Here is a 56,842-nt window from a genome sequence, read left to right as displayed (position 1 = left end):
GGTCAGGCAATCCTCACCGGTCAGCGCAGAGAATGTGTCGAGATTGGCGCGGAAGCCTTCAAATTCAGGGTCGATGACCGGATCAGGACGATAGGCGGTGATGACTCGGCCCTGCCAGCCCCCCTCGCGCGCATTCTCGGCGGCAATGGCAGCGTGATGCTCCAGCGTGTCGAGCGGGCTTTCCGTCGTTGCGATGACTTCGATGTTGAAGCGTTCAAACAAGGCGCGCGGGCGGAAGGCATCGGTGGTGAGCGCCTGCGTGATCGTATCGAAATAGAGGTCGGACGTCTCGGCCGAGAGTTGAACGTCGATGCCGAAGGCTTCGGCAAAGACCCAGTCCAGCCACATCCGCGAAGGCGTGCCGCGGAACAGGCCGTAGCGTTCGGCAAAGAGCCGCCAAGCCGCGCGCGGATCGACCGCCTTGTTGCGCACGCCCAGATCTTCGAGCGCCACCCCTTGCGAATAGAGCATGCGGAACACGTAGTGATCGGGCACCAGCAGCAGATCGGTGGCATTGCCGAACGTCTCGTTGCCCGCAAACCAGCGCGGATCGGTGTGGCCATGCGGGCTGATGATCGGCAGGTCCTTAACCTGCCCATAAAGCTCCCGCGCCAACGCGCGCACCGAAGGTTCGACCGGCAGCAAGCGGTCGGGGTGGAGATCCATTTTGCGGGGCATCATCAGTCTTTCAAGAGTCGTTTGGTATCAGGGCATGTCTGATCAGGCTGTGGCGCGCGCATAGCGTTCACGCTTGGCCTGCGTGGCCTTGCGCGCTTCGGCCAGCGCCCGTTCTTCGGTAGCGAAGAGCAGGCCATCAAGCACGGCTGACAGGTGCGCGCGCATGGCTGCACGGGCGGCATTAGGATCGCGCGCGCGCAAGGCATCGAGCACGGCGGAGTGCTCTTCAACCACTGGCTTGATGTTTGCGTGGCGGGCCTTTTCGTGCAGGAGCACCGCCTCGGGCGAGGTGGCGCGCAGATCCCACAGGTGTTCGATGGCGTTGTAGATCGCCACGTTGCGCGTTGCGCGGGCAATGGCGAGGTGGAATTCGCGATCGGCCTGCTCGGTGCCGTTGGGGTCCTGATTTTCTTCGGCAATGCGATCAACCAGCACGGCGATTTCGGCAAGGTCGGCCTCGGTCATCTGCGTGGCGGCCAGCGCCGCAGCCTCGCCTTCGAACAGGAGCCGTGCCTCGGTCAATTCGAAGGCGGTCACGTTAAATCCGGGGCTGTCTTCATCGCCAGGCAGGCGTTTGACATAGGCGCCTGAACCAATGCGCACTTCGACAAGGCCCTGCACTTCCAGCGCGATCACCGCTTCGCGCACGGTCGGGCGGCTTACATCATAACGCAAGGCAAGGTCCCGTTCTGCTGGAAGGCGCGAGCCAACGGGATAGCGCCCTTGGGCCAGTTCCTCCAGCAGGGCACGGGCGAGATCTTGATAGAGCCGGTCGTTTGATTTGCTGCCAGCAGTTTTGCCGATTGCCATAAGGTGCCTTTTGGTAATACCAATTCAGGAAACTTGACAGGCCGAAATTGGTCCGTCAATCGGTATTACCACATCCGAACAATCCAAAGCGAGTGCCCATCCCATGAAAATTACCGCCGCCCGCGTAATCGTCACCTGCCCGGGCCGCAATTTCGTGACGCTCAAGATTGAAACCGATCAGGGCGTCTATGGCATTGGCGATGGCACGCTGAACGGTCGTGAACTTTCAGTCGTCGCCTATTTGCAAGAGCATGTCGTGCCGTGCCTGATTGGTATGGACCCGCGGCGGATCGAGGACATCTGGCAGTACCTTTATCGCGGAGCCTATTGGCGGCGCGGCCCGGTCACGATGCGGGCAATTGCCGCGGTCGATATGGCGCTGTGGGATATCAAGGCAAAGATGGCCGGAATGCCGCTGTATCAGTTGCTGGGCGGGCGTAGCCGTGACGGGATCATGGTCTATGGCCATGCCAATGGCGCGGATATTGCCCAGACAGTCGATGCCGTGGGCCGCTATATCGACATGGGTTACAAGGCAATCCGCGCGCAGAGCGGCGTTCCCGGCATCAAGGATGCCTATGGCGTAGGCCGTGGCACGCTTCATTATGAACCGGCCGATGCCGCGCTGCCGTCTGTCACCGGATGGGATACGCGCAAAGCGCTGAACTATGTGCCGAAACTGTTCGAGGAACTGCGCAAGACATACGGTTTCGATCACCATCTGCTGCACGATGGCCACCACCGTTATACCCCACAGGAAGCGGCGAATCTGGGCAAGATGCTCGAACCTTATCAGTTGTTCTGGCTGGAGGATTGCACGCCTGCCGAAAATCAGGAAGCGTTCAAGCTGGTGCGCCAGCACACAGTCACCCCGCTGGCGGTGGGTGAGATCTTCAACACGATCTGGGATGCCAAGGACCTGATCCAGAACCAGCTGATCGACTATATCCGCGCGACTGTGGTCGGTGCAGGTGGCCTGACCCATTTGCGCCGCATTGCCGATCTTGCCGCGATGTATCAGATCCGCACCGGTTGCCACGGGGCAACCGATCTTTCGCCGGTGACGATGGGCTGCGCGCTGCATTTCGATACCTGGGTGCCCAACTTCGGCATTCAGGAATACATGCGCCATACCGAGGAAACCGACGCCGTGTTCCCGCACGATTACTGGTTCGACAAGGGCGAGCTGTTCGTGGGCGAAACCCCCGGCCATGGAGTCGACATCGACGAGACTTTGGCGGCGAAGTATCCCTACAAACCCGCTTATCTGCCGGTTGCAAGGCTGGAAGACGGCACGATGTGGAACTGGTAGGTCCGATGCGCGCCGTGTTTGTGGGCGAGGCTATGCTGGAGCTGTCGCAGGACGGCTCCGACTGGCGTCTTGGCTATGGCGGTGACACGCTGAACACGGCGATCCATCTGGCGCGGGCGGGGGTGGACACGGCCTACCTTACCGCGCTCGGCACCGATCCATTCAGCGCCGATCTCAAAGCGCGCTGGGCGGCCGAAGGCCTTGATACACGCCTTGTGCTGGCCGATCCTGCCCGCAATCCGGGGCTATACGCGATTACCTGTGACGCTGTGGGCGAGCGTACCTTCACTTATTGGCGGGGCGAGAGCGCAGCGCGGCGCGTGTTCGAATGTGCGGGCATTGAGGCGGCGCTGCAAAGTGCGGCGGCAGCCGACATTCTGGGCTTTTCGCTGATCACGCTGGCGATCCTGCCCGAAGCCGGACGCTTGGCTTTGCTTGACCTTGCCCGGCTCGTGGCACGGCGCGGGGGCATGGTGGTTTTCGATGGGAACTATCGCCCGCGCCTGTGGGCTGATCAGACAGAGGCGGGTCGATGGCGCGATGCTGCGATTGCGGCAGCCACGGTGGGCCTCCCCACGCTGGAGGACGAAAGCGCGCTTTCTGGTGAGCAAACCGCCGACGATGTGGCCCGCCATTGGGCGCGGCTTGGATGCGCAGAGGTGATTGTCAAACTGGGTGCTGCGGGCGCGCGCTTGCCCGATGGCATGGTGCTTCCGCCACCTGAGGTGCTCAGGCCAGTCGACACATCGGGCGCTGGTGATGCCTTTAATGGGGGCTTTCTGGCTGCCCGTGCCGGTGGCGCATCGATTGCAGATGCTGTGTTGGCGGGGCATCGCCTTGCCGGTTGGTGTGTGATGCGTCGCGGCGCGATTCCAGCTCGATCCTGATACGCGCAATCACTTTCTGAATTACGCGGGCGCTTTGCGTTCGCGCAATAGCATCCACAGCACCACCGCGCCCAGAATATCGAGCGCAGCCAGCGCCACAAACAGCGGGTTGTAGCCAAATGAATCTGCGCTCTGTCCGATGAGCAGGGTGAACAGCATGCCGCCGATCCACGCGGTGGTTCCTGCCATGCCGCTGGCGGTGCCGACGGTGCGCTTGTCAAAAACATCGGCGCATAGCGTGATCAGCGCACCATTCAGCATCTGATGCGCAAAGCCGCCGATGCAGAACAGCGCAATGGCCATGCCAGGCGATGTGGCCAGCCCGATGCAGGCAGGCCCCACCATGCACAGCGCGCCCAATGTCATCGTGATCTTGCGTGATGCCAACATCGTGCTGCCGCGTGCCATCAGCCATGGCGGCAGCAGTCCTGCGGCAAGGCTGCCGAAGTCCGCCGCCAGAAACGGCAGCCACGCCCACAGCGCGATGGATTTGAGATCAAGCTGCCACACCGCAACCAGATAGAGCGGGATGAAGAAGTTGAAGGTTTGCCAAGCCGGCTCGGCCAGAAAGCGTGGCACGGCGATGGCCCAGAATGACCGGCTCCGCAGCACGTCGCGCTTGGTCGCTGGCTTGCCGGTTGGCTCGTCACCAACACCTGCCTGAATCACAGCGCGTTCGCTTTCCGACAGGCGCGGATGATCGGCTGGATCGCGATAGCCGAACCACCACAGGCCCGCCCAAGCCACGCTGAGTGCGCCGGTGACGATGAAGGCTGCCTGCCAGTTGATCGCTAGAATGCAGAACGCCACGAGTGGCGGTGCAATCATGTTGCCAACGCTCGTGCCCATCTGGAACAGGCTGGTGGCCAATGGCCGCTCGCGCGCCGGGAACCACGTTGCTACCGTCTTTGTGCCAGCGGGAATCGCGGCGGCCTCAGTTGCACCAAGCATGGCCCGAAACGCCGCAAGGCTCATCCAGCCGGTGGCAAAGGCGTGCGCCATGTTGCTCAACGCCCAGCCCAGCGCGAACAGGAAGAACCCGAGCCGCGTTCCAAGCGTATCGAGCACCGATCCGGCCACTGTCTGCATCACGGTATAGGTCGCCTGAAAGGCGAGTACGACCCAGCTGTATTGCTCGGTCGTCATCGCAAATTCGGCCTTCAGCGTCGGCGCGGCCACCGACAGCGTTGAACGCGCGAGGTAGTTCAGGATCGTCCCCAAAGTGACGAGCCCGATGATCCACCAGCGCAGTGGCAGCTTTTTCAGCATGAGGGGTTTCCGTGGCCTGCCGGTATCAGCGCAAACGTTCGATTTCGATCATCGACACGCGGGCGTCACCGGTGCCTTTCACGAAATCGAGCGGTATCGTGCCTTTGGCGTTGATCGTGAAAGTCCGGGCTTCGGCCACTGCGCCGGAGGTTGGGATGGCGGGCTGGAATTTGCGCAACAACGCCTTCTCGCCGCTCCGCACCTCAAAAGTGCCTGCTTTCTGGGTGGCAGGTGTCGCGAACCACAGCGTGATCTTGTACCGTCCGTCCGCCACCGGCACGCGATAGGAGAATGTGCCGGTGCGGTAACTGGCCAGCGCCTCGCGCTCTTGCGTGCCGGAAATCTCGGCTGGAACCGACGGCTTGCCATAGTTGGCAGGCGAATCGAGTGATGCGGCGGTGCCGCCTTCGAACCAGTTGTCAGACCCTAATACACGGTCTTTGCCCTTGCCTGCCACCAGCGCGCCGGCATCGATCACCATGGTGCGGCGCGTTGCGGGCGCTAGCGTCCAGTTCGCGGTATCCTCGATCTGCCTACCTGCTTGGCTGCCGCGCGCGACAAGCGTGTTCGTGCCTTCATCAAGCGCCACAGCGCTCCACACGCAGATCTTCTGCGGGCAGTCGTTTTTAACGCCCAGCGAACGCCCATTAAGCAGCAGTTCGGTGCTGGCGGTGTTGCTGTAAACCTTCACGTCAGTATTCGGATAGGCGCGCTCCACGTATCGTTTGCCGGTGATGTAGACCATCGGTGCTGGGTTCCAATTGGCCTTGTAGAAATAGTAGGCGTCCTTACGTGTCTTGTGGTCATAGGCGACCAGACCCTTGGTATTGATGTCCTGCGCATCGCCTTCGGTGCGGACGGTGGTTGCAAAATCGAACGAATTCCACAGCCATGTGGCATAGAGCCAGGGCCGCGCATCAAGCTGCGCCAGCGCTGTTTCGTGGATATAGCTTTCGTATTCTTCAGGCTGCGCAAAGCCGCGAGAATCAGCAGGTGCGCCCAACACGTTGTCGGTGTGAATGGTAAGGCCACCCCCAGCACCATATTCAGTCACCGCCAGCGGCTGTTGCGGACGCTTTGCGCGCACACCATCAAGATGTGGCCCAAGGTCGCTGGCTTCACCGAAGTACCAGCCGAAATAGCGGTTGGCACCGCCTAGATCGGTCGCAGGCGCGGTGATTGGAATTTCGATATCGGACCCGAACAGGCGCCCCTCGCAGCAAGTGGCAAGGGCTGTGGGGCGTGAAGGGTCCTCCTTCTTTGCTGTCGCCTGCAATTGCGCCAGCAGCGGCAGGGGATCGAGTTCCTTCCCATCTGTGCCACCGGTAAGGAAAGCAGGCAGCGAATTGCCGAAGTCCACCTCGTTGGCGATGCCCCAGATGGCCGATGCGGCGTGATTCTGGTTCTGGCGGATCAGTTCGGTCAACTGCGCCTTGGCATTGGCGACCAGCGCCGGGTCGGCTTCGCGCTTGCCGCCAAGGGTCCACGAAGAAACTAGGGGAATTTCGTCCCAAACAACAATCCCGGCGCGGTCTGCCAGATCGTGGACATCCTGCCCGTGCTGATAATGCGTCAGGCGGATGGTGTTTGCCCCCATCTCGCGGATGGTGGCGATATCTTCTGCCACATCGGCACGCGAAATGGCCCAGCCTTTGCCATCGCGGTCCTGATGATAGCCCACGCCGCGCAGCTTGTAGGGTTGGCCGTTCAACAGGAACCCGCGGGTGGCATCGAAGGCCATCGTGCGGATGCCGAATGGTTGGTGAATGACATCGGCGGGGCTGGAGGCTTTGGCATCAGCAACCTGTGCAACCAGTTGATAAAGGTAGGGGTCAATCGTGCCGTGCCACAAATGCGGATTGGCGAGCGTCAGATTGGCGAGGACTTCACCGGTCTTGCCCGGGGCGAGCGTTGCCGGGAGCATCGCGCTTGCCGCTTCGTGCCCATCACGATCGAGCAGGGCCACTTTGACCATGGCTTTGGCGGAACGCGGGCTGTCGTTCGCCACCCGAACCGTCACGGCAACCTGAGCGCTTTGCGGCGTGGCCCAAACCGTTGTGGCACGAATGCCCGGCCCGCCTGCATCAGCAAGGTCGATGTGCAGCGGTGATGTGGTGACCAGACGCACCGGACGGTACAGGCCGCCGTGAACGAAAAAGTCGCCGGTCAGCGGCAACACATCGGCTGTTGGTCCATTAGCCTTGGGCTGGGAGCTGTCCACGCGAACCACCAGTACGTTTTCGCCGTCCGCACGCATCGCTGCCGTTGCATCGATTCGGAACCGCGAAAAGCCGCCGCGATGCTCGCCAAGATAGATGCCGTTGAGCCAGACCTTGGCGATCCGGCTTGCCGCATCGAATTCCAACCAGTGCCGCAGGTCCTTCCCGGCAGCCGGGCTGGCTGCTGGCGATACAAAGCGCGTACGATACCAGCCTACGCCTTGCCGTTTGTTCACGGTCGCCGATGTGTTGGTGCCGCCAAGGGTGTGATGATAAAAGCCGACGCGGTTCCACGTGTGCGGGACAGTTACGGTAGCCCACGCGGCATCGGCAAAGTCTGCGGCTATGGCATTCGGCTCATCCCCATCGAAGAAACGCCAGCCCTTGTCGAGCACCGTCACCGTGCGCGTTGGCGCTGTTGCCTGCACTTCGACTTGTGCAGCAGAAGGTGTGACCACGGCCAACAGTGCCAGAGTAGATGCCGCCAGCAGGATCGTACGGCTGATATGCCTGCGCTGAACTGATGATGAGATGGGCATCGTGCACTCTCCATTGCCGGTCATTGTTGCCATAGGGAATGCCATGGCCAACGAGATGTTTTTGGTAAGTCCAGTTTATGGACCATACCCGCGGGCCATGCAAGAAATGCCAAAAGTTTCGCGAAAATTTTGGTAAGGCAAATCTCTGTCAGGCATTTGGTGCCTATTCTCTTCCAGCTGGGGCGGATGCTGAATCGGAGGCAGAATAGAACGCCTTGAAGAAGGCTAGACGCTCTGCCTCGGGCCATGCGCTGGCTGCAGCCTTCTCGGACAGTTCCAGCAATCGGCGCCGGGCGGGTTTGAATACCGGCCATTGCTGTGCTGGCGTGTCAGGCTTTCCGGTTCTTGCAAAAGCTACCATTGATCTGACCATGAAGTTGCTCATTGAGCGATCATTTTCGGTCCAGTTGCGCGTTGGTCGGAACCGATTGAATGTTTCCAGAGTGCCGAGCCAGAATGGAACTTCCGACGTGTGATATGCCCCAGCCGTCGCCGGATCGAGATCTGCGAAAGTTACTCCTTCCACATAAGAATGTGGCCGCGAGAATTCGTAAGTATAGACAGGTGCGCGACCGTTCTGGTGTTGCAGTGTGGCCCACGTCAACATGCTGATGGCAACAGTGCCATCACGATCGGCGGTACGGCCTTGCAAGCGCGCCTCGGCATCTGTCGTCGCGGAGTAGAGCTTCAGGAAAAGATCTGCTTTGTCACCGAAATAGGCTTTCGCCTTCGCTTCGAAGTCTGCCAGCCCATTTACGGGACCCAAGCCGCCCAGAGATTCATCGTGGGTAAAACCCAGCATTAGTGGTACGTCGCTTTGCTCCTTGCGTTCAAAGAGCTGGGGGATTCTCGCAGGCAGTACATATCCATCCACGATGGGGCCGGTAGTCGGGCCACCGGGTATTCGTGGTACGGTCAGCCTATCAGCCGGAAGGGCACGCAGTTCAACCAGACTCTGCGCCTTCCAGACGCCCATCAGTTTCTTGCCGTCCTGCTCGGAGGAGGCTCTTGAAGGCATTTGGATCGGCCCACCAATCATTGCCCCACTCATGCCGATTGCGCGATGAAACAGACCTTTGGCCAGTGGGCTGGCTTGTAGCGCCAAAACAGACATAGACCCGGCAGACTGTCCGACGATTGTCACGTTTTCAGGATCACCGCCAAAATTTGCGATGTTGCGCTTGACCCAGCCTAACGCTGCGATTTGATCGAGCAGGCCGTAATTGCCAGAAGTGCCGTGCGATGATTCCGCAGCAAGCTCTGGCAGGGCAAGAAAGCCGAGCGGGCCAAGCCGGTAATTGAGATTGACATAGACCGCGCCTTCCCGGCTCACGGCTTCGCCGTCGTAGATGCCATTGCTGCCCGCGCCGATGAAGAAGGCACCGCCATGAATGTACACAATGACCGGCGCCTTTCGGGGAAGTCGCGCCCGGTCAGGATCGGTCCAGATATTCAGATAAAGACAGTCTTCCGAAGTCGTCTCCGCCCCGGAATAATGGTTGGAAGTGGTATTTCGCAAAGGCTGAATGCACTGAGGGGCAAACCGGTCAGCATGCCGGACGCCTTGCCAGACGACAGGAGGAGCGGGAGCTTTCCAACGCAGTTCACGCAGCGGCGGCGCAGCATAAGGTATACCAAGATACGCCTCCATGCCCGACGCCAATCTTGTGCCGACGACCTGCCCGCTTTCGGTCATCACATACCGGGTTTCAGATGAGGAAGCTGTGACCTCCTTCGCCATGTCGGCCGTGCTGGTCAACAATGACGCAACCGCTGCGAAAGCGGTCAGGAAAGTTCGCATGCAGGTCTCTCCGCAAAATCAGCCATGCGCATGGACGGCCAGAAGCATCATCTTGATCGAAAATGCGTGTTTCTGGTGAAGCAGTAGGCGAATTTTGGCCTTACCACAATATGTCCAGTCTCAGCCTCAACGCATTAAAATTGCCCCGAACAGACTATCAATCCAATGGATGACTTTCCATAACTCAAAGTTATTATCAGCTTTACCAGCGGCGTTTTTCGTTCGCATAGAGCAAAAAGGCTCTGTATTTTGGCTGCTTTGCTGACAAGTCCGTGAAGATTGCGCGCATTTTCAATTTTTAGATTGAATGAAAACCACTCCTATGCGATTGGCCTGTCCAAAGTGGTCAATAAGGGAGGATCCAGATGCTTAGGAAGTCGAGCTTGGTTGTCAGCATGGCGTCGCTTGCCATTGCTCAGGCGGCGCTGGCGCAAGAAGTGTCTGACGGAGCGCTGGAAGAAATCGTCGTGACCGCGCAGAAGCGCGAGCAGAACCTGCAGCAGGTCCCTGTGTCGGTAACAGCGCTCTCGGCAGACGCCATCATCAACAAGGGGATCACGCAGTTTGAGAACTTGGCGCAAGTAGCGCCGGGCCTCACCATCACGCAGGGCACGCAGCGCACCGGAAACAGCATCAACGTGCGCGGTATCGGCACCTCGGTGTTCAGCATCGGTGTGGAGCCTGCTGTCTCGGTTGTCGTGGATGACGTGCCAATCCTGAATCAGGGTCAAGCTTTCGCCACCTTGACCGATATTGAACGGATCGAAGTGCTGCGCGGGCCTCAGGGCACGCTGTTTGGCAAGAACGCCTCTGCGGGCGTGGTCAATATCGTCACACGCGCCCCAACTGACACGTTCTCGGGCCGGATAGCTGCATCTGCCACGACGGACGACGAATATCGCGTCGAAGCGGGCATTTCAGGGCCGTTGGGCGAAAACGTCGGCTTTCGCATCAACGGCTTTTACAGCGACTTCCGCGGTTACGTGAAGAACCTCGCCGCCGGAAACTACCTTGGCGCGGACGAAAGCTGGGGTATCCGCGGAAAGCTCGAGGCCGATCTTTCGGACGCGGTGAAGGTTACGATCTCGGCCGAGCATTCCGAACTGGAAGGCAACTCGACACCGCGCACCGTTCGGACTTTCCCGGCGGGCGGCACCGTCTTCGGCGCATCGATCGCTACCAACTTTGCCGGTGTCCGTGTGGGGCCGGACAACTACGTACTCAACCAGAATTATGATGGCATCGCCAAGGGCCAATCGACCAATGTTAGCGGTCGCATCAGCATTGATCTTGGCGGAGTTGATCTGATTTCCGTCAGCAGCTTCCAGAAATGGGGCCTTGATACGCAGGATGACACTGATCAGATCAATCTGCCGGTGTTCGGTGTGCCGACAGGCCTTGTGCAAACCAGCCCTTATGACACCAAGTATTTCACGCAGGAACTGCGTCTCGTTTCCACAGCGCCGGGTCCGTTCCAGTATATTCTGGGTGCCTTCTATGCCGATGGCCAGACGGACCGCTCGTTTGACCGTGGTCCCGCCGGACCTCTCGTTGCACGCTGGGTGGCAGGCGCTGGTACGAAAACCCTCGCCGCTTTTGCGCAAGGTACCTACGATCTGGCCGAAACGACCCATCTTGACGCCGGTATCCGCTACAACCACGAGAAAATCGATGTCTCGTTCCTGCGGCTCAACCCCGCTTCATCTCCGCCTGCCAACAACGGTGCATGTTTGAGCATCTGCACGGGCGACGCTTCTGATGATGCTGTCACCGGCAAGATCTCGCTGCGCCAGGATCTGACGGACCGGGTGATGATCTACGCCTCGTTCGCGACCGGCTACAAGGGGCAGGGTTACGACGTATCTTCCGGGTTCACACCGTTCCGTGCGGCCAATCCGGTCAAGGCGGAAACATCGCGCGCATATGAAATCGGCTTGAAGAGCCGCTTCCTCGACAACAAGGTGCAATTCAACATCACCGGCTTCTGGACGGATTACAACAACTTCCAGTCGCAATCGGCAGTTGTTCAACCAGACGGGTCGATTCAGTTCCAGATCGATAACGTTGGCAAGCTGCGGTCACGCGGCGTCGAATTCGAACTGCAGACCAAGCCCACTCGTGCTCTGTCCTTCGATGTCTCCGGGACTTTCCTTGATGCTGTGGTGACCGAATTCCCGCTTGCCAATTGTTATACCGGGCAGGCGGCTGATCAGGGATGCTTTGACATAGATGGCACGGGGCCCGGCATTGCAAGGGCGCAAAACCTTGCCGGCAAGCGCTTGTCGAACGCTCCACGCTTCATGTTCAATGCATCGACCATGTACGATATCTTCATGGACACGATGCCATTCGATGCCTTCGTAACGCTGGACTATCGCTATCAGACGAAGGTCAATTTCGATCTCTTCCAGAACCCGCTCTATATAGAGAAGGGCTTCGGCGTTCTCAACGGCAGCATCGGAATCCGCCAGCGGGATGACGCATACCGCATCACCCTGTTCGCCAACAATCTGTTCGACAAGAACTTTGCGTCGAATCTTGGCGGTTTGATTGGCGGCCCTGCAACTGCGGTAAACCAGGTCCTGTCACGCAATTCGCGCCGCTACTTCGGCATCCGCGGCAGCTATAACTTCTGATCAAGTTGCCCGGCCGGGCAAGGCTCAACGAGCCCGGCCGATCACTTCTATACCAATGGCCCGAGAAGCTGGCGCATGTCTCCACCTTTTCGGGCCATTGCGCCAAGTGCGCGCCTCCCGTAACGCAAATCCTATGGATTTTGACGATCAGCTTCGCCGCTATTTCGGCACCGACGATCTTGGCGCGGCCCCGGCGTCGGCAATTGATGCGGGGGTGGAGCGGATGCTGGTAGATTTCGGGCTTGAAAAGGACCGCTCGCGCCGCTTTGGATTGTGGACTTTGCTCCACATGTTAGGCCGCGCGCCCGATCTGGACGTGGCGTTCAAGGAGGCAGCGGACCGTGATGCCGCGCGCGATTTCATGGATCTGATTGATCGCGCTGGACCGGAAAACTGATTGCGCGCACTCCATCTGGCCGCTCTTGCACAGCGCTGGCGGGCCGTGCATAAGAACAAAGCATGATCGCAAAACTCACTGGCATTCTTGATGACACTGGTCCGGATTGGGCCGTGATCGACGTGGGCGGCGTTGGTTACCTTGTCCAATGCTCGGCCAAGACGCTCAGCCACCTCGGCATTCGGGGCGACAAGGTCGTCGTCCACACCGAAATGCAGGTCAGCGAAACCGACCAGCGACTGATCGGCTTCACCAGCGCCGGGGAGCGGGCGTGGTTCCGGTTGTTGACGGCGGTGCAGGGGGTGGGATCCAAGGTTGCGCTGGCAATCCTTTCGGCCCTGTCGGTCGAAGAATTGCAACGCGCCTGCGCGCAAGGCGATGCGGCGATGGTGGCGCGGGCAAACGGCGTGGGGCCGAAGCTGGCCAGCCGCATCGTCAACGAATTGAAGGACAAGGCCGGCGGCCTTGCGGGCTATACCTCGCCGGTGGGCATGGGTGGAGATGTCTTTGCCCCGCCGCCGGGCAATGCGGCTGCCGACGCCGTCTCGGCGCTGCAGAACCTCGGCTTCAAGCCGATGGTGGCCAGCAGCGCAGTAGCCGCAGCGGTGAAGGAACTGGGCGAGGACGCCGGACTGAACGATCTGGTGCGCGTGGCGTTGAAGAGGGCGGCGGGGTGATGCGGCGGGCAGCTTTTGTCGGCAGTTTGTGCGCGCTTACGATCGCCGCGTGGCTTTGGGGAAGCAGGCAGTTCGCCATTGATGCCTGTCTCGACGCAGGCGGTGCATGGGGTTACGCCGCAGGATTCTGCCATCATGGCTGAAATAGCCGTCGTCACTTTGCCAAGCCCCACTTTGCTAAGTCAGCGCACTACCGGTATGATCAAGCCATGACCGACCTGAGCTTTTCCATCCCCGAATCGATGCTGCAATGGCTCGAACGGCGAGCGTCAGCCGGTGATTACGTAGACGTGGGCGATTTCCTGCGTGATCTCGTGCGTAAGGAACAGGAACGCTCCCAGCGGCTGGAGTGGTTGCGTGAGCAGATCGCGGAAGGTCTTGCTTCCGGCATTGTCGAGGGCGAACCTGAAGACCTGATCGAAGAGATTATTGCAGCCCGCCGGGCACGGCATGGCTGACGTCCGGCTGACCGCCGCGGCACTGGCAGATCTTGATGAGATCGACGAATACGGCGTAGTGAACTTTGGAAGCGAACTCGCTGATGCCTATTCTCGCGGCTTCCGCAGCGTGTTCGACCGCTTGCGCCGCTATCCCCGTTCAGGCCCTTTGGTTCCGGAACTCGGTGATGAAGTGCGGACGATACGCTACCGCGAGCACCGTCTCTCTTACGTGGTAGAAAATGAGGACGTGCATGTTTTGCGTGTGTTCCATGTCGCTCGCGACGTTCAGGATTTCGATTTTTCATGACCGACAACCCCCTCCTCACCCCCGAACGCATGGTCGAAGATCAAGACGCGGCCCTGCGGCCCAAGACGCTGGCTGAATTCGTCGGGCAGGCAGCGGCCAAGGACAATCTGCAAGTGTTCATCGAAAGTGCCAAGATGCGGCGCGAGGCGATGGATCATGTGCTGTTCTTCGGCCCGCCGGGGCTGGGCAAGACCACGCTGGCGCAGATCATCGCGCGGGAACTGGGCGTTAACTTCCGCTCCACGTCCGGCCCGGTCATCGCCAAGGCGGGGGATCTGGCGGCACTGCTAACCAATCTTGAACATGGCGATGTGCTGTTCATTGATGAAATCCACCGGCTTAATCCCGTGGTGGAAGAAGTGCTCTACCCGGCGATGGAAGACCGCGCGCTGGATCTGATGATCGGCGAAGGCCCCTCGGCGCGTTCGGTGCGGATCGATCTGCCGCCCTTCACGCTGATCGGCGCGACGACGCGGCAGGGCTTGCTGCAAACGCCGCTGCGCGACCGTTTCGGCATTCCGGTGCGGCTGCAATTCTATTCGGTGGATGAGTTGGAACGCGTGGTGGCGCGTGGCGCGTCATTGCTGGGCATCGGCATCGACAAGGGCGGGGCGACCGAGATTGCGCGCCGGTCTCGCGGCACCCCGCGCGTGGCCGGGCGACTGCTGCGCCGTGTGCGCGATTTTGCGCAAGTGGCCGGTGCCGACAAGATCACGAAAGACAATGCCGACAATGCTTTGACCCGGCTGGAGATCGATCAGATCGGGCTGGATCTGCAGGACCGGCGCTATCTGATGATGATCGCCGATATCTACAAAGGCGGGCCGGTGGGCGTGGAAACGCTAGCGGCGGGGCTTTCGGAACCGCGCGACACGATCGAGGAAGTGATTGAACCGTACCTGATCCAGCTGGGCCTGATTGCCCGCACCGCGCGGGGCCGCTGTCTGAATGACCGTGGCTGGCAGCATTTGGGACTCGCGCCCCCTGCGGGCCAATTGCCGGGCCTGTTTGATTCGGGCGATTGATCGGCGCGCTCGGCGGGGCGTCAAAGCGGGGGCGGGAAAGACGGCCTGCGAAAGAGTTTGGCAACATTCGGTCCCAAACTGGCACAGAGTTAACTGGCGGCCTGCACCGGTCCCGATTTCGGGCAGATTCCATGGCCAGAACACGGTTAACGTCATTGCCCTGAACCTTCCCATCTGCGTTGATTGACCGGTCAGGAAAGCAAAGCATCGCGTTAACCCGCTTTTGCTAAGCGCTTTCCCAGGGAAAACGAGAGCAACGATCATGTCGGTTCGGATGGCATTGGCAAAACTGGCAGCAGCTGCAGCGGGCGGGGCCATGCTTGGCGGCGGCGCGGTTCATGTTTCTGAAGCACCCGCTCAGGGTGAGATTCATCATGTGAAGCCGGTCAAGGTCAAGACGGCCAAGCCCGCGAAGCGCATGGCCGCACGCCGCGCCGCGCCGCGCGAAGTCCATCGCGCCCGCCGCGTGGTGACAACGACGACGACTCGCACCTGTGAGCCAGCGCAACAAATGGCGATGGTACCTGTGCCCTACATGCCGCCAATGCCGCCCCAGCCAATGGGCGGTGGCGGCGGTGGTGTTCCCGTGGTCATCGGAGGCGGCGGGCTTGGCGGCTTTGGTGGCGGCTTCTTTGGAGGCTTTTTCGGCGGTGGCGGCGGAAGCGGTGGCGGCGGCGGTAGTGTGGTCATCTCCTCCACCAGCACGGGCTCTACATCCACCTCTGGCGGCTCCACTTCAACCTCGGGTGGATCAAGCTCAACTTCGGGCGGATCAACCTCATCGACCACGGGCGGCGTTTCGACGTCTACCGGCGGCGTTTCAACGTCCACGTCGACAGGCGGGGTTTCAACTTCGACCGGGGGTGTTTCCACTTCCACTGGCGGTGTCTCGACATCGTCTTCCACATCTTCGGGCAACGTCTCGACTTCGAGCGGCGCTGTTAGCAGCTCCTCGGGCAACGTCTCGACCTCTTCGGGCAATGTCTCGACGTCCAGTGGGAACGTCAGCACGTCTTCCGGCGCAGTCAGCAGCAGCTCATCGACATCGACATCGTCGGGTAATGTCAGCACGTCTTCGGGTAATGTCAGCACCAGTTCGTCTACGTCGACGTCCTCGGGTAATGTCAGCACCAGCTCGTCGACATCATCATCAACGTCCAGCAGCACCAGTAGCTCGACGTCTTCTTCTACCTCGACCTCCACCTCGGGTGGTACGACAAATGGTGGCACAACGAACGGTGGCACAACCAATGGTGGGACCACCAACGGCGGCACCACCAATGGCGGCACCGATGTGCCCGAACCTTCGATGATCATCCTGTTCGGCGCGGCAGCAGCCGGGCTGGTGGCGCGGCGGCGATTTGCGAAAGTGAAGCCGCAAGCCTGATTGCACTTTATCGCCCGCTGCGGTGGGTGAGCGGGAAGGGCGGCATCCGGGGGGACGCCGCCCTTTTTGCTGCCCGAACCGGAAACTTAGCGATGGCTGCCCAGCATATTGGCGTGGGTGATGGCCACGGCCAGCGCATCCGAAGCGTCCTCGCCCGCCAGCACGACGCCGGGCAGCAGGATCTTGAGCATGTGCTGAATCTGCTGCTTTTCCGCGCCGCCGGTTCCGACCAGCGCCTTCTTGATGACCTTTGTGGGATATTCCGCCACCGGAATGCCCGAGCGCGCTACTGCGACCATTGCCACGCCGCGTGCCTGGCCCAACTTGAGCGTGGATTGCGGGTTGACGTTGACAAACACCTCTTCCACCGCGCCGCTATCGGGCTTGTAGATTTTGATCACCTCAGCCAGCGCCGTATCCAGTTCGACCAGACGTTCGGCCATCGTCGCCTTGGCGTTGGTGCGGATCTGGCCGTTGGCCACATGGCTGAGCCTGCTGCCGGACTTGGAAACGACGCCCCATCCGGTGCAGGTAAGGCCAGGGTCAATGCCGAGGATGATCATGGAATGCTCTCCCCCAATGGGGGAGGATCGCAAGGATCAACCCAGTTTCTCCATCACTTCGTCGGGGATTTCATAGTTGCCCCATACGGTCTGAACGTCATCGTCATCGTCCAGCACGTCGATCAGCCTGAGCAGGGTTGCAGCGTCATCGGCCGATACCTCGGTCTTCATGTTCGGGCGCCAGGCGAGCTTCACGCCTTCGGCTTCGCCCAACACCTTTTCCAGTTCGCGCGCGACTTCATGGAGGTTTTCAACGGCCACCCAGATTTGGTGGCTGCCGGGGTTTTCGTCGCCATCACCCATATCGGATTCAACATCGTCGGCCCCTGCCTCGATCGCGGCTTCGAGAACTTTTTCCTCGTCCCCAGCCTTGCCCGGATATTCGATCAGGCCCAGCCGTTCGAAGCCGTGGCTCACCGCGCCGCTTGCGCCAAGATTGCCGCCGTTCTTCGAGAACGCGGTGCGGATGTTGGTGGCGGTGCGGTTGCGGTTGTCGGTCAGCGCTTCGACGATGACGGCGACGCCGCCGGGGCCGTAGCCTTCGTAGCGCACTTCTTCATAGTTATCGCCTTCGCCCTTGCTCGCCTTGTCGATGGCGCGGGCGATGTTGTCCTTGGGCATGGACTGCGCCTTGGCGGCGTTGACCGCAGCGCGCAGGCGCGGGTTCATGTCAGGATCGGGGATGCCCATCTTGGCCGCGACGGTGATTTCGCGCGAAAGCTTGGAAAACTGTGCCGAACGCTTTTTGTCCTGCGCACCTTTGCGGTGCATGATATTCTTGAATTTGGAATGGCCTGCCATGGTCCGTCTTCTTGCGTGTTTCAGGAATCTTGAAATCTGCCCCTAGCCGAGACAGTGGCTTGCGGCAATCTGTGTGGCGCAACGCCGGTTTTGGCGGCATGAAGCGGGCATGATCCGCGCAGCATTGACCGAATTCGCCACATTTCTCCGCAATCCGCAGCCGATGCAGGCCAGTGGGCTGGCCAGTGGGCTGAACGCCGATGGCGCGGTTGCGCGTTGGTTGGTGTTGAGCATGCTGCAGATCGTGGTGCTGGGTCTGGTGGTGATGCCGCTGATCCTGGCATGGCAAAAGGCGTTCGGCCTTCCTTCACCCAATGCTTTCGATGGCCTGAGCCCGCTTGCCCTGTGGGGTGGGGCAGTGCTGCTGGCCCCGGTGCTGGAAGAGCTGTTCTTTCGCGGCTGGATGAGCGGGCGGCCTGCTGCGCTGTGGCTGACTTCGGCGGTCATCGCGGGGCTGGGGCTGTTTGCCGCATTCGCGCGCGGTAATCCGTTGGCGGCAGGGACGATCCTGCTAGGCACGGCCATTGTGGCGGGTGTTGCGTGGTGGCGCGTGCGGCGCGACACACAGGTGTCACCCACCTTCGCCCACGCCTTTCCGGTGCTGTTCTATCTTGTAACCGTGCTGTTCGCGCTGATGCACGTGTTCAACTATCCGCAAGTCAGCGCGGTGGTCTTGCCGATGGTCCTGCCGCAGTTCTGGTCTGGCCTGATGCTGGGCTATATCCGGGTGCGGCTGGGTTTGCTGGCAGCCATTCTGGCGCATGTGGCATCGAACGCTGTCATGCTGACGGCAGCTTTGGCGACGGGTTAGAGCACTACCGCCGTCCCGCTTACGCTGACCATCAGCATCGAACCGCGTGCGCCGATGGTCTCGTAATCGAAATCGACGCCGATCACGGCATTGGCACCCACCATCCGCGCCTTGTCTTCCAGCTCGCGCAGCGCCTGCTCGCGTCCGCGTGTCAGCACTTCCTCATACTTGCCAGAGCGGCCACCGAAAATATCGGTCAGCGAGGCGAAAAGATCGCGCACGATGTTCGCGCCCAAAATCACCTCGCCGGTTACGATACCAAGGTGGCGCTGCACCGGGCGGCCTTCGACAAGGCTGGTGGTAGTAAGGATCATGGCTGCCCTTTCGCGTGGAGTCCGGGCAGCCTAGCGGGAATGTCAGTCAATGCCGAGGGCGTTCTTGTACGTCTCAAGCACGGCTTCCATCTCACGGCGATCATCCGGCTTCATTTTCCGCAGACGGACGATCTGGCGCATGATCTTGGCGTCATAGCCGGTGGATTTGGCTTCGCTGTAGACGTCCTTGATATCGTCGCCGATGCCCTTCTTTTCCTCTTCAAGGCGTTCGATGCGTTCGATCAAAAGGCGCAGGCGGTCGTCAGCGGTTTCGGCCATCGGGGAAGTCTCCGGGTAAGATGCGTGAATCGGTTGCCGGGGCTGATAGACGCAGGCTTGGCTTTGGGCAAAGGACCGCCTGTGGAAATGTGGCCCCGGAACGGAGCGATCAGTGCGTGCCCCCGTTCCGCTGCAGGCTCTCCTCCATCCGCGCCATCTGTTCGGGCGTTGCCTCGGTCTGGTAGGCGGCCTTCCAATCCTCGAACGGCATGCCGTGGATCACCGCGCGGGCAGCGGCCTTGTCACCATCAAAGCCCGCATCGCGAATCCAGTCGGACAGGCAATTGCGGCAGAAACCAGCCAGACCCATCAGATCAATGTTCTGCGCATCGTGGCGTTTTTGCAGGTGCTTCACCAGGCGGCGAAAGGCAGCGGCGGCAATGTCATCTGGTATTGCATCGATTGCATTCGTATCCACGATAAACATCCCTCGTTTGAAATGGTGTTTTGAAATGGCATGGGCCATACGCGCCTCACGAATTTGATATAGGAGTACTGACGCCGTGGCCAAGCTCGATCCACGTTCAAGCATGGTTTTGGGACGCAAGGTAAAGATCCTTGCCACGGTTGGCCCGGCAAGCCGCGATCCCGAAATGCTGGAAAAGCTCTATCGCGCAGGGGCTGATGCGTTCCGCGTGAATATGAGCCACGGCGAACACGCCATTCACGCCGAGACCATCGCCAATATTCGTGCGCTGGAAAAGAAGGTGAACCGACCGATCACCGTGCTGTGCGATCTGCAAGGGCCAAAGCTGCGCGTGGGCAAGTTCAAGGAAGGGCGCGCCGTCATTCGCCATTCCGGCCACTTCACCTTAGACCGCAATCCCGAACCCGGCGATGAAACACGCGTGTGCCTGCCGCATCCCGAACTGTTTGGCGTGTTGCAAAAGGGCCAGCGCCTGCTGATCGACGATGGCAAGCTGCGCTTGCGCGTGATCCGCGCCGACATGGATGAAATCCTGTGCTCTGCCGAAGTGGGAGGCGTGATTTCTGATCGTAAGGGCGTGAATGTGCCTGATGCGGTCGTGCCAGTGCCCGCTCTCACCGAGAAGGACCGCCGCGATCTGTCATTTGCCATTGAAAACGGCGCAGACTGGATTGCACTGTCCTTTGTGCAGCGCCCCGAAGACGTGGCCGAAGCGCGCAAGCTGATGGGTGGTTACGGGTCGTTGATGGCCAAGATCGAAAAGCCAGCCGCCATCTCGCGTCTGGAAGAAATCATCGAATTGTCCGATGGCATCATGGTGGCGCGCGGCGATCTGGGTGTGGAACTGAACCCCGAAGAAGTGCCCCCGCTGCAAAAGCGCATCGTGGAAAGCGCGCGGCGGCAGGGCAAGCCGGTGGTTGTCGCCACACAAATGCTCGAATCGATGATCGAAGCGCCAACGCCCACCCGCGCCGAAGTCTCGGACGTGGCGAACGCGGTCTATGATGGTGCCGATGCAGTCATGCTCTCTGCCGAAACGGCCGCAGGTGCCTGGCCGGAAGAGGCAGTGACGATCATGCACCGCATTGCCGCGCAGGTAGAAGCCGATCCGGGCTATGCCGCGCGCGTCCACTTTGTGGAAACGCTGCCCGATCCCACCACAGCAGATGCACTGGCTCAGGCTGCGGCAAGCATTGTCAACACGCTGCCGATTGCCGGAATTATCGTGTTCACAGGCTCAGGCTCCACCGCGCGGCGCGTTGCGCGTGAGCGGCCTGCGGTGCCGATGCTGGTGCTCACACCTTCGCAGATAACCGCGCGCAAAGTCGGTCTGCTGTGGGGTGCCCATGCCGTGAACACCAAGGATATCGGCAGCTTTGAGGAAATGATTGCCAAGGGCAAGCGCATGGCGCTGCGGCACGGTTTCGGCTCTGCCGGATCAAAACTGATTGCGCTGGCAGGCGTACCCTTCGGCACGCCGGGCGCAACCAACCTGCTGCACGTTGTCACGCTCACTGGCAACGAACTGGATCGTTATACCTGAAAACAGTGCAGATCGGCCACACTCGATCGTAAGATTTAATTGCTCGATTGATTATGAGTTGAAACTCGCTCTGCGTGGTTCATTTACAGTCCCATAAAACAAACGGGAGCTGTGAATGCCTAAGAACGTCAAAATGGCCGCACGAGCGAGTTTTGCGTGTGGTTTGAGCGTGATTGCACTGCTGGCGGGCAATGTGCATGCGCAAGAGGTGGCGCAGGCGGATGAGCAGGTGTCATCGATCGACATGCTCAATGCCGATATCATCGTGACGGCTAACAAGAAAAAGGACGTCGAGAACGTCCAGGCCGTACCGATGGCTATCACGGCGTTCAACGCAGATACTTTGCAAGCCTTGCAGGTGCGCGATCTGCAGACGCTGACCTTCAGCGCGCCGAACGTCTCGCTCGATCAGGTCGGCACTTCGCGCGGCACGGCCAACTTCTCGATCCGCGGCCTCGGCGTCAACAGCTCGATCCCGTCGATCGACCCCACCGTCGGCGTGTTCATCGACGGCGTGTACATCGGTGTGAATGCTGGCCTTGTGTTCGACGTGTTCGACCTTGGTTCGATCGAAGTGGCGCGCGGACCTCAGGGTATTCTCTATGGCCGCAACACCACAGGCGGTGCGGTTTTGATCAACACGGGTGATCCGACATCAGACTTCCGGGGCAATTTCCGGGTGTTTTATGAAGGCCCGGTCGATTCCGGGCGTGGTTCAGGCAACTTTGCCGCGCAAGCCGTGATTTCCGGTCCGCTGATCGAAGGCAAGCTGAACTTCAAACTGGGCGGCTACGTAAACAACGATCAGGGCTATTTCCGCAATCTGTTCGACAATAGCGATTTCGGCAAGGCCGAGACCGAGATCGTGCGCGGCGCGCTGGAATTCCTGCCGACCGAAACGGTCCGCATGGTGGCAAAAGTGGAATACTTCACCAGCGATGGCGATGGCCCTGCCGGCCAGAACCGGGGGAGATTCAAGCGTGATACGTTTGACTTTTCGGTCGACAATCGCGGTTTCTATCGCAACGAATCATGGTTCGCCACGCACAAGACCGAGATCGACATTGGTGATGGACTGCTGACCAATATCTTCGGCTTCCGCGATTTCCAATCGGCCACCAGCGGCGATATCGATTCTTTGCCAGTGTTCCGTTTCCATTCGGAAACCGAGTTCAACCAGCGCCAGTATTCGAACGAACTGCGCTACAACGTGCGCATGGGCAATCTTGACTTCACGACCGGTGGCTTCTGGTTCCAGCAGGACCTGGGCTATGACGAAATCCGCCGCTTCCCCAGTTTCATCAGCCCTCTTGGCACGCAGATTGGTGGCGGACGGCAGGACCACGAAGTGCTCGGCCTGTTTGCGTCCGGCGATTATGACGTAACCGAAAAGTTGACGCTGACCGCAGGCCTGCGCTGGTCTCGCGAGACCAAGGATGCAGCCGTCACCTATATCCGGCCACGCGCGGCGTGCTCGGTGATCGCAGCAACATGTGCGACTTCGGGCGTAAACACCACAGTGGTCGCGCCATCTCCGGCTGAAAACAACGGATTTACGGATAATCGGGCGTGGGAAAACTGGAGCCCCAAGGTCGGCTTCCAGTATCGCTTTAACCCCGATGCGCAAGTCTATGGCAGCTGGTCACGCGGTTTCCGTTCGGGCGGCTACAACTTCCGCATCACCAATGCCCGCGCATTTGAACTGCTGGCAGGCGTCGGCGGTGCCAACCCGCAATATGCCTTTGATGAAGAGCAGGTCGACAGTTACGAACTAGGCGTGAAATACCGCAGCCCCGATCGCAAGCTGACGCTGAACCTTGCCGCCTTCCGCACCGATGTCGGCAACATGCAGCGTGAAGTGAACGAAGGTTCTGCAGCGGGCGTGGCGCAATCGATCTTCAACACTGCCGATGCGCGCATCGATGGCATCGAAGGCGAAGGCCGCTTTGCGGTGAACAAAAACCTGCTGCTGACCGCCAATTTCGGCTATATCAACGGACGCTATCGCAAGGTGCTGTTCGATCTTTCCAGCGATGGTGTGGTCAACGATGCGGACCGCAGGCTGGCGCTGCCGCGCTTGCCCAAGTGGACGTACGGTGCAGGTGCTGTGCTCGATTTTGCTACCGGAAAGGACTCGAGCATCATGGCACGCGCCAATTGGCAGTTCCGTGATCGATTTGCCTATACCGACAACAATTTCGGCTGGATCGCCTCGGCTGACAATCTCGATGCCTCGATCAGCTACAATACCGGCGGGCTGACCTTCACGATCTATGGCCGTAACCTGCTCGATCAGGTGCAGCACGGCGGGGATACGCAGATCGGCAGCGGTGCGGCGCAGATCCCGGTGTTCGGCGGGCCGCTGTCCACCGGCGTCAACCGGCCGTTCAGCGAAAATCCGGCGGTCGGCACGTTCTCGCCGCTTGCCCGGGGCCGGGTGCTCGGGGTGGAAATCAACGCCAACTTCTGATCGGCAACATCACCGAACAAGACGGCGGGGAGAAGCGCGATGCTTCTGCCCGCCGTCTTGGGCAATGCGATCAGCGTTCGCCGAACAGGGCAGAGCCCACGCGCACATGCGTGGCACCTAATTGCACAGCCACTTCAAAGTCGCCACTCATGCCCATCGACAGGCAGGGCAGGCCATTGTCATCGGCCAGCTTGTCCAGCAGCGAAAAGAACGGCGCGGATTCGATGTCTGCAGGCGGCACGCACATCAGGCCGATGACTTCGATCCCGGCGCTCCGGGCCTGCTCTAGCAGCGCGGGCAGTTCGGCCAAGGCGCAACCACCCTTTTGCTCTTCTGCGCCGATATTGACCTGCACGAAGCACGGCACTTTGCGCCCCAACCGGTCTTGCGCCTTGCCCAGTGCGGCCACCAGACTCGCGCGGTCAAGCGAATGGATGCAATCGAACAGTGCAATGGCATCTTCGGCCTTGTTCGACTGGAGTTGCCCAACAAGGTGCAGGGCCACATCGGGATGGGCAGCGCGAATATCGGGCCACTTGGCCTGCGCTTCCTGAACGCGGTTTTCGCCGAACACGCGCTGTCCTTGCGCGATCAGTGCAAGGATCGCCTCGGCGGGTTTGGTCTTCGATACCGCAACCAGCGTCACGCTCTCGGCCTTGCGCCCGGCGATGCTGGCGGCTTTGGCGATGCGGGCCTGAACCTGTTGCAAAGGGGACTGTTCAAGCGATGATGAAGGGACTGCCTGTTCCATGGCGGGGTGCTATAGCGCGGGCATGAGAAAGCGCCAGAGCATCAGAGGGCAGGTGGTGCCGCAGTGCCTGCTCCTGACCGATGCGCGCAATGACACCGGGCTGGAACAGGCGATACGGCGTCTGCCGTACGGCAGTGCACTGGTGTTCCGTCATTATCACCTGCCCGATGCTGCGAGGCTAAGGCGTTTCCGTCGCTTGGCCGCTTTGGCTCGGGCCAACGGCGTGTCGGTCATCGGCGCGCGGGTTCCGGCAAGCTGGCATTGTGACGGCGTATATGGCTCGGCTCGGGAATTGGCGGGCCGGGCTGGCTTGCGGGTGGCCACCGCGCATTCGCTGCGCGAGATTGCCATGGCCGCGCGGGCCGGGGCCGATGCGGTGCTATTGTCGCCGGTCTTTGCCACCCGCTCCCATCCGGGAGGTAGAGCGCTGGGGCCGCTGCGGTTTCTGATGCTGGCGCGGCAATCACCGCTGCCAGTGATCGCACTGGGCGGCATGACCCGCCAGCGCGCGGCGCGATTGTCTTCGGCAGACCCTGTAGCAGGATGGGCGGCGATCGACGGATTGGCTTGAGCGCCCAAAAGCCATGTTCCCGTTATTTTCCGCAAGGATTCTTGACGGTGAGTCCCCATCGGGCGCATTATAGCCCTGACCACGAACGGGGACACGCATAACCATGGCCAGCCGGGCAGGACCTTCCGCACGCACGAGCAGCGCTGATTGGCGCGCCGTGCTGCGCCGTTCGGTGCGCCGCAGCTTCGAACTGATCGGCGGCGCAGTGCTGGCAGGGGCCATGCTGTTCCTTGCGCTTGCGTTGGTCAGCTACACCCAGACCGACCCTTCGGGCAGCACCGCATCGGGCAGTCCGGTAGAAAACTGGATGGGCCTTGCAGGGGCCTGGGCGGCAGAGCGCGTGCTCTTGTTCTTTGGCCTGCCCGGGGTGCTGCTGCTCCCGCTGCTGTGGGTCTTTGCGCGGCGGCTATGGGATGGTGAAGGCGATCTGATTGATTTTGAAGAGGACGAGGACTTCGTCCCCGAACCGCGCTGGTGGCGGCCCACGCTGCTGCTGTTCGTGGCCATGGCGCTGTTGGGCCTTGCGCTGTCGCTGTGGGGGGCAGGGGCGGCAAGCCGGTTGCCCGCAGGCCCCGGTGGTATGGCCGGGCTGCTGGGCGCTGCCGGGATTGTGGGGGTGGCCAGTCTGGTGCCGCAGGTTTCGCAACTGTGGTTTACGGTCCCGGTTGGGCTGGCCGCCTTGGCAGGTGGCATGGCGATTGCCAGCCGGATCTTTGCGTTTGACTGGGGCCGCATGCTCTCGCTCCCACCGTTCCTGCGCCGCGCCCCGCGCAGCAACCGCCTGGTCCACGAGGACGCGCCGCCCGCTCCTGTGGTCAAGCGTGACCGGCGCGAAAAGGAGGCGCGCGCCGCCGCAGAGGAGATCGACGTTGACGATGCGCTGGCGCAGCGCAAGCCGACCGAGATCAGCGATTCCACCCGCGCGCAGATTGTCGCAGCCGCCCCGGCCAAGGCGCGGCAGGGCGATCTGTTCGACAAGTACGAACTGCCCTCGATCGAATTGCTGGTAGAGGCAGCCGCCGGATCGACTCAGAAGGTCGACAAGCTGGCGCTGGAGCGCAACGCCCGCCTGCTTGAAAATGTGCTCGATGATTTCAACGTGAAGGGTGAGATCACCGCCGTGCGCACCGGGCCGGTGGTCACGATGTATGAACTGGAACCCGCGCCCGGCATCAAGGCCAGCCGCGTGATCGGCCTCGCCGATGATATCGCCCGCAACATGAGCGCGATTTCCGCGCGCGTCTCGGCCATTCCGGGGCGCACAGTGATGGGCATCGAACTGCCCAATGCCATCCGCGACATGGTGTCTTTCCGCGAGCTGATTGCGTGTGAAAAATTCGCCAGCTCCAAGGCCTTGCTGCCGATCATCTTGGGCAAGGACATCTCGGGCGAACCCATTGTCGCCGATCTTGCCACCATGCCACACTTGCTGGTGGCGGGCACCACCGGTTCGGGCAAGTCGGTGGGGCTCAACTGCATCCTGCTGTCGCTTCTGTACCGTTTGACGCCCGCTCAGTGCCGCTTGATCCTTGTCGATCCCAAGGTGCTCGAACTCAAATCCTACGATGATATCCCGCACCTGCTTTCACCCGTGGTGACCGAACCATCCAAAGCAGTGCGGGCCCTGAAATGGGCGGTAGAAGAGATGGAGCGCCGCTATCGGCAAATGTCCTCCGTCGGCGTGCGCAACATCTCGGGCTTCAATGACAAGGTGCGGGCGGCGCAGGCCAAGGGCAAGCCCTTGGGCCGCCGCATCCAGGTGGGCTTCGATCCCGATTCGGGTGAGGAACTGTTCGAAGAACAGCAGCTCGATTACGAAGTGCTGCCGCAGATCGTGGTTATCGTCGACGAACTGGCCGACCTGATGGTGACGGTGGGCAAGGAAATCGAAGTCCTGATCCAGCGCCTGTCGCAAAAGAGCCGCGCGGCGGGTATCCACCTGATCATGGCCACGCAGCGCCCGTCGGTTGACGTGATCACCGGCGTGATCAAGGCCAATTTGCCCACGCGCATCAGCTTTGCCGTGACCAGCCGGATCGACAGCCGCACCATTTTGGGCGAGCAGGGGGCCGAACAGCTGCTGGGCAAGGGCGACATGCTCTATAAGCCCAACACCGACCCGATCAAGCGCGTCCACGGCCCGTTCGTCAGCGACGAAGAGGTTGAAAAGGTTGCCGATCATTGGCGCAGCCAGGGCAGCCCGGACTATGTCGATTCGGTCACCGAAGAGCCCGAAGACGGCGGCTTCGGCTTTGACGATATCGACAGCGCATCGGACAACCCCGAGGATCGCAAGTACCGGCAGGTGTGCCAGCTCGTGTTCGAAAGCCAGAAGGCCAGCGCAAGCTGGATCCAGCGGCAAATGGGCGTGGGATACAACACCGCGTCCAAATGGATCGAACGGATGGAAGCCGATGGTCTGGTGGGACCGGCAAACCATGTCGGGCGGCGCGAGATTTATCGGGACAAGGACGGCAATGTGTTGTGATGCTCACTGGGAAAAGCGTGCGTGAGGGTTGATCCTGCCAGAGGTTTTGCCCTTTTGAAACAACGCTCCACGCCATTTGGCTGACTGGGCCATTAACGCCGTTATAAGTTTGTGACGCTATTCCGGCTGAATGTCCGGTGTCATCGCCCGATTTCTGGCTTACTGCCTGCTGCTGTCGCTTGGCCTTGCAGCAGCCCCCGCTGTTGCGGGCAGTGTGCCGGCAGAGCGCATGTGTCATGCCGAAGCCAAAACCCGTGAAGCCTTTCGCGATGTGGCCGCACAACCGGACCGTTGGCACTGTCAGGGTGAAGGCTGGTCCCTGCAAACCGAAGCAGTGCTGATCCGTTTTGATCTGCCTGCCAGCGGTGATCGGCTGCTTCCGCAAAGCATTTCAACACACACCGGCAACTTCGAACGGATCGATGTTGGCGTGATTGATCGCCAGGGCAGGGGAGTATGGACATCGCACTGGCCCGGGGATGTCCGCCATCTGGCAACAGGCCCTTTCATGACGATCCCCTTGTCCGACGTCACATCGGATACGGCACAGATTGCCGTACGCGTCGTCCGGCCTTGGGGCAAAACCACGCTGAGCGAAATGCGGCTCGATCCGTTTGTCGAAGGCAGCGGCTGGACGCTGCAGATGATCGTGGCGATGGGTGCGATTTGCGGCATGTTGCTGGTGCCATTGCTCATCAATACGGCGTTCTATTCGGTCCTGCCCGAACGGTATGTGATCTGGCACCTGGTGATGGTGTCGGCCATGCTGGTTCAGGCGACTTTTGCGACCGGGTTCTTCCATCTGGCAACCCCTGTGGATATGCGATGGGAATGGCAGGCATCGAACATTGCCTTTACCGTGATGTGCTGGGCCGCGCTGCTGTTTGCCGCGAACTTTATCGAGAGCGATAGTCTTGATCCGCGTTTGCGCCGGTTGGCCAAGGCGCTGGGGCCAGTTGTTGGTCTGGCTGGCCTTTTCAGCAGCATTCCATCAGAGGCAGTGCGGCCATGGTCATCGCTGACCATGCATTTGGCCGTGGGGCTGGCCATAGTGGTGCTGGCTTTGATGATGGCCAATGCCTATTTCAAGGGCAGCCGAGCGGTGAAATTCCAGATCGTCGGCTGGACGCCGCTGATGGCCATCGGCGTGTGGCGTATTTCAGCCTATGTCGTCCCTTCGTTTCACCCGACCGAAGCCATCCTGCCCTATCAGTTGGCGCTGGCCTTTGAAGTGCTCGTGACCGCCTTGGGGATCGTCAGCCGGTTTGTCGAAGTGCGCCACGAGCGTGACAAGGCCACCGCGCGGGCCATTGAACTGGAAGGCATGGCTGACCGTGATCCCCTCACGGGGCTGCGCAATCGGCGCACTATCGAAACGCATTTCGAAGAACTGTTCCGGCGCGGCTTCCGCACAATGGCCGTGCTCGATCTCGATCATTTCAAGGTGGTCAACGATACGCACGGCCATGCCACCGGTGATATGGTGCTGTGCGCGGTGGCCCATGCGCTGGCCGATGATCGCGATACGCGGGCCATTCGCATGGGCGGTGAGGAATTCCTGCTGCTGCTGCGCGGCCACGATGCCCCCGCGCGCGCCGAACGCTGCCGCCGGGCTATCACCACGCGGATCGCCGCCGAAGTGCCGGGGCTTGAGCGCATCGTCACGGCCAGCATGGGCTTGGTGGAACACGATACTCGCGGCAATTTGCAGATCGATTTCGTATCGCTCTATGCCCGCTGCGATCAGTTGCTTTACGAGGCCAAGCGCCTTGGCCGCAACCGCACGATGCGCGAGAAAGTGACCGGGTTCCAACCCGTCCTGGCGCGAGCCCTCTGAGGCAACCTGCCCAAATTTGACTCACGTTTTCCAAAATCCGCTCATGCTGAGCTTGTCGACGCATGCTGTTCCAGCGTTGCGCAGGCACCCTTCGACAGGCTCAGGGTGAGCGGTGTGGTGGCGCAGCGTTGGGTCTATCTAGGGCAGGAACGGCGCGGCCACGTCCTTGGGCACGCGCAGGATGCGGCCCGAGGTGCGGTCGATAATCGCCCAGGTGGTCTTTGCGCTGACAATGACTTTGCCCGCAGCATTGCGGAAATCCACCCGCCGATCAAACCGCGCGCCGGTGGGCGGTTCGGGAATGAAGGTTTCAGCGGTGACGTTTTCGCCCGCCACAATGTTGCCGCGATAGTCGATCTCATGCCGCGTCACGACCCAGACATAGGCGTCTTGGTGTTCTGACGACGCCACCGCCGACCAGTGTGCGGTGGCGATATCCTGAATCCAGTTCACCCACACCGCATTGTTGACATGGCCCAGTTCGTCGATGTGCTCGGGGCCTGCGGTGAAGGTAATGACGTGGCGATTGCTCAAGCTGGCACGCCCAATTGCCACAGGATAAAGGCAAACTCCTCGGCTGTTTCTTTCAGGCTTTCAAACCGGCCGGATTTGCCGCCGTGGCCAGCACCCATGTTGGTTTTGAGGATCAGTTCGTTGCCGTCTGTCTTGACCTCGCGCAGCTTCGCCACCCACTTGGCAGGCTCCCAGTAAGTCACGCGAGGATCGTTAAGGCCTGCTGTTACCATTAGCGGCGGATAGCTTTGCGGTTTGATCTGCTCGTAAGGCGAATAAGACTGGATCAGCTCAAACGCCGCTTTGTCTTCAATCGGATTGCCCCATTCGGGCCATTCGCCGGGCGTCAACGGCAGGTCTTCATCAAGCATGGTATTCAGCACGTCGACGAAAGGCACATGCGCCACGACTGCGCCCCACAGATCCGGGTCGGAATTGATCACTGCGCCCATCAATTCGCCGCCCGCCGATCCGCCGGAAATGCTGATCTTGCCCGCCTGGGTAAAGCCGCGCTCAATCAGCCCTTTGGCAACATCGACGAAATCGTTGAACGTGTTGGTCCGCGCCTCCAGCTTGCCCGCCTTGTACCACGCGCGGCCCAGATCATCGCCGCCGCGGATGTGCGCAATGGCATAGGCAAAGCCGCGATCCACAAGGCTCAACCGCGTGGTTGAGAAGCCCGGCCCGATGGCAATGCCATAGGCGCCATAGCCATAAAGATGCAGCGGCCCACCGGGCGCACGGTCCTTGCGCCAGACCACGCTGACGGGCACCATCGTACCATCGCGCGCGGCAATCTCCAGCCGCGCCGTGTCATAGAGCGAGGCGTCGTAGCCGCTCGGGATTTCCTGCACCTTGAGCAGCGTCAGGCTGCGCGTGGCAACGTCGTAGTCATAAGACGATGCGGGGCTGACCATCGATTCGTAACCGACGCGCAGCACGCTCATGTCCCATTCGGGATTGTCGCCCAGCGAGGCTTCATAGCTGGCTTCGGGAAATGCGATCGGCTCAATGCGCGAAGGATCGTCGTAATACCGCACCTCGATCCGATCCAATCCGCGCACGCGGCCTTCGACCACATAGAAATCGCGGAACAGATCGAACCCGGTCAGGTAGAATTCGTCAGTCCCTTCGATCAGCGTGGTCCACTCGCCGGGCTTGGACAGCGGCGCGGTGGCAAGGCGGAAGTTCTCGTGCGTGTCGTTGGTGTGGATAAAGAGCGTGTCGTCCCGCACATCAACATCATATTCCACGCCCTTCTGCCGCGCTTTCACCAGCAGCGGCGCTGCCAGCGGATCGTCGGCCGGAACCAGCCGCACTTCGCCGGTTTCATGATCGCCTGTAGAAATGACCAGCCACTGTTCATTGGCCGATAGCCCTGCGCCGACGCGGAAACCCTCGTCATCCTCGTGGTAGAGTTCCACATCACTTTCCAGCGGCTGGCCGATCCAGTGCAGGCGCGCATTGTCGGTCCGCCAGTTCTCGTTGGCCAGCGAATAGACCAACCCGGTGTCGTTCTTCACCCAGATCAGGCCCGAAAGCGTGCCGGGGATTTCGTCGGGCAGGACTTCGCCGGTAGCGATGACCTTGATCCGCGCGGTGAAGCGTTCGGAGCCATTGTCGTCCACTGACCAAGCCAGCTTCGCGCCGTCCTTCGAAACGGCAATCGCGCCTAACCGGAAGTAATCCTTGCCAGCTGCCAAGGCCACTTCATCCAGAATCAGCTCGTCCGCGCTGCCATCATCGAGCGCGCCAACGGGCCTGCGCCACCACTTCTTGTATTCTGCGCCTTCCTCGAACTCGATCCAGTAAAGGAAATCGCCGTCCTTCTGCGGCACGGACTTGTCGGCTTCCTTGATCCGCCCGCGCATTTCGGTGAACAGCGCATCGATCACCGGCTTGTGTTCGCCCATGCGGCTCTCGAACCAGGCGTTTTCCGCTTCGAGGTGCGCGAGCACGGCCTCGTCGGTCACCTCGGGATAACCGGGATCGCGCAGCCAGGCATAATCGTCAGTCACGGTCAGGCCGTGATGCGAAAATGTGTGGGGCTGCTTGGCGGCGACAGGAGGTGTGGCAATGGTCATACTCTGCATCTATGTTGGCTGCATGATGCCCGCAAGCCGGGCGTGCCCTTTCAGGACGATAACTCATGCTGATGCAGACAAATGAAGCCCGCCTCGATGCCTTGCGCAAGCAACTGGCAGCCGATGGCCTTGATGGCTTTGTCATCCCGATTTCCGATGAACATATGAGCGAATATGTGGGCGCCTATGCCCAGCGGCTGGAATGGCTGACCGGGTTTGGAGGCTCAGCAGGCACCGCGGTGGTGCTGGCTGACAAGGCGGCGATGTTCGTGGACGGGCGATATACCCTGCAGGTGCGCGATCAGGTGGATGGGCGGCTGTGGTCGTACGAATCCGTGCCGCAGACCAGCGTGGCGGCGTGGCTGGCTGAACATGCTCCGCAAGGGGCAAAGATCGGCTATGACGCATGGCTTCATGCCAAGGGCTGGGCTGAAGGCGTAGCGCAGGCGCTCGAACCGCGCGCCGCATCGCTTGTGCCGGTTGCCACAAATCCGGTGGATGCCGTGTGGGACGATCAGCCCGCACCCTCGTTGGCCCCCGCCGTGCCCCATGCCGATGCACACGCCGGAAAATCTGCGCATGAAAAGCGCGCTGAAGTGGCCGAATGGCTCGGTGCGCGCGGGCTGGATGCGGCGGTGATTTCGGCGTTGGATTCGGTGGCGTGGCTGCTCAACATTCGCGGGAGCGATGTGGATCGCACGCCGGTGGCGCTGTCGTTCGTGCTGGCCCATGCTGATGGCACTGCCGACCTGTTCATCGCGCCCGATAAGGTGACGCCTGAACTGATCACGCATCTGGGCAATGCGGTGCGGGTGCAGCCGCGCGAAGCCTTTGTGCCTGCGCTTCATGCATTGCAGGGTCGCAAGGTGGCGGTCGATCCCGAACGCGCGGTGGCCGCGATCTTCCATGCGCTTGAGGGAGCAGGAGCGCAAGTTGTGGCGGTAACCGATCCGGTGGTCCTGCCCAAGGCGATCAAGAACCCGGTTGAACAGGCCGGACACCGCGCGGCGCAAGCGCGCGATGGTGCAGCGATTGCGCGCTTCCTGCGCTGGATTGCGGTGGAGGCCCCCCAAGGCACCGTGACCGAGCTTTCGGCGGCAGACCGCCTTCAGGCCTTCCGCGCGCAAACCGGGCTGCTTCGTGATCTGTCGTTCGATACAATCTCCGGCGCGGGGCCGAACGGGGCCGTGGTACATTACCGCGTGAGCGAGGAAACCAGCCGCACGCTGGAGCCAAACAGCGTCTATCTCGTCGATTCGGGCGGGCAGTATCTGGATGGCACGACCGATATCACCCGCACCGTTTGGATCGGCCCGGATGCGCCGCCCGCCGAAATCAAGGACCGCTTCACCCGCGTGCTGAAAGGCCACATCGCGCTGGCCCGCGCGGTCTTCCCCGAAGGCACGGCTGGCAGCCAGCTTGATAGCTTTGCCCGCCAGTTCCTGTGGGCGGCGGGGATGGATTACGCACATGGCACCGGCCACGGCGTGGGCAGCTTCCTGTCCGTCCACGAAGGGCCTCAACGCATTTCCAAGGCGGCAGGCGGGCAGGCGGGTACCGGGCAGGAACTGCTGCCTGGCATGATCCTGTCCAACGAACCTGGCTATTACAAAGCGGGCGCATATGGCATCCGCATCGAAAATCTGGTGCTGGTGGAACAGCGCAATATTGCGGGCGCGGAGGGTGAGTTCTACGGCTTTGAAACGCTGACCTTCGCCCCCATTGACCGCGATCTGGTGGATGTGGCGCTGCTCTCGGGCGAGGAATTGAACTGGCTCAACGCATATCACGCACAAGTGCATGCTGTGCTCGCACCTCAGCTCGAAGGCGATGACGCAAGCTGGCTTGATGCGGCATGCGCCCCGCTTGCTGCCAAATGAACAACATGGATCGATCGCGACAAATTGCGACAATAAACCCGCCACCGCGGCATAGTCCCGCGACAACGTGCGCCTAGACAGGTTTTACAGGAACTGCGGCAACCCGCCTCAATCCCCCGGGGCCACAAGCCCAAGGCAAGCTTCCCTCCCCCTCCTTGCCGATGGGTTGCTGCGGTTCCTGACCCTTTCTCGCTCACGGAGCACAAACATGAAAAAGTTCAACATTGCAGCAGCGGCAGCGGTCACAGCCACAGCCACGCTCGCGCTCTATTCCGCAACGCCCGCCTTTGCCCAGAAGATGGACGCAGATGGCGACAAGACTGTCACTTGGGCCGAAGCCAAGACAAAGGCTGACGCCATGTGGGCCAAGATGGATGCCAACAAGGACGGCAAGGTCGACAAGCGGGATCGCGAAGCCAAGATGGCCGAACGCTTTGCCAAGATTGATGCCGACAAGAACGGTTCGATCAGCCAGGCTGAATTCATGACGCATCACAGCGCGATGAAGGGGCCGGACAAGATGGCCGAAGATGCGGACGGCAAACGCGAAGGCTGGAAAGGCCGGGGTAAGGGCCGCATGGGCCATCACGGCATGATGGGCGGCGGCATGCGCATGATGGCCATGGCCGATACCAACAAGGACGGCACGGTTGCTCGCACTGAATATGATGCCGGGGTGAAGATGCACTTCGGCATGATGGACACGAACAAGGACGGCAAGGTCACCCCTGAAGAGCGCCGCGCCATGATGAAGTCGATGCGCGGCAAGATGCGCGGGCCGGCTGGTGCAATGGGTGATGGACCTCCGCCCGCGCCTCCGGCAGGTTGAACCGATGAACGAAGCGCCAATCCGCATATTGCTGGTAGATGACGAACCCGCGCTGCGCGAACCCCTGGCGGACTATCTGGTCCGGCAGGGGTTTGTCGTGACACAGGCCGGCACTGCTGCCGAAGCGCGCAGCCGTTTGATAGAGGCTGGCTGCGATCTCGTTCTGCTTGATATCATGATGCCGGGCGAGGATGGCCTGTCGCTATGCCGCCATCTGGTAGAAGCGCGGCGCTTGCCGGTGATTTTCATCACGGCCAAGGGCGAATCGACCGATCGCATAGTCGGGCTGGAGATTGGCGCGGACGATTACGTGGTCAAACCCTTCGATCCGCGCGAACTGGTCGCGCGCATCCGTTCGGTCCTGCGCCGCGCAACCAAGCAATCCAGCGAAGTCTCAGACGCGGTCATCTACGAATTCGAAGGTTGGCGGCTCGATCCGCTCAAGCGCCGCTTGCTGGACCGCGATGGCGCTGTTGTTGCCATTTCCTCAGCGGAATTTCGCCTGCTGCTGGCCTTCCTCGATCATCCCCGGCAGGTACTGGATCGTGACCGCCTGCTCGATATGGTGCAAGGCCGCGAGGCGCATCTGTTTGATCGCGCGGTGGACAATCAGATATCGCGTCTGCGCCGCAAGGTTGAGGTCGATAGCCGCAATCCGCAACTGATCCAAACAGTGTGGGGCGGGGGCTATATGCTCGCCACCGAAGTGCGCAAACGCCCTGCTACCGATAGCGAGGGCTGATCGATCATGGCTGGCATTCGCTTATGGCCGCGCAGCTTGCAAGGGCAGGTTCTGTTGGCGATCGCGCTGGCCCTGTTGGTGGCGCAGACCATTTCGGCGGTGCTGATCTGGCGCGAACAAACGCATCGCCGTGAAGTGTCGATGGTCAGCAGTGCGGCATTCCGATTGATCGGACCAAGCCCCGAAGAACGGCGGCGCAGGCGCGGCGAAGACCGTCCGCCACCGCTGTTTCGGTTGGAAGAATCTGCGCAATCGTTGCAACAGGCAGGCGAACGGCGCTTGCCGCGGGTCGAACATGAATTGGCCGAAGTGCTCACCGCGCAGGGTGTAGAGGCGGAAGAAATCGTCGTGTTCGAACGTGATCCCCGCCGGGATCGCCCCAGCATGGAGTATTGGAACCGCAATCGCCGCAAGATCCAGATGGTGGTAAAAGAGCCGATGCCACGGCTGGTGATCGCCTCGATCCGGCGGCCAAACGGCGGGTGGATATCGACACGGGTTTTCACCGAGGGCGGCGAAATGCGTGTGCTGGCCCCGCTGGTAGGCCAAACCATCGTGCTCTATCTGGTGCTGGTTGGCACCATGGCCCTGGTCTTGCGGCGAATGGCGCGCCCGCTCAAAGCCTTGACCCGCAGGGTGGAGGATTTTGCCGGAAACCGCACGCTGGACGGTCAATTGCAGCCTGAAGGCCCAGAGGATATTCAGGGCCTGATTGTGGCGCACAATGCGATGGAAACCCGCATTGCCGCGATGCTTGATGAAAAGGACGTGATGCTGGGTGCCATCGGGCATGATCTGAAAACACCGCTGGCAGCGCTGCGCGTGCGGATCGAGGCGGTGGAGGACGATACCGAGCGCAGGCGCATGGCCGCGACGATTGAGGACATCAACCGCTCGCTCGATGATATCCTCTCGCTCGCCCGCGTTGGCCGTCCGTCCGATCCGGTCGAGCCGACGGAACTTGCCGCGCTGGTTGCCGATGTGATGGGTGAATTTGAAGATATGGGCGAGCCTGTGGAACTGGGCGAGACGGATCGTATCGTCCTTCCCGTCCGCGCCACATGGATGCGGCGCGCACTGCGCAATCTGGTGTCCAACGCGATGCGTTATGGGCACCGCGCCCGTGTTTCGCTGCACCGCGAAGGCCAGATGGCCATGCTGCGGATCGAGGATGACGGCCCTGGCATCCCCGAATCCGAAATCACCCGGATGATGGAACCATTCACCCGGCTCGAAGCATCACGCAACAGCGGCACCGGTGGCACCGGCCTTGGCCTGACACTGGCCCGCGCTATTGCCGATCAGCACGGCGGCACTTTGACCCTTGCCAACCGGCGCGGGCGTGATGGGCAGGTCCTGGGGCTGACAGCCACCGTGCAATTGCCGATCACGGCATAGTCAATCGACACTGGTCGGACGCAAGGGGCGCTTTGTCGAAAGGAGGCGCGGGGAACGCGACTGGTTGCTAGTGCAACCGCTTCTGCTTCCCCGGAGTTCCTGCCACAGATGCGTATCCTGTCCCCCGTTTCAGCAATGGCGCTGACAATTGCTGCTATTTCCGCACCGGCAATTGCCCAAACTTCGACCAATCCTTCGGCTGCAGCGGGCGTTCACACCGATCTGCCGCGTGTGGCCCACCCCTCGCACTATACCATCGCTGTCAACCCCGATGCAGCCAATCTCAAGTTCAGCGGACAGTCGTCGGTCGATCTGGAAGTCACCGAGACCACGCCGTTCCTGACCCTGCACGCGCTGGATTTGAACATCTCCGCAGCCACGCTGACTTTGGAAGGCGGCACCGCTGTGCCAGTTACCGTTACGATGGACGCGGCAACCCAAACCGCGCGCTTTACGGCCGCGCAGCCGCTCAGCCCCGGCAAATATCGCCTGAGCACAACATACACTGGCATTATCAACACGCAGGCCAACGGTCTGTTCGCGCTCGATTATCCTGACAAGGTCACCGGCAAGGACGTGCGCGGCCTGTTCACGCAGTTCGAAGCGCCCGATGCGCGCCGCTTTGCCCCGATGTTCGATGAGCCGATCTACAAGGCTACGTTTGATCTGACCGCTGTTGTTCCTGCGAGCCAGATGGCTATCAGCAACATGCCGGTGACAAAGGAAGAGCCGCTCGAAGGCGGGCTGAAGCGCGTCACCTTTGGCACCAGCCCGAAGATGTCGTCCTATCTGCTGTTCTTCTCGCTCGGCGATTTTGAACGCATGGCCAAGGAAGCGGTCCCCGGCGTGCAAGTGGGCATCGTGGCGCCCAAGGGCAGTGGCGAACAATCGCGCTTTGCGCTGAACGAACTTGCGCCGCTGATCCCGTATTACGCCGATTACTTCGGCCAGCCCTATCCGTTGCCCAAGCTCGACAATGTGGCCGCACCCGGCCAGTCGCAGTTTTTCTCGGCCATGGAAAACTGGGGCGCGATCCTCACGTTCGAACGCATCTTGCTTGATGATCCGGCCATTACCAGTGCGGCCGCGCGCGAGAACATTGTGGTGACACAGGCGCACGAAGTGGCGCACCAGTGGTTCGGCAATCTCGTCACGATGGCGTGGTGGGAAGATCTCTGGCTGAACGAAGGTTTTGCCAGCTGGATGGAAACCAAGGCGACCGCCCATTTCCACCCCGATTGGTTCCCGCTGCTGGGCCGGGTCGATGGCCGCGATGCCGCGATGGGCCTTGATGGCTATCGCACCACGCACCCCATCGTGCAGGAGATCAAGACGGTCGACGAAACCAATCAGGCCTTCGATGCGATCACCTATCAGAAAGGTGAAGCGGTCATTTCGATGCTCGAAGCCTTTGCGGGCGAGACCGTCTGGCGCGATGGCCTGCGCGCCTACATGCGCGATCACAAATTTGGCAACACGCGCTCGAAGGACTTGTGGCAGGCCATCGAAAAGGCTGGCGCACCGGGCCTGACCGCCATTGCCGCCGATTTCACGACCAAGCCGGGCATCCCGCTGGTCAAAGTCACGGGCATGACCTGCAAGAAGGGCGTGACCACGCTGAACCTTGAACAAAGCGAATTCAGCGTTGATCGCAAGGAAGAAGTCGCAGCCCGCCCTCAACAGTGGAAAGTGCCGCTGCTCGTCTCCAGCGGGTCGGGTGAGCCGGTGCGCACCATTCTGGACGGCGGGAAGGCCACGGTCAGCGTCAATGGTTGCGGCCCGGTGGTGATCAATGCGGGGCAACTGGGCTATTACCGATCGCTCTACAGCCCCAAGATGCTGCAATCGCTGAAAGCTGCCATGCCAAGGCTTGCCGCCGTCGATCAGCTCGGCCTGATTGCCGATAACCTTGCGCTGTCGGCCAGCGGGTATCAGCCTTATGGCCCGGCGTTCGATCTGCTGGCCGCCATTCCCGGTAATGCCAATCCGGTGGTGCTGGGCAGCGCCTTTGGCGATTTCGTGGGGGCATGGCGCACGCTGGACAAGGATATGCCTGCGCAAAAGGCGCTCGCCGCCAAAGTTGCCGCAACATACAAGCCGCGCTTGATGATGCTGGGCTTTGAACCCAAGGCGGGCGAGAGCTTGCCCGATGCAGACTTGCGCTCCACCCTGATTGCAGGCTTCGGCACGATGGGAGATGCCGATGTCGTGGCTGAGGCGCGCCGCCGCTTTGGCCTGCTCGCCGCCGATCCCAAGGCGATGGACGGCCCGCTCAAGACCACGTGGCTGAATATCGTGGCGCGCAATGCCACCAGAGATGAATGGGACGCGATCCGCAATCTGGCTGCTGCATCGAACAGCGGGGTGGAACGGCAGTTCCTCTACACCCTGCTAGGCCGTCCGGCGGATGCATCGCTGGCCAAAGCGGCACGGGAATTGGCGTTGACCGATGCGCCGGGCAAGACCACCAGCGCAGCGATGATCGTGGCAACCGCGGTCCTTCACGCCGATGAAACCTATGAGTTCGCGTTGGCCAATCGTGCGCAGATCGAAGCGCTGGTTGATGCGCAAAGCCGCGTCACCTTCATCGCCCAGTTAGGGGCAGGCTCCAACGATCCGGCGATGATCGACAAGCTCAAGTCGTTCAAGGCTACGGTGCCTGCAGAAGCCGCCCGCCCGGTTGACCGCGTAATTGCGGTGCTCACCGAAAAGGCCAAGTCGCGTCCCCTCTACGCCAAGGGCCTTTCAGACTGGCTGGCCGCAAAGAAGAAGTAAGGTCCGCTTCGTTCCCCTCCTCTGAGGAGGAGGGGGTTAAGGCCAAACTCTAACGCAACAACCCGCCCATGATTCCGCGCGCAAAGCGGCCGAAGGCTTGCCCGCCGATGGACGTGGCAATGGTGCCCACCACGGCGGTAAGCCCGGTCGACATCGGCGAAGCGCTCGATTTCTTGCCGGTAATCTTGGCCGCGATCACCGCGCCTGCAGACGATGCGACCGCGCCCGCCGCTGCCTTTCCGGCCTTTTCCCACATCGATGTGGTGCGGCGCGGGGCGGCGCGCTGGGCGTCTTCGCCTTCCTCCTCCACCTGCTGCGCGGCGGCAGCGGCATCTGCGGATTTCTGCGCCAGAACTTCGGCTGCAGATTCGCGGTTTACAGCAGTGTCGTACTTCCCATCGAACGGGCTGATCGACTGGATGATCGCCCGCTCCTTGGGCGTTACCGGGCCGAGCCGCGAACGCGGAGGCGTGATCATCGTGCGTTGCACCACCGATGGCGAACCGTCCTCATTCAGCGTTGAAACCAGCGCCTCGCCCACTTTCAGTTCAGTGATGACCGTGCCGACATCGAGATCCTTGTTTATGCGGAAGGTTTCCGAAGCCGCCTTGATCGCCCGCTGATCGCGCGGGGTAAAGGCACGCAGCGCATGCTGCACACGGTTGCCAAGCTGGCCTGCGATTTTTTCAGGGATGTCGATCGGGTTCTGCGAGATGAAATAGACGCCCACACCCTTCGATCGGATCAGGCGCACCACCTGTTCCACTTTGTCCATCAGGGCTTTGGGTGCATCTTCGAACAGCAGGTGCGCTTCATCGAAGAAGAACACCAGCACTGGCTTGTCCGGGTCACCCACTTCAGGCAGCGCCTCGAACAGTTCGGACAGCAACCACAGCAGGAACGTGGCGTAAAGCTTGGGGCTCTGCATCAGTTTTTCCGCCGCCAGCACGTTGACCATGCCGCGGCCCTGATCGTCCACCTTGATGAAGTCGTTGATTTCGAACGCGGGTTCGCCGAAGAACCGGTCCGCGCCCTGGCTTTCGAAGCTAAGCAACTGGCGCTGGATCGTGCCGACGCTGGCCTTGGAAACATTGCCGTACTTGCCTGAAAGTTCGCTGGCATTTTCGGCGCAGGCCATCAGCACCGATTGCAGATCGGGCAGGTCGATAAGCAGCAGCCCGTTGTCATCGGCATAGCGGAACGCGATGTTCAGCACGCCCTCCTGCGTATCGTTCAGCCCCATCAACCGCGCCAGCAGCAGCGGCCCCATTTCCGAAATCGTGGTGCGGATCGGGTGGCCAGATTCGCCATAAAGGTCCCAGAATACGGCCGGATTATCGGCATAGGCATAGTCGGTAATGCCCAGATCCTTGGCGCGTTGTTCAAGGCTGGCGGCGTGCTTGAACGTGGGGCTGCCCGCCATCGAAATGCCCGCAAGGTCGCCTTTCACGTCGGCCATGAATACCGGTACGCCGCGTAGCGAAAACTGTTCGGCTATGCCCTGCAGCGTCACCGTCTTGCCGGTGCCGGTTGCCCCTGCAATCAGGCCGTGGCGGTTGGCCCGGCGCAGGCGCAGCACCTGCCGCTCACTGTTCGACGCAAGACCAAGGTAGATATCGTCCATGCCCAAAACCCCGTTCGTTTCGCCGATGATTAGGCGGTGCATCCCCGCCTTGCGAGTGGTTTTTGCATCCAGAGCGGGGAACGGCTAGAGCGCGCGCCAATCATGACTTCCAAGCCCTTCATTCTCCTCGACGATGCCCGTACGCAGGGCGCCAGCGACGCGCGTCTTTATGAAGATGCGCTCGAAGTGGTGGTCGCGCGCCGGGCTGACGAGGTGGAGGCCGCGCTGGCGCAGATCGCGGCAACGCCCGGAGATTGGGCTGGCTACTTGGCTTACGAAGCAGGCCTCGCGCTCGAACCGCGTCTTGCCCCGCTGGCGGAGGACCGCACCGGCGCGGCAGGTCCGCTGGTGTGGTTTGCACGCTTTGCGCAGGTCACTCGCATGGCCAGCGCTGAAGTGGAACGCTGGCTGGCCAGCAAGGCGGCGGGGCCGGGCAGGCTCGGCCCGATGGGCGCGGCTATATCCTGCGGCGGCTATGCCAAGGCGTTTACCCGCGTGCAGGAAGCCATCCGCGCGGGCGATATCTATCAGGCCAATCTTACATTCCCGCTGGCCGGAACGTGGGATGGTGATCCGCTGGCGATCTATGGCGATGTGCGCCGCGATTCCCGCAGCGGCTATGGCGGGGTGATCTGGGACGGCGCGCACTGGCACCTCTCGTTCTCGCCCGAACTTTTCTTCAAACTGGCAGGTGGAGAAGCGCGCGTGCGCCCGATGAAGGGCACCGCCCCTCGCGGGGCCACGCCGGAAGAGGACGCGCAGCTCAAGGCAGACCTTGCTGCCAGCGTAAAGGACCGCGCCGAAAACTTGATGATCGTCGACCTGATGCGCAATGACCTGTCGCGCGTGTCAAACGCAGGCTCGGTCAAGGTGGAAGCGCCCTTTGCCATCGAAACCTACCCCACGGTCCACCAGATGGTCACCACCGTGCGCGCCAAACTTGCTCCGGGCGAGGATGTGAGCAGCCTGCTGCGCGCCATCTTCCCCTGCGGATCAATCACCGGCGCGCCCAAGATCCGCGCGATGGAAATCATCCATCAGGCTGAACGCGATGCGCGCGGCCTCTATTGCGGTTCGATCGGGCGGATAGACCCCTCTGGCGATGCCGCCTTCAATGTGGCAATCCGCACGGTGCGCATGTCGGGCGATGGCCGCGCGATCATGGGTGTGGGTTCGGCGGTGGTTGCCGATTCGGTGATGATCGGCGAATGGCGCGAATGCGTAGTTAAGGGGAATTTCTTGCGACTTTCAGCCGGGCATGCCGATCTGATCGAAACGATGGCCTTCGATCCGGCCAAGGGCATTGCCCTGCTCGAACTCCATCTCGAACGCATGAAGGCCAGCGCCCTCGCGCTCGGTTTCAGCTTTGATCGCCACGTCTTGCGCAACGCCATCCACGCGCTGTGCTTCGATCTGGATGCGCCCGCCAAAGTGCGGCTGGTCGTATCCAAAAGCGGCGCACACGCGCTCGATGCCAGCCCCATGCCCGCGCCGCTGGAGAGCTTGACCTGCGCCGTCCTGCCGCTACCGGTATCCGATGGCGATTGGCGCTTGCGCCACAAGACCACTGACCGTGCATTCTATGAAGCAGGCCTTGCCGCCGCCAAGAAAGCAGGCGCAGGCGAAGCGCTGTTCCTGCGCGATGATGGCCTGCTCACCGAAGGCATGTTCACCAGCATCTTCGTGGAACGCGATGGCATTCTGCTCACCCCGCGCGCAGACCTTGGCCTCCTGCCCGGCGTGCTGCGGCGTTCGCTGATCGAAGAAGGCCGCACGGTTGAGGCAGAGCTGACGCTCGACGATCTGGCGAGCGGCTTCCTCGTCGGCAATGCCCTGCGCGGCTTGATCCCGGCGCGGCTGCTCGGCGCATGACACAACTGTCAGCGGCCCTCGCGCGCATCGCCCCCTCGCGCACCACCGCCATCACCGACCGGGCGATCCAACTGCGGGCCGAGGGGCGTGACGTGATCTCGCTTTCCGTAGGTGAGCCGGACTTTGCCACCCCCGCCCACGTGGTGCAGGCGGCCAAGGATGCGCTCGATGCAGGCGACACCAAATACACCGCCGTCGTCGGCACCGCCGCTCTGCGCGAAGCCGCCGCCCTGCACTTCAAGCGCGATCTGGGCATCGAAGTGCCACCTACCCAAGTGATCGTCAGCGCAGGCGGCAAGCAGGCGATCTTCCACGCGCTGCTCGCCACGCTTGATCCGGGCGACGAAGTGCTGATCCCGTCCCCATGGTGGGTCAGCTACCCCGAAATCGTGCGCTTCGCAGGCGCGCAAGTGGTAGACGTGCCCACCACGGCCGCAGGCGGTTTCCGTATCACCCCCGCCCAACTCGAAGCTGCTATCACGCCCGCCACACGCTGGCTTCTTCTCAACAGCCCCGGCAACCCCACCGGCGCGACCTATCCCGCAGAAGAACTGCGCGCATTGGGAGAAGTCCTGCGCCGCCACCCGCGCGTGCTGGTGATGAGCGACGATATCTACGCGCCCTTGCGCTATGGCGAGGGCATGCACGCGACGCTGGCAGTCGAATGCCCCGATCTTGCGCCCCGTATCCTGACCGTCTCGGGCGTATCCAAAAGCCACGCGATGACCGGCTTTCGTATCGGCGTTTCGGCAGGCCCGGCATGGTTGATCGGTGCAATGGGGCGCCTGCAATCGCACTCGTCGGGTAATGCCGCCTCGATTTCTCAGGCCGCCGCCGTCGCCGCCTTCGCAGGCCCGCAGGATTTCCTGATCGACTGGCGCGAACGCTTCCGTGCGCGGCGTGATAGCGTCTGCGCCACGATCAATGCCATTCCCGGCCTCTCCACCCCGATCCCCGATGGCGCATTCTACTGCATGGTCGATGCTGCGCCGCTGATGGCGCGATTCGGCGATGATGAAGCGCTGTGCCTCCACCTGCTCGAAAGCGGCGTGGCGGTCGTCCCCGCCTCGGCCTTCGGCGGCATAGACGGTTTCCGTATCAGCTTCGCGGCGGACGAAGCAAAACTCGAAGAAGCGCTCCGGCGTATAGCAAAGGCCGTAGCGTGACCGATTTTTCCATCCTGTTTGAAGACGGTGAAGCCCTTGTCATCGACAAGCCTGCAGGCCTGCCGCTCGATCGTCCCCGCGCAGGTGGCCCCTGCCTAGAAGACCACCTCGATGGCTTGCGCCTCGGCTTTCAGCGCGAACCGCACCCCGTCCACCGGCTCGATCAGGACACCTCGGGATGTCTGCTGCTCGCCCGCAATCCCAAGGCGCTGAAGCGCTTTTCCGCCGCCTTCGAAGCGCGGGAAGTGGAGAAGGTCTATATCGGCATCGTATCGGGCGAAGTGACGGGCGAGAACGGCACCATCGACCTGGCCCTGTCCAAGATCAGCTCAGCCGAAAAAGGCTGGCGCATGATCCCGGCCAAAAAGGGCAAACCCTCGATCACCCATTGGAAAGTGCTAGCGCGCAAACCGGGCATGACGCTGGTGGAATTCCGCCCCGAAACCGGCCGCACCCACCAGATCCGCATCCACGCGCTGGCAGGGTTGGGTCATGCACTGGTCGGTGATCCGATTTATGGCGACGGCAAGATTGCATGGCGCACGATGCTCCACGCCTCGGAACTGAAGGTCATGCGCGAAGGCAAGGAGCCGATTGACGCCTACTCGCCGATGCCGCTCGATTTCGCCGCCTTCGCGTTTGAACTGCCAGTAACAGGCGAAGTGCCTGCCACCGAAGACTGACATGGAAGTTGACGCTCTCATCGCCCACGCGCTGACGCTGGTCGAAGAAAGCTTCATCGCCTCGGCTGGCCCCGGCGGACAGAATGTCAACAAGGTGGCCACCGCCGTGCAAGTACGGCTAGATGTCTTCGCCCTGCGCCTGCCGCCCCCGATCTTCCAGCGCCTGAAGGAACTGGCGGGCAGCAAGATGACCGCCGGGGGTGAGATCGTGATGACCGCGCGCAGTTACCGCACACAAGAACAGAACCGCGAAGACGCGCGCAAACGCCTAAGCGAATTGCTGCGCGACGCCTGCAACCTCCCCCAGAAACGCGCCAAATCCCGCCTCAATCGCGTGGGCAAGGTGCAGCGGCTGGCAGGCAAGAAGATCCGTGGCGCGGTGAAGGCTGGGCGCGGGAAGGTGCAGTTGGACTAGGCCATTGCCTTCCCCATTTTCTGGCGAACATGTTCAGGCAGCGCTGGCTTGGGCAGGAATAACGAGGATCTGGTTTGATGGAACTGACCCAACTCGGGCGAAAACGTGCGCTGTTCATCATGGCGGCAGAGCCGGAATACGGCCCCCACTTGCGCGCCCGCTTCGCGCCCCTGATCACCGGTATCGGTCCGGTTGAGGCTGCTCTGCATGTGGGAATTGCCCTGGCGCGACTGGAAGCGGCGGCCACGCTGCCCGACCTGATCGTCTGTCTCGGCTCAGCCGGATCGCGGCGTTGTGCGCTCGGATCAGTCCACCAGATCGGTAGCGTTTCATGGCGCGATATGGATGCATCGCCGCTGGGCATCGAACCGGGCGTGGTGCCCTATCTTGATGAGCCGAAGGACCTGCCGCTGGAAACGCCAGTTGCTCTGCGCGTGGCCACGCTATCGACTGGCGGCGATGTGGTCAGCGGTTCAGCGTGGGACCGGGTGAGCGCCGACATGGTCGACATGGAAACCTACGCCGTCGCCCGCGCAGCGCGCACGTTTGGCGTGCCGCTGGTGGGCCTGCGCGGCGTGTCCGACGGTCCCGGTGAACTGGCCGGAGCGCATGATTGGCACAAGCTGCTGGGCTATCTGGATGGCGAACTGGCCAAGGCGGTGGATTTATTGGCGGCGCATTACGCCTGAAGGCCCCATCTTCCGTTCTTGTCGAGCCTTTGCTAAAGGCTGAGAAACACCCCCGCCAACGCCGCGCTCATCAGGTTGCTCAGCGCGCCTGCAACCAGCGCGCGCATGCCCAGCTTGGCGATCATCGGGCGCTGGTTGGGGGCAAGGCCGCCCGTCACCGCCATCTGGATCGCAATCGAGCTGAAATTGGCAAAGCCGCACAGCGCGAACGTCACAATGCCCACGGTCTGCGGGGACAGAGCGGTATCCTTGCCCAGTTCGATGAAGGCGACGAATTCGTTGAGCACGATCTTGGAGCCGAACAGCCCGCCTGCCTGCATCGCTTCGGCCCAATTCGCTGCGCCCAGCAGGTAGAACATCGGGGCAAAAACGTATCCCAGCACCATCTGGAATGACAGGTCCGGCATGCCGAACCAGCCGCCCAGCCAGCCCAGAATACCATTGGCCAGGGCCACCAGAGCCACGAAAGCCAGCACCATCGCGCCCACCGCCACGGCCAGCTTCACCCCGGTCTGCGCGCCTTGGCTGGCTGCCATGATGATGTTGGCGGGGCGCTCTTCCTCGTCTGAGGCGAGGGAGGGCTTTACGTGGGGGTTGGGCAGCGCCTCATCGGCCACTTCGGCGGGGCACGGCGGCTCGTCCGGCATGATCAGCTTGGCCATCAGAATGCCGCCAGGTGCCGACATGAAGGCGGCGGCCACCAGATAATCGATGCGGATGCCCATGCTGGCATAGGCGGCAAGGATCGTGCCCGCCACGCCCGCCATGCCCACGGTCATCACGCAGAACAATTGAGACGGATTCAGCGCTGCCAGATAGGGCCGGATCACCAGCGGTGATTCGCTTTGCCCCACAAAGATGTTGCTGGCCGCGCACAGCGATTCGACCTTGCTGATGCCGGTCACTTTTTCCAGCGCGCCGCCGATCCAGCGGATCACCAGCTGCATCACGCCGATGTAATAGAGGATCGAGATCAGCGCCGCGAAGAACACGATCACCGGCAGTGCCGAAATGGCAAAGCTGGTGCCGCCAATCGCCGGGTCTGCCAGCGGCCCGAACAGGAATGAAACACCCGCCCGCGCAAAGCCCAGCAGACCCTCAACCCCCGAGGCCGCGCCTTGCAGCATGCGGTTGCCGAGCGGCACATAAAGCACCAGCGCGGCAAAGCCGGCCTGCAGGGCAAAGGCTGCCGCCACCACGCGCAGCCGGATGGCCCGACGGTTCGATGAAAGGGCAAAGGCGATGGCAAGGATGAGCAGCATCCCCAGAAGGCTGAACAGGACGCGCATCGGGAAGGACGGTGCTCCAACAACTGATCGTTACAGAAGAACCTAATAGCGAATTGGCGCAGGGTTAAAAGCGCGCTATCGGCCTTAGATGCACGATAACGCACCGGTAGCCCCCGCAATCCCCCGTTCTTTGTTCGCGCTGTCGCTGCTTTACGGCGGCATGTGCGTGCTGGCAGGCGTGTTGGGGGTAAAACTCGCCTCGCTCGGCACATGGCCATTGCTTGGCGATCTGGCGGTGGAATCGGGGATTTTCGCATTCCTGCTGCTGGTGGTGATGGCCAGCGCGGTGGCTGAACTGTTCGGGCAGGATGTGGCGAACAAGCTGGTGCGCTTTGGCTTTGTGCCGCTGATCGTATCGATGATCCTGCTGACAGTGGTGATCCGCGTGGTGCCGCCTGCCCCGTTCTGGAACGATCAAGATGCCTTTGCGCGCCTGCTGGGCCAGGGCGCGCGGATGCAGTTTGCGGGCCTCATTTCCTATGGCACCTCGCAAACGCTCAACGTCTATCTGTTTTCACGCATCGCGGGCGGACGGGGCAAGTTGCTGATGCTGCGCGCATGGATCGCCTCGATGCTCAGCCAGGTGGTCGATACGATCCTGTTCATCACGATCTCGTTCTATGGGCAGGACCTGCCGCTGATCTCGATCATGCAGGGCCAGATCATTTCCAAGCTGGTGCTGTCCACCATCATGGTCCCGCCGCTGATCTGGGTGTTCGTGCAATTGGGCAAGTGGCTTGATCGGCCAGAATAATCGGCCAGAATAATCGGTCGGCATAATCCACTGCGCTTCGCGCAATCCTCAATATTGGATTCCGCAACTTTTACGCGTAATGGCGCGGGCATGAGCCAGAACCACGACCCCGCCATGCTTGCCAAGGCCGAGACCCTGACCGAAGCGCTGCCCTATCTTCAGCGCTATGCTGGTAAGACCTTCGTGGTGAAATATGGCGGCCACGCGATGGGCGATCCTGAACTGGCGCAAGATTTTGCCGAAGACATCGTGCTGCTAAAGGCCGTCGGCATCAACCCGGTCGTGGTCCATGGCGGCGGCCCGCAGATCGGGCGAATGCTGAAAGCGCTCGGCATCGAATCGCAGTTCGTCGATGGCTTGCGCGTGACCGACAAGCAGACTGCCGAAGTTGCCGAAATGGTACTGGCAGGCGCGATCAACAAGGAACTGGTCGGCTGGATCGCCAAGGCTGGTGGTAAGGCTATCGGCATTTCCGGCAAGGACGGTGGCATGGTCATCGCCCGTAAGGTTCAGTCGAAAAAGGCCCCCAAGGCCATCGCTGGCGATGATGGCGAAGCATTGGTCGTGGACCTCGGCTTCGTAGGCGAACCCGCGCGGATCGACACGACGGTGATCGACACCATCGTCAACGCCGGGATGATCCCCGTGATCGCCCCCATCGGCGTGGGCGAGGATGGCGAGACCTACAACATCAATGCCGATACGATGGCCGGCGCCATTGCCGCAGCGCTCGGCGCATCGCGCCTGTTCCTGCTGACCGACGTTCCAGGTGTGCTCGACAAGGACAAGAACCTGCTAACCGACCTGCGCCCCGCCGATATCGCGCGGCTGGCCGAAGATGGCACTATCAGCGGCGGCATGATCCCCAAGCTGGAAACCTGCGTCCACGCGGTGGAGGCAGGCTGCGAAGCAACCGTCGTGCTTGATGGTCGCGTTCCCCACGCGATGCTGCTGGAAATCTTCACCGCGCAGGGCGCAGGCACTTTGATCCGGGCCTGAGAAGATAAGAGCCTGAGCGGATCATCGGGCACTTGTGGCACCGGGAAAGGGTCGGCTAGGAGCAGGATCAAGCTGTTTTAAGCCAATAGGGAACTGCACCAATGCTGCTGTACACGCTGATCTGGGCATTAGCTCAACTGATCGACATTATCGTCATGGTTGTGATCGTACAGTTTGTGCTCGGATTGCTGCTCGCGTTCAACGTAGTGAACCTTCATAACAAGGCTGTGTCGGTGTTGTGGACTGCGCTAAGCGCAATTCTTGATCCTCTGCTCAATCCAATCCGCAGAATCATGCCAGACACTGGTGGAATCGACTTTTCCCCAATGATCCTGATTTTCGGTTTGCGCGCCCTCATGTGGGTCGTGGGCAAGCTCGCAGACCTGAGCATGGCTACCGCAATTTAAGAACGGATTTCAACATGACTGCTGCCGTGATTGATGGAAAGGCCTTCGCGGCCACTCTGCGCGCCCACGTGGGCGAACTGGCCACGGCGTTTGAAGCCAAGGCCGGGCGCAAGGCGGGCCTTGCCGTGGTGCTGGTGGGCGAAGACCCGGCCAGCCAGGTCTATGTCCGCTCCAAGGGCAAAAGCACGCTCGAAGCGGGCATGAACAGCTTCGAACACAAGCTGCCCGCCGATACATCGGAAGCCTATTTGCTGGCGATGGTGGAAGCGCTGAATGCGGATCCGGCGGTCGATGGCATCCTCGTCCAGTTGCCGCTGCCAAAGCATATCGACGAGCAGAAAGTCATCGCCGCGATCAATCCAGACAAGGACGTCGATGGTTTTCACGTAACCAACGCGGGCCGCCTTGCCGTGGGCCAGCCGGGCTTCGTGCCCTGCACGCCGCTGGGCTGCCTGATGCTGCTGAAGGACCACCTGGGCGACCTGTCGGGGCTTGATGCGGTGGTCATCGGCCGGTCGAACATCGTGGGCAAACCGATGGCCCAGTTGCTGATTGCGGAAAGCTGCACCGTCACCGTGGCGCACAGCCGCACCAAGGACTTGGCCGATGTTGTGCGCCGCGCCGATATCGTCGTCGCCGCCGTGGGCCGCCCGGAAATGGTCAAGGGCGATTGGATCAAGCCCGGTGCAACCGTGATCGACGTGGGCATCAACCGCGTTCCGGGTGCCGAGGGCAAGACGAAGCTGGTCGGCGATGTGGACTATACCAGCGCCGCCGCCTTTGCCTCTGCCATCACGCCTGTGCCGGGCGGTGTCGGGCCAATGACCATCGCGGTGCTGCTGCGCAATGCGCTGGTTGCGGCCTATCGCAATGCCGGGCTGGAACTGTCCGCAGACGCTATTTGAGGGGGGTGCTGCCAGTTCGCAATCTGTGCCGGGCAGCAAACGGAACCGAAAATCAGTCCCCGCCAACCCGCTCGATTTCCGCGCCCATCAAAGACAGCTTTTCCTCAAGCCGCTCATACCCGCGATCAAGGTGATAGAGCCGGTGGACCTGCGTTTCGCCCTCTGCCGCCAAACCTGCGATCACCAAACTCATCGATGCGCGCAGGTCGGTCGCCATCACTTCGGCGCCGGTCAGCTTGTCCACGCCATGTACTACGGCAGTGCGACCCTTGGTTTCGATCCGCGCGCCCATGCGGTTCAGTTCGGGCACGTGCATGTAGCGGTTTTCAAAGATCGTCTCGGTCAGCACCGATGATCCCTTGGCCAGACACAACATCGCCATCAGCTGCGCCTGCATGTCAGTGGCAAAGCCGGGGTAGGGCGCAGTCGAGAGCGTCACCGGTTTCAACGGGCCATCGGCAGCCACATGCAGCCCGCCCTTGACCGGCTCCACATGCACACCCGCATCGCGCAGCGCTTGCACGGTGGCTTCCATGTCCTCGATCTTCGCGCCCTGCAGTGTCACCTCACCCCCGGTGATTGCCGCCGCGCAGGCATAGGAACCGGCCTCGATCCGGTCCGGCATCACCATGTAGGTTGCGCCATGCAGCCGGTCCACACCGTGGATGGTAATGTCAGACGTGCCGATCCCTTCGATCTGTGCACCCATCGCCACCAGCATGTTGCAAAGGTCCACGATTTCCGGTTCCCGCGCCGCGTTGTGCAATGTGGATTTGCCCTTGGCGAGAACGGCGGTCATCAGCGCATTCTCGGTTGCCCCGACAGACACCACCGGGAACGAATAGCGCCCGCCCGGAAGCCCGCCATCAGGCGCAATCGCGCGCACATAGCCCGCGGCCAGTTCAATCGTTGCACCCAGCGCTTCCAGAGCCTTCAGGTGCAGGTCGATCGGGCGGTTGCCGATAGCGCAGCCACCGGGCAGCGAAACGGTTGCCTCTCCGGCCCGCGCCAGCAATGGGCCAAGCACGAGGATTGATGCACGCATCTTGCGCACCAAATCATATGGCGCAACTGTGGACGTCAGCCGCGTGGCCTGAAGCGTCATCACCCGGCCAAAATCTTCAGGACGTGCGCCCGCGATGGATGTGGACACGCCGAACTGGTTCATCAGGTGCTGGAAGCCATCAATATCGGCAAGACGCGGCAAATTGCGCAGCGTCACCGGCTCGTCCGTCAACAACGCACACGGCAGCAGGGTGAGAGCTGAATTCTTGGCGCCGGAAACCGGCACGGTGCCAGAGAGGCGCTTCCCGCCCCGAATAATGATCTTGTCCATCGTTGCCGTTTAACCGCTTTGCAAGAGGGCGCAAGTATGACCATTCGCGTTAACTGCCGTTCATGTGCTTGACTTTGAACCGAAGTGATTGTGCAGTGCATCATGAAGGTGCAACAAACCAAGGACAACCTCACCCGATGAGCTCGACCGAAGTGCGCAAACCGATCCGCAAGGCGGTATTCCCTGTCGCAGGGCTGGGTACCCGGTTTCTCCCGGCGACCAAGGCGATTCCAAAGGAAATGCTGCCAATCATTGATCGCCCGCTGATCCAGTATGCGGTTGATGAAGCGCGCGAGGCGGGCATCGAACAGCTGATCTTCGTAACCGGGCGCGGCAAGACATCCATCGTCGAACACTTCGACACCGCATTTGAACTCGAACATACGATGAGCAGCCGGGGCAAGGATCTGAGCGTGCTTGATGCCACGCGCATACAGCCCGGCAATCTGGTGACGGTGCGCCAACAAGTGCCGCTGGGCCTTGGTCATGCCATCTGGTGCGCCCGCGCGGTGGTGGGGGATGAACCCTTCGCGATCTTTCTGCCCGATGAAATGATGGTCGGCGAACCCGGCGGCAAGGGCGGCTGCATGAAGCAGATGGTCGATGCCTATAATCAGGTCGGCGGCAATCTCATTTCGGTGCTTGAAGTGCCGCGTGATGAGGTTTCAAGCTATGGCGTGATTGCGCCGGGCGCAAAGGTCTCCGATACGCTGACCGAGGTCACCGGGCTGGTAGAAAAGCCCAAGATCGCTGATGCTCCTTCCAACCTGATCATCTCTGGCCGCTACATTCTTCAGCCCGAAGTGATGCGCACGCTGGAAAATCAGGGCAAGGGCGCAGGCGGCGAAATCCAGTTGACCGATGCCATGGCGCGGATGATCGGTTCGCAGCCATTCCATGCGGTAACGTTCGCAGGCCGCCGGTTCGATTGCGGTAGCAAGGCCGGCTTTGTCGAAGCCACGCTTTCGCTGGCGCTGGAACGGCCGGATATGGCCGACGATGTCCGTGCGATCATGAAGCGTCTTCTCGCAGAGGGTTGAACGCACTGCAGGACCTTGCATCATTACGTGGCCAGCAACCCATGCATTCGTAAGCATAGGTTCGAACGCGTTGGTCGGTGCCGAGGACGGTTGACCCGGCCACGAACGCATTTAAAACACTCCCTCTAATGATAGCGATATCACTGCGGGAGAATGTGATGCGGCGTTTGCGGATGGGCATGATCGGCGGAGGGCCGGGAGCATTCATTGGCCCGGTTCATCGCTATGCCGCAGAAATGGACCGCGAGATCGAGCTGGTCGCTGGCGTTTTCTCCAGCGATGCCGCACGCAGCGCGGCAGCGGGCGAAACCTACCGGATCGATCCGGCGCGTGCTTATCCCTCGCTTGATGCCATGTTTGCCGCCGAATCGGCACGGGCAGACGGCATCGATTTCGTCTCGATCGTCACGCCCAATCACAACCATCTACCTTCTGCCCGCGCCGCGTTGGCAGCCGGCCTTCCGGTCATGACCGACAAGCCACTCACCGCCACACTGGCCGAAGCGCATGAACTGGCCGGGCTGGTGGCTGCCGCTGGCAAGCCGTTCGGGGTGACCTACACCTATTCCGGCTACCCCTTGGTGCGCGAGGCACGCGCGCGCATCGCAGCCGGAGAGATCGGCGCTGTCCGCAAGGTCGTGGTCGAATATCCGCAGGGCTGGCTGGCGGGCGAGGCGGTAGGCAAACAGGCCGAATGGCGCGTCGATCCGGGTAAGGCTGGCCTTGGCGGATGCATCGGCGATATCGGCGTTCACGCCTTCCAGCTTGCCGAATTCGTCACTGGCCTACAGGTGACCGAACTGCTGGCTGATCTGGGCGCGGTCGTGCCGGGCCGTCTGCTCGATGATGACTGCTCGATTCTGCTGCGCTTCAAAGATGTCGGCTTTGGGGCAGCGCGCGGCGTATTGCTCGCCAGCCAGATCGAAGTGGGCGAACTCAACGGCCTGCGCATCCGCGCCTATGGCGAAAAGGGCGGCGTGATCTGGAAGCAGGAAGAGCCGAACACGCTGACCATCAACCATTTGGACGGAACTTGCACACTCGTCCGCTCAGGCACCGGCGCGCTCGGCCCCGATGCCGCATCGCGCACCCGCACACCGGGCGGGCACCCTGAAGGCTATCTTGAAGCCTTCGCCAACCTCTATCGGGATTTTGCCGCACAATTGCGCGGTGAATCCGCACCGCTGCTGCCCGGCATTGCCGAAGGCGTGCGCGGCATGACTTTCATCGACACCGCCGTTTCCGCCAGCCGCGACCGCGCAGGCTGGGTCAAGCTCTAGGGAGAAATCCGCAATGAAAACCATCAAAGGCCCAGGCATTTTCCTTGCCCAGTTCGCAGGCGATGCCGCGCCGTTCAACAGCCTTGAGAGCATTGCCGATTGGGTCGCCGGCTTGGGCTACAAAGGCATCCAGATCCCCAGCTGGGATGCGCGCCTGTTCGATCTGGAAAAGGCCGCCACCAGCCAGACCTATTGCGACGAGATCAAGGGCATGCTGGCCGAAAAGGGCTTGGCAGTCACCGAGCTTTCGACGCACCTGCAGGGCCAGTTGGTCGCCGTTCATCCGGCGTTCGATGCCCAGTTCGATGGCTTCGCGCCTGACGCCGTCCATGGCAATCCGCCCGCGCGGCAGGAATGGGCCGTCCAGCAATTGAAGTATGCCGCCAAGGCCAGCGCCAATCTTGGCCTCACCGCCCACGCCTCGTTCTCGGGCGCTTTCGCATGGCCCTATTTCTATCCGTGGCCCGCACGTCCGGCGGGCTTGGTCGAAGACGCCTTTGATGAACTCGCTCGCCGGTGGAAGCCGATTCTCGACGTCTTCGATGAAAACGGTGTTGATGTGGCCTATGAAATCCACCCCGGCGAAGACCTGCACGATGGTGTAACTTTCGAGATGTTCCTTGAGCGCGTTGGCAATCACCCGCGTGCAAACATCCTCTACGATCCCAGCCACTTCGTGCTGCAGCAGCTCGATTATCTGGCCTTCATCGACATCTACCACGAACGCATCAAATGCTTCCACGTGAAGGACGCCGAATTCCGTCCCAACGGCCGCTCGGGCGTCTATGGCGGCTACCAATCCTGGGTGGACCGTCCCGGCCGGTTCCGCAGCCTTGGCGATGGTCAGGTCGATTTTCCCGGCATCTTCAGCAAGATGGCAGCAAATGACTACGCCGGTTGGGCCGTGCTGGAATGGGAATGTGCGCTCAAGCATCCTGAAGTCGGTGCCGCCGAAGGCGCGCCTTTCATCGACCGCCACATCATCAAGGTCACCGAACACGCGTTCGATGATTTTGCGGCAGGCGGCGCGGACCGGGCGCTCAACGCACGGTTGATGGGCATCGGCTGAACCGCAGCCCATTACTGCTACCTGCAAAGTTTCGCTTTGCACCTTTGCAATTTTACCGTGGACAGCTTGCCATAAGCAAGCCATCGCGGCCCTTGATGGTGCCATGGTGCCGCCCAGAAACCACAGTGAACACAATCGCAGGAGCAAGTTCGATGAAAGCCCTGGTCTGCGTGAAGCGCGTGATTGACTATAACGTGAAGCCGCGAGTGAAGGCGGATGGGAGCGGAGTTGATCTTGCGAACGTGAAGATGAGCATGAACCCGTTTGACGAGATTGCGGTTGAGGAAGCGATACGCCTGAAGGAAAAGGGCGTGGTGACCGAGATTGTGGCGGTGTCTGTCGGGCCGCAAAAGGCGCAGGAGACGCTGCGTACGGCGCTGGCGATGGGCGCGGACCGGGCGATTCTGGTGCTGTGCGAGGACGAGGTCGAGCCGCTGGCCGTTGCCAAGATCATCGTCGGGATCGCAGGCGAAGAGCAGCCAGCGCTGATCATCACCGGCAAGCAGGCGATTGATGATGACGCCAACCAAGTCGGCCAGATGGTCGCCGCACTGCTGGGCCGCCCGCAGGGGACCTTCGCCAACGAAGTCAGCGTCGAAGGCGATGCCGTGGTCGTCAAGCGCGAGATCGACGGCGGTTTGCAGACGGTGCGTCTGGCGCTGCCCGCGGTGGTCACCACCGACTTGCGCCTGAACGAGCCGCGCTATGCTTCGCTGCCCAACATCATGAAGGCCAAGTCCAAGCCGATGGCCAACAAGACGCCCGCCGATTACGGCGTCGATGTCGCCCCGCGCCTGAAGACGCTCAAGGTTACCGAACCGCCGGTGCGCAGCGCGGGCATCAAGGTGCCCGATGTCGATACGCTGGTCGCCAAGCTCAAGGAAATGGGAGTAGCCTGATGACCAAGGTTCTCGTTCTGGTCGAACACGACAATGCCACCGTCAAGGACGCCACGCTGGCCGCCATCACCGCTGCCAGCCAGATCGGCGAAGTGACTGCATTGGTCGCAGGCGCAGGTTGCGATGGCGCAGCCCAAGCCGCCGCGCAGATTGCAGGCGTGACCAAAGTGCTCAAGGCTGATGACGCCGCGCTTGAAAACGCGCTGGCAGAAAACGTCGCCCCGCTCGTCGCAGGCCTGATGGTGGACTACGACGCCTTCGTGGCCCCTGCCACCACCACCGGCAAGAACGTCGCCCCGCGCGTGGCCGCGCTGCTCGATGTGATGCAGGTGTCCGACATCCTGTCGGTCGAAGGCCCCAAGACCTTCACCCGCCCGATCTATGCGGGCAACGCCATCGCCACGGTCGAATCCAGCGACGGCAAGCTGGTCATCACCGTACGCGGCACCGCCTTTGCCAAGGCTGCCACCACTGGCGGATCAGCCAGCGTCGAAACCATCGCCGCCACCGCTGACTCGGGCCTCAGCACTTTCGTCAGCGCCGAAATCGCCAAGTCCGAACGCCCCGAACTCACCAGCGCCAAGATCATCGTCTCGGGCGGCCGCGCGCTGAAGGACGCCGAAACCTTCGAAGCCACGATCACGCCGCTGGCCGACAAGCTGAACGCCGGCATCGGCGCATCGCGCGCCGCCGTGGACGCAGGCTACGTGCCCAACGACTATCAGGTCGGCCAGACCGGCAAGATCGTCGCCCCCGAAGTCTACATCGCAGTCGGCATCTCGGGCGCGATCCAGCACCTTGCAGGCATGAAGGACTCCAAGACCATCATCGCCATCAACAAGGACGAAGACGCCCCGATCTTCCAGGTCGCCGACATCGGCCTCGTCGGTGATCTGTTCACGCTGGTCCCGGAACTCACTGGCAAGCTGTGAGTTACACGCCATGATGGAGTGTT

At 61.4% G+C, this 56,842-nt stretch carries 51 protein-coding genes (1 of these 51 running past the window's edge); 34 read left to right on the top strand and 17 right to left on the bottom strand.

The window, feature by feature from the left end; translation table 11 throughout:
• A protein-coding gene (gene uxaC, locus AC2A1F_RS08170) for a glucuronate isomerase (RefSeq protein WP_484208999.1) crosses the window boundary here: on the bottom strand, positions 1-678 show its 5' portion. 738 nt of this gene lie to the left of the window's left edge; only the first 678 of its 1,416 coding nucleotides appear in the window; it begins with the start codon at positions 676-678; its stop codon lies off the left edge, out of view.
• A 42-nt stretch (positions 679-720) separates the two neighbouring features.
• Entirely contained in the window at positions 721-1,488 is a 768-nt protein-coding gene (locus AC2A1F_RS08165) for a FadR/GntR family transcriptional regulator (protein ID WP_484208283.1), read from the bottom strand.
• A gap of 64 nt (positions 1,489-1,552) precedes the next feature.
• Here AC2A1F_RS08165 and manD point away from each other — a divergent pair, with 64 nt between their 5' ends.
• Both manD and AC2A1F_RS08155 read left to right on the top strand, forming a co-directional pair.
• The gene (gene manD / locus AC2A1F_RS08160) at positions 1,553-2,800 is read left to right on the top strand and encodes a D-mannonate dehydratase ManD (RefSeq protein ID WP_484208998.1); all 1,248 of its coding nucleotides are present in this window, start codon (positions 1,553-1,555) and stop codon (positions 2,798-2,800) included.
• Positions 2,801-2,832: 32 nt separating this feature from the next.
• Positions 2,833-3,687: a sugar kinase gene (locus AC2A1F_RS08155; RefSeq protein WP_484208997.1), complete on the top strand. Its 855-nt coding sequence runs from the start codon at positions 2,833-2,835 to the stop codon at positions 3,685-3,687.
• Positions 3,688-3,708: 21 nt separating this feature from the next.
• On the opposite strand, the gene AC2A1F_RS08150 is transcribed toward AC2A1F_RS08155, so the two are convergent.
• From AC2A1F_RS08150 to AC2A1F_RS08140, 3 genes are all read right to left on the bottom strand, one after another.
• Complete coding sequence (locus tag AC2A1F_RS08150) at positions 3,709-4,956, bottom strand: MFS transporter (RefSeq protein WP_484208282.1); 1,248 nt, start codon at positions 4,954-4,956, stop codon at positions 3,709-3,711.
• A 25-nt stretch (positions 4,957-4,981) separates the two neighbouring features.
• Positions 4,982-7,714, bottom strand: coding sequence for a glycoside hydrolase family 2 protein (locus tag AC2A1F_RS08145; protein ID WP_484208281.1), 2,733 nt, complete (start codon positions 7,712-7,714; stop codon positions 4,982-4,984).
• 163 nt (positions 7,715-7,877) lie between these two features.
• Positions 7,878-9,515: a carboxylesterase/lipase family protein gene (locus AC2A1F_RS08140; RefSeq protein ID WP_484208280.1), complete on the bottom strand. Its 1,638-nt coding sequence runs from the start codon at positions 9,513-9,515 to the stop codon at positions 7,878-7,880.
• A gap of 395 nt (positions 9,516-9,910) precedes the next feature.
• On the opposite strand from AC2A1F_RS08140, the gene AC2A1F_RS08135 reads away from it, so the two are divergent.
• The 6 genes from AC2A1F_RS08135 to ruvB all read left to right on the top strand — a co-directional run bounded on the left by AC2A1F_RS08135 (position 9,911) and on the right by ruvB (position 14,997).
• Positions 9,911-12,151: a TonB-dependent receptor gene (locus AC2A1F_RS08135; RefSeq protein ID WP_484208279.1), complete on the top strand. Its 2,241-nt coding sequence runs from the start codon at positions 9,911-9,913 to the stop codon at positions 12,149-12,151.
• Positions 12,152-12,284: 133 nt separating this feature from the next.
• Positions 12,285-12,548, top strand: a complete 264-nt coding sequence (locus AC2A1F_RS08130; protein WP_484208278.1) for a hypothetical protein — start codon at positions 12,285-12,287, stop codon at positions 12,546-12,548.
• 62 nt (positions 12,549-12,610) lie between these two features.
• Positions 12,611-13,225: a Holliday junction branch migration protein RuvA gene (gene ruvA / locus AC2A1F_RS08125; protein WP_484208277.1), complete on the top strand. Its 615-nt coding sequence runs from the start codon at positions 12,611-12,613 to the stop codon at positions 13,223-13,225.
• A gap of 209 nt (positions 13,226-13,434) precedes the next feature.
• Positions 13,435-13,683 (top strand): ribbon-helix-helix domain-containing protein, encoded by a 249-nt coding sequence (locus AC2A1F_RS08120; protein ID WP_484208276.1) that lies wholly within the window; start codon positions 13,435-13,437, stop codon positions 13,681-13,683.
• Complete coding sequence (locus AC2A1F_RS08115; protein ID WP_484208275.1) at positions 13,676-13,972, top strand: type II toxin-antitoxin system RelE/ParE family toxin; 297 nt, start codon at positions 13,676-13,678, stop codon at positions 13,970-13,972. The genes AC2A1F_RS08120 and AC2A1F_RS08115 overlap by 8 nt, the downstream gene beginning before the upstream one ends.
• On the top strand, positions 13,969-14,997 hold the full coding sequence (gene ruvB, locus AC2A1F_RS08110; protein WP_484208274.1) for a Holliday junction branch migration DNA helicase RuvB: 1,029 nt from the start codon (positions 13,969-13,971) through the stop codon (positions 14,995-14,997). The genes AC2A1F_RS08115 and ruvB overlap by 4 nt, the downstream gene beginning before the upstream one ends.
• Positions 14,998-15,528: 531 nt before the next feature.
• Here ruvB and AC2A1F_RS08105 read toward each other — a convergent pair.
• Complete coding sequence (locus AC2A1F_RS08105) at positions 15,529-16,314, bottom strand: hypothetical protein (RefSeq protein ID WP_484208273.1); 786 nt, start codon at positions 16,312-16,314, stop codon at positions 15,529-15,531.
• Here AC2A1F_RS08105 and AC2A1F_RS08100 point away from each other — a divergent pair.
• The gene (locus tag AC2A1F_RS08100; protein WP_484208996.1) at positions 16,307-16,384 is read left to right on the top strand and encodes a hypothetical protein; all 78 of its coding nucleotides are present in this window, start codon (positions 16,307-16,309) and stop codon (positions 16,382-16,384) included. The two genes, AC2A1F_RS08105 and AC2A1F_RS08100, sit on opposite strands and share 8 nt — an antisense overlap.
• A gap of 86 nt (positions 16,385-16,470) precedes the next feature.
• Here AC2A1F_RS08100 and ruvC read toward each other — a convergent pair whose 3' ends face one another.
• Together ruvC and AC2A1F_RS08090 are read right to left on the bottom strand one after the other, a co-directional pair.
• Positions 16,471-16,947, bottom strand: coding sequence for a crossover junction endodeoxyribonuclease RuvC (ruvC, locus tag AC2A1F_RS08095; protein WP_484208272.1), 477 nt, complete (start codon positions 16,945-16,947; stop codon positions 16,471-16,473).
• 36 nt (positions 16,948-16,983) lie between these two features.
• On the bottom strand, positions 16,984-17,748 hold the full coding sequence (locus AC2A1F_RS08090) for a YebC/PmpR family DNA-binding transcriptional regulator (protein ID WP_484208271.1): 765 nt from the start codon (positions 17,746-17,748) through the stop codon (positions 16,984-16,986).
• A gap of 109 nt (positions 17,749-17,857) precedes the next feature.
• Here AC2A1F_RS08090 and AC2A1F_RS08085 point away from each other — a divergent pair, with 109 nt between their 5' ends.
• Positions 17,858-18,559 carry a CPBP family glutamic-type intramembrane protease gene (locus AC2A1F_RS08085; RefSeq protein WP_484208270.1) on the top strand — a complete coding sequence of 234 codons (702 nt, stop codon included), beginning with the start codon at positions 17,858-17,860 and terminating at the stop codon, positions 18,557-18,559.
• Here AC2A1F_RS08085 and AC2A1F_RS08080 read toward each other — a convergent pair.
• From AC2A1F_RS08080 to AC2A1F_RS08070, 3 genes are all read right to left on the bottom strand, one after another.
• Positions 18,556-18,873 carry a YbjQ family protein gene (locus tag AC2A1F_RS08080; RefSeq protein WP_484208269.1) on the bottom strand — a complete coding sequence of 106 codons (318 nt, stop codon included), beginning with the start codon at positions 18,871-18,873 and terminating at the stop codon, positions 18,556-18,558. The genes AC2A1F_RS08085 and AC2A1F_RS08080 overlap by 4 nt on opposite strands.
• 42 nt (positions 18,874-18,915) lie before the next feature.
• Positions 18,916-19,152: a DUF2312 domain-containing protein gene (locus AC2A1F_RS08075; RefSeq protein ID WP_298282411.1), complete on the bottom strand. Its 237-nt coding sequence runs from the start codon at positions 19,150-19,152 to the stop codon at positions 18,916-18,918.
• Positions 19,153-19,261: 109 nt separating this feature from the next.
• A complete protein-coding gene (locus tag AC2A1F_RS08070; protein ID WP_484208268.1) occupies positions 19,262-19,579 on the bottom strand; it encodes a DUF1244 domain-containing protein in 318 nt (105 codons plus the stop codon).
• A 103-nt stretch (positions 19,580-19,682) separates the two neighbouring features.
• On the opposite strand from AC2A1F_RS08070, the gene pyk reads away from it, so the two are divergent.
• Both pyk and AC2A1F_RS08060 read left to right on the top strand, forming a co-directional pair.
• A complete protein-coding gene (pyk, locus tag AC2A1F_RS08065) occupies positions 19,683-21,122 on the top strand; it encodes a pyruvate kinase (RefSeq protein WP_484208995.1) in 1,440 nt (479 codons plus the stop codon).
• Between the two features lie 115 nt (positions 21,123-21,237).
• Positions 21,238-23,592: a TonB-dependent receptor gene (locus AC2A1F_RS08060; protein ID WP_484208267.1), complete on the top strand. Its 2,355-nt coding sequence runs from the start codon at positions 21,238-21,240 to the stop codon at positions 23,590-23,592.
• Positions 23,593-23,662: 70 nt separating this feature from the next.
• Here the strand turns inward: AC2A1F_RS08060 and AC2A1F_RS08055 are convergent, their stop codons facing one another.
• Positions 23,663-24,343, bottom strand: a complete 681-nt coding sequence (locus AC2A1F_RS08055; RefSeq protein ID WP_484208266.1) for a YggS family pyridoxal phosphate-dependent enzyme — start codon at positions 24,341-24,343, stop codon at positions 23,663-23,665.
• A gap of 22 nt (positions 24,344-24,365) precedes the next feature.
• On the opposite strand from AC2A1F_RS08055, the gene AC2A1F_RS08050 reads away from it, so the two are divergent.
• The 3 genes from AC2A1F_RS08050 to AC2A1F_RS08040 all read left to right on the top strand — a co-directional run bounded on the left by AC2A1F_RS08050 (position 24,366) and on the right by AC2A1F_RS08040 (position 29,239).
• Positions 24,366-24,914 (top strand): thiamine phosphate synthase, encoded by a 549-nt coding sequence (locus AC2A1F_RS08050; RefSeq protein WP_484208265.1) that lies wholly within the window; start codon positions 24,366-24,368, stop codon positions 24,912-24,914.
• A 103-nt stretch (positions 24,915-25,017) separates the two neighbouring features.
• On the top strand, positions 25,018-27,402 hold the full coding sequence (locus AC2A1F_RS08045) for an FtsK/SpoIIIE family DNA translocase (RefSeq protein ID WP_484208264.1): 2,385 nt from the start codon (positions 25,018-25,020) through the stop codon (positions 27,400-27,402).
• A gap of 130 nt (positions 27,403-27,532) precedes the next feature.
• Positions 27,533-29,239, top strand: coding sequence for a sensor domain-containing diguanylate cyclase (locus AC2A1F_RS08040; RefSeq protein WP_484208263.1), 1,707 nt, complete (start codon positions 27,533-27,535; stop codon positions 29,237-29,239).
• Between the two features lie 138 nt (positions 29,240-29,377).
• On the opposite strand, the gene AC2A1F_RS08035 is transcribed toward AC2A1F_RS08040, so the two are convergent.
• Together AC2A1F_RS08035 and AC2A1F_RS08030 are read right to left on the bottom strand one after the other, a co-directional pair.
• A complete protein-coding gene (locus tag AC2A1F_RS08035; RefSeq protein WP_484208262.1) occupies positions 29,378-29,773 on the bottom strand; it encodes an acyl-CoA thioesterase in 396 nt (131 codons plus the stop codon).
• Complete coding sequence (locus AC2A1F_RS08030; protein ID WP_484208261.1) at positions 29,770-31,845, bottom strand: S9 family peptidase; 2,076 nt, start codon at positions 31,843-31,845, stop codon at positions 29,770-29,772. The genes AC2A1F_RS08035 and AC2A1F_RS08030 overlap by 4 nt, the downstream gene beginning before the upstream one ends.
• A gap of 62 nt (positions 31,846-31,907) precedes the next feature.
• Between AC2A1F_RS08030 and AC2A1F_RS08025 the strand changes: the two genes are divergently transcribed.
• From AC2A1F_RS08025 to AC2A1F_RS08005, 5 genes are all read left to right on the top strand, one after another.
• Positions 31,908-33,716, top strand: a complete 1,809-nt coding sequence (locus AC2A1F_RS08025; RefSeq protein WP_484208994.1) for an aminopeptidase P family protein — start codon at positions 31,908-31,910, stop codon at positions 33,714-33,716.
• Positions 33,717-33,924: 208 nt separating this feature from the next.
• Positions 33,925-34,545, top strand: coding sequence for an EF-hand domain-containing protein (locus AC2A1F_RS08020; RefSeq protein ID WP_484208260.1), 621 nt, complete (start codon positions 33,925-33,927; stop codon positions 34,543-34,545).
• A 4-nt stretch (positions 34,546-34,549) separates the two neighbouring features.
• Positions 34,550-35,287 (top strand): response regulator, encoded by a 738-nt coding sequence (locus tag AC2A1F_RS08015; protein ID WP_484208259.1) that lies wholly within the window; start codon positions 34,550-34,552, stop codon positions 35,285-35,287.
• 54 nt (positions 35,288-35,341) lie between these two features.
• The gene (locus AC2A1F_RS08010) at positions 35,342-36,685 is read left to right on the top strand and encodes a sensor histidine kinase (protein WP_484208258.1); all 1,344 of its coding nucleotides are present in this window, start codon (positions 35,342-35,344) and stop codon (positions 36,683-36,685) included.
• 135 nt (positions 36,686-36,820) lie between these two features.
• Positions 36,821-39,460 carry a M1 family metallopeptidase gene (locus AC2A1F_RS08005; RefSeq protein WP_484208257.1) on the top strand — a complete coding sequence of 880 codons (2,640 nt, stop codon included), beginning with the start codon at positions 36,821-36,823 and terminating at the stop codon, positions 39,458-39,460.
• Positions 39,461-39,509: 49 nt separating this feature from the next.
• Here the strand turns inward: AC2A1F_RS08005 and AC2A1F_RS08000 are convergent, their stop codons facing one another.
• The gene (locus AC2A1F_RS08000) at positions 39,510-41,084 is read right to left on the bottom strand and encodes a helicase HerA-like domain-containing protein (RefSeq protein WP_484208993.1); all 1,575 of its coding nucleotides are present in this window, start codon (positions 41,082-41,084) and stop codon (positions 39,510-39,512) included.
• 102 nt (positions 41,085-41,186) lie between these two features.
• On the opposite strand from AC2A1F_RS08000, the gene pabB reads away from it, so the two are divergent.
• From pabB to AC2A1F_RS07975, 5 genes are all read left to right on the top strand, one after another.
• Positions 41,187-42,956, top strand: a complete 1,770-nt coding sequence (gene pabB, locus AC2A1F_RS07995) for an aminodeoxychorismate synthase component I (protein ID WP_484208256.1) — start codon at positions 41,187-41,189, stop codon at positions 42,954-42,956.
• Entirely contained in the window at positions 42,953-44,122 is a 1,170-nt protein-coding gene (locus AC2A1F_RS07990) for a pyridoxal phosphate-dependent aminotransferase (RefSeq protein ID WP_484208255.1), read from the top strand. The genes pabB and AC2A1F_RS07990 overlap by 4 nt, the downstream gene beginning before the upstream one ends.
• On the top strand, positions 44,119-44,805 hold the full coding sequence (locus tag AC2A1F_RS07985) for an RluA family pseudouridine synthase (RefSeq protein WP_484208254.1): 687 nt from the start codon (positions 44,119-44,121) through the stop codon (positions 44,803-44,805). Before AC2A1F_RS07990 ends, AC2A1F_RS07985 begins: the two co-directional genes overlap by 4 nt.
• 1 nt (position 44,806) lies before the next feature.
• Positions 44,807-45,220, top strand: a complete 414-nt coding sequence (gene arfB, locus AC2A1F_RS07980) for an alternative ribosome rescue aminoacyl-tRNA hydrolase ArfB (protein ID WP_484208253.1) — start codon at positions 44,807-44,809, stop codon at positions 45,218-45,220.
• A gap of 77 nt (positions 45,221-45,297) precedes the next feature.
• Positions 45,298-45,909 carry a 5'-methylthioadenosine/S-adenosylhomocysteine nucleosidase gene (locus AC2A1F_RS07975; protein ID WP_484208252.1) on the top strand — a complete coding sequence of 204 codons (612 nt, stop codon included), beginning with the start codon at positions 45,298-45,300 and terminating at the stop codon, positions 45,907-45,909.
• A 32-nt stretch (positions 45,910-45,941) separates the two neighbouring features.
• On the opposite strand, the gene AC2A1F_RS07970 is transcribed toward AC2A1F_RS07975, so the two are convergent.
• On the bottom strand, positions 45,942-47,198 hold the full coding sequence (locus AC2A1F_RS07970; RefSeq protein ID WP_484208251.1) for a NupC/NupG family nucleoside CNT transporter: 1,257 nt from the start codon (positions 47,196-47,198) through the stop codon (positions 45,942-45,944).
• 88 nt (positions 47,199-47,286) lie between these two features.
• Here AC2A1F_RS07970 and AC2A1F_RS07965 point away from each other — a divergent pair, with 88 nt between their 5' ends.
• From AC2A1F_RS07965 to folD, 4 genes are all read left to right on the top strand, one after another.
• Positions 47,287-47,952 (top strand): queuosine precursor transporter, encoded by a 666-nt coding sequence (locus tag AC2A1F_RS07965; protein WP_484208250.1) that lies wholly within the window; start codon positions 47,287-47,289, stop codon positions 47,950-47,952.
• A gap of 90 nt (positions 47,953-48,042) precedes the next feature.
• A complete protein-coding gene (gene argB, locus AC2A1F_RS07960) occupies positions 48,043-48,951 on the top strand; it encodes an acetylglutamate kinase (protein ID WP_484208249.1) in 909 nt (302 codons plus the stop codon).
• Between the two features lie 101 nt (positions 48,952-49,052).
• Positions 49,053-49,358 carry a YggT family protein gene (locus tag AC2A1F_RS07955; protein ID WP_484208248.1) on the top strand — a complete coding sequence of 102 codons (306 nt, stop codon included), beginning with the start codon at positions 49,053-49,055 and terminating at the stop codon, positions 49,356-49,358.
• Positions 49,359-49,372: 14 nt separating this feature from the next.
• Positions 49,373-50,263 carry a bifunctional methylenetetrahydrofolate dehydrogenase/methenyltetrahydrofolate cyclohydrolase FolD gene (gene folD / locus AC2A1F_RS07950; RefSeq protein ID WP_484208247.1) on the top strand — a complete coding sequence of 297 codons (891 nt, stop codon included), beginning with the start codon at positions 49,373-49,375 and terminating at the stop codon, positions 50,261-50,263.
• Between the two features lie 52 nt (positions 50,264-50,315).
• Here folD and murA read toward each other — a convergent pair whose 3' ends face one another.
• Positions 50,316-51,599, bottom strand: coding sequence for a UDP-N-acetylglucosamine 1-carboxyvinyltransferase (gene murA / locus AC2A1F_RS07945; RefSeq protein WP_484208246.1), 1,284 nt, complete (start codon positions 51,597-51,599; stop codon positions 50,316-50,318).
• Between the two features lie 137 nt (positions 51,600-51,736).
• Between murA and galU the strand changes: the two genes are divergently transcribed.
• The 5 genes from galU (at position 51,737) to AC2A1F_RS07920 (ending at position 56,819) form a co-directional block, all read left to right on the top strand.
• Positions 51,737-52,639, top strand: a complete 903-nt coding sequence (gene galU, locus AC2A1F_RS07940) for a UTP--glucose-1-phosphate uridylyltransferase GalU (protein WP_484208245.1) — start codon at positions 51,737-51,739, stop codon at positions 52,637-52,639.
• A 158-nt stretch (positions 52,640-52,797) separates the two neighbouring features.
• Entirely contained in the window at positions 52,798-53,919 is a 1,122-nt protein-coding gene (locus AC2A1F_RS07935) for a Gfo/Idh/MocA family protein (RefSeq protein WP_484208244.1), read from the top strand.
• A 13-nt stretch (positions 53,920-53,932) separates the two neighbouring features.
• The gene (locus AC2A1F_RS07930) at positions 53,933-54,988 is read left to right on the top strand and encodes a sugar phosphate isomerase/epimerase family protein (RefSeq protein ID WP_484208243.1); all 1,056 of its coding nucleotides are present in this window, start codon (positions 53,933-53,935) and stop codon (positions 54,986-54,988) included.
• Positions 54,989-55,140: 152 nt separating this feature from the next.
• Positions 55,141-55,887: an electron transfer flavoprotein subunit beta/FixA family protein gene (locus tag AC2A1F_RS07925; protein ID WP_484208242.1), complete on the top strand. Its 747-nt coding sequence runs from the start codon at positions 55,141-55,143 to the stop codon at positions 55,885-55,887.
• Positions 55,887-56,819: an electron transfer flavoprotein subunit alpha/FixB family protein gene (locus AC2A1F_RS07920; protein WP_484208241.1), complete on the top strand. Its 933-nt coding sequence runs from the start codon at positions 55,887-55,889 to the stop codon at positions 56,817-56,819. Before AC2A1F_RS07925 ends, AC2A1F_RS07920 begins: the two co-directional genes overlap by 1 nt.
• Positions 56,820-56,842 lie beyond the last annotated feature (23 nt).

The sequence above is a fragment of the Novosphingobium sp. HNCC26BN242 genome (assembly GCF_057180525.1).
This window is presented reverse-complemented; position numbering and strand designations above follow the sequence as displayed.

Bases quoted from the DNA above. Each gene is read 5' to 3' on its own strand.
- AC2A1F_RS07975 (WP_484208252.1), top strand. From the start codon at position 45,298: ATGGAACTGACCCAACTCGGGCGAAAACGTGCGCTGTTCATCATGGCG.
- AC2A1F_RS08140 (WP_484208280.1), bottom strand. From the start codon at position 9,515: ATGCGAACTTTCCTGACCGCTTTCGCAGCGGTTGCGTCATTGTTGACC.
- AC2A1F_RS08165 (WP_484208283.1), bottom strand. From the start codon at position 1,488: ATGGCAATCGGCAAAACTGCTGGCAGCAAATCAAACGACCGGCTCTAT.
- AC2A1F_RS08020 (WP_484208260.1), top strand. From the start codon at position 33,925: ATGAAAAAGTTCAACATTGCAGCAGCGGCAGCGGTCACAGCCACAGCC.
- AC2A1F_RS08080 (WP_484208269.1), bottom strand. From the start codon at position 18,873: ATGATCCTTACTACCACCAGCCTTGTCGAAGGCCGCCCGGTGCAGCGC.
- AC2A1F_RS08155 (WP_484208997.1), top strand. From the start codon at position 2,833: ATGCTGGAGCTGTCGCAGGACGGCTCCGACTGGCGTCTTGGCTATGGC.
- AC2A1F_RS08145 (WP_484208281.1), bottom strand. From the start codon at position 7,714: ATGCCCATCTCATCATCAGTTCAGCGCAGGCATATCAGCCGTACGATC.
- AC2A1F_RS08040 (WP_484208263.1), top strand. From the start codon at position 27,533: ATGTCCGGTGTCATCGCCCGATTTCTGGCTTACTGCCTGCTGCTGTCG.
- AC2A1F_RS08005 (WP_484208257.1), top strand. From the start codon at position 36,821: ATGGCGCTGACAATTGCTGCTATTTCCGCACCGGCAATTGCCCAAACT.
- AC2A1F_RS08070 (WP_484208268.1), bottom strand. From the start codon at position 19,579: ATGTTTATCGTGGATACGAATGCAATCGATGCAATACCAGATGACATT.
- AC2A1F_RS08045 (WP_484208264.1), top strand. From the start codon at position 25,018: ATGGCCAGCCGGGCAGGACCTTCCGCACGCACGAGCAGCGCTGATTGG.
- AC2A1F_RS08085 (WP_484208270.1), top strand. From the start codon at position 17,858: ATGATCCGCGCAGCATTGACCGAATTCGCCACATTTCTCCGCAATCCG.
- AC2A1F_RS08060 (WP_484208267.1), top strand. From the start codon at position 21,238: ATGCCTAAGAACGTCAAAATGGCCGCACGAGCGAGTTTTGCGTGTGGT.
- AC2A1F_RS08025 (WP_484208994.1), top strand. From the start codon at position 31,908: ATGCAGACAAATGAAGCCCGCCTCGATGCCTTGCGCAAGCAACTGGCA.
- arfB (WP_484208253.1), top strand. From the start codon at position 44,807: ATGGAAGTTGACGCTCTCATCGCCCACGCGCTGACGCTGGTCGAAGAA.
- AC2A1F_RS07935 (WP_484208244.1), top strand. From the start codon at position 52,798: ATGCGGCGTTTGCGGATGGGCATGATCGGCGGAGGGCCGGGAGCATTC.
- AC2A1F_RS08075 (WP_298282411.1), bottom strand. From the start codon at position 19,152: ATGGCCGAAACCGCTGACGACCGCCTGCGCCTTTTGATCGAACGCATC.
- AC2A1F_RS07955 (WP_484208248.1), top strand. From the start codon at position 49,053: ATGCTGCTGTACACGCTGATCTGGGCATTAGCTCAACTGATCGACATT.
- AC2A1F_RS08050 (WP_484208265.1), top strand. From the start codon at position 24,366: ATGAGAAAGCGCCAGAGCATCAGAGGGCAGGTGGTGCCGCAGTGCCTG.
- AC2A1F_RS07930 (WP_484208243.1), top strand. From the start codon at position 53,933: ATGAAAACCATCAAAGGCCCAGGCATTTTCCTTGCCCAGTTCGCAGGC.
- AC2A1F_RS08135 (WP_484208279.1), top strand. From the start codon at position 9,911: ATGGCGTCGCTTGCCATTGCTCAGGCGGCGCTGGCGCAAGAAGTGTCT.
- AC2A1F_RS08100 (WP_484208996.1), top strand. From the start codon at position 16,307: ATGATCATCCTGTTCGGCGCGGCAGCAGCCGGGCTGGTGGCGCGGCGG.
- AC2A1F_RS07925 (WP_484208242.1), top strand. From the start codon at position 55,141: ATGAAAGCCCTGGTCTGCGTGAAGCGCGTGATTGACTATAACGTGAAG.
- AC2A1F_RS08090 (WP_484208271.1), bottom strand. From the start codon at position 17,748: ATGGCAGGCCATTCCAAATTCAAGAATATCATGCACCGCAAAGGTGCG.
- AC2A1F_RS08105 (WP_484208273.1), bottom strand. From the start codon at position 16,314: ATGATCATCGAAGGTTCGGGCACATCGGTGCCGCCATTGGTGGTGCCG.
- galU (WP_484208245.1), top strand. From the start codon at position 51,737: ATGAGCTCGACCGAAGTGCGCAAACCGATCCGCAAGGCGGTATTCCCT.
- AC2A1F_RS07920 (WP_484208241.1), top strand. From the start codon at position 55,887: ATGACCAAGGTTCTCGTTCTGGTCGAACACGACAATGCCACCGTCAAG.
- folD (WP_484208247.1), top strand. From the start codon at position 49,373: ATGACTGCTGCCGTGATTGATGGAAAGGCCTTCGCGGCCACTCTGCGC.
- AC2A1F_RS08130 (WP_484208278.1), top strand. From the start codon at position 12,285: ATGGATTTTGACGATCAGCTTCGCCGCTATTTCGGCACCGACGATCTT.
- AC2A1F_RS08015 (WP_484208259.1), top strand. From the start codon at position 34,550: ATGAACGAAGCGCCAATCCGCATATTGCTGGTAGATGACGAACCCGCG.
- murA (WP_484208246.1), bottom strand. From the start codon at position 51,599: ATGGACAAGATCATTATTCGGGGCGGGAAGCGCCTCTCTGGCACCGTG.
- AC2A1F_RS08000 (WP_484208993.1), bottom strand. From the start codon at position 41,084: ATGGACGATATCTACCTTGGTCTTGCGTCGAACAGTGAGCGGCAGGTG.
- AC2A1F_RS08120 (WP_484208276.1), top strand. From the start codon at position 13,435: ATGACCGACCTGAGCTTTTCCATCCCCGAATCGATGCTGCAATGGCTC.
- argB (WP_484208249.1), top strand. From the start codon at position 48,043: ATGAGCCAGAACCACGACCCCGCCATGCTTGCCAAGGCCGAGACCCTG.
- ruvC (WP_484208272.1), bottom strand. From the start codon at position 16,947: ATGATCATCCTCGGCATTGACCCTGGCCTTACCTGCACCGGATGGGGC.
- pyk (WP_484208995.1), top strand. From the start codon at position 19,683: ATGGTTTTGGGACGCAAGGTAAAGATCCTTGCCACGGTTGGCCCGGCA.
- AC2A1F_RS08055 (WP_484208266.1), bottom strand. From the start codon at position 24,343: ATGGAACAGGCAGTCCCTTCATCATCGCTTGAACAGTCCCCTTTGCAA.
- AC2A1F_RS08030 (WP_484208261.1), bottom strand. From the start codon at position 31,845: ATGCAGAGTATGACCATTGCCACACCTCCTGTCGCCGCCAAGCAGCCC.
- ruvB (WP_484208274.1), top strand. From the start codon at position 13,969: ATGACCGACAACCCCCTCCTCACCCCCGAACGCATGGTCGAAGATCAA.
- ruvA (WP_484208277.1), top strand. From the start codon at position 12,611: ATGATCGCAAAACTCACTGGCATTCTTGATGACACTGGTCCGGATTGG.
- AC2A1F_RS07990 (WP_484208255.1), top strand. From the start codon at position 42,953: ATGACACAACTGTCAGCGGCCCTCGCGCGCATCGCCCCCTCGCGCACC.
- pabB (WP_484208256.1), top strand. From the start codon at position 41,187: ATGACTTCCAAGCCCTTCATTCTCCTCGACGATGCCCGTACGCAGGGC.
- AC2A1F_RS07965 (WP_484208250.1), top strand. From the start codon at position 47,287: ATGCACGATAACGCACCGGTAGCCCCCGCAATCCCCCGTTCTTTGTTC.
- AC2A1F_RS08150 (WP_484208282.1), bottom strand. From the start codon at position 4,956: ATGCTGAAAAAGCTGCCACTGCGCTGGTGGATCATCGGGCTCGTCACT.
- AC2A1F_RS08115 (WP_484208275.1), top strand. From the start codon at position 13,676: ATGGCTGACGTCCGGCTGACCGCCGCGGCACTGGCAGATCTTGATGAG.
- AC2A1F_RS07970 (WP_484208251.1), bottom strand. From the start codon at position 47,198: ATGCGCGTCCTGTTCAGCCTTCTGGGGATGCTGCTCATCCTTGCCATC.